General features: G+C 63.6%; 53 protein-coding genes and 1 riboswitch (1 of these 54 cut by a window edge). Of the genes, 37 read left to right on the forward strand and 16 right to left on the reverse strand.

Annotation, left to right across the window (positions count from 1 at the left end; all coding sequences use genetic code 11):
* Positions 1–31 precede the first annotated feature (31 nt).
* A complete protein-coding gene (locus H351_RS15130) occupies positions 32–328 on the forward strand; it encodes an antibiotic biosynthesis monooxygenase family protein (protein ID WP_029255569.1) in 297 nt (98 codons plus the stop codon).
* A 148-nt stretch (positions 329–476) separates the two neighbouring features.
* Here H351_RS15130 and qcrB read toward each other — a convergent pair whose 3' ends face one another.
* The 4 genes from qcrB to ctaE all read right to left on the reverse strand — a co-directional run bounded on the left by qcrB (position 477) and on the right by ctaE (position 4,807).
* Positions 477–2,081: a cytochrome bc1 complex cytochrome b subunit gene (qcrB, locus tag H351_RS15135; RefSeq protein ID WP_044480654.1), complete on the reverse strand. Its 1,605-nt coding sequence runs from the start codon at positions 2,079–2,081 to the stop codon at positions 477–479.
* A gap of 59 nt (positions 2,082–2,140) precedes the next feature.
* The gene (gene qcrA / locus H351_RS15140; protein ID WP_020908103.1) at positions 2,141–3,283 is read right to left on the reverse strand and encodes a cytochrome bc1 complex Rieske iron-sulfur subunit; all 1,143 of its coding nucleotides are present in this window, start codon (positions 3,281–3,283) and stop codon (positions 2,141–2,143) included.
* Positions 3,280–4,131 (reverse strand): cytochrome bc1 complex diheme cytochrome c subunit, encoded by an 852-nt coding sequence (qcrC, locus tag H351_RS15145; RefSeq protein ID WP_020908102.1) that lies wholly within the window; start codon positions 4,129–4,131, stop codon positions 3,280–3,282. The genes qcrA and qcrC overlap by 4 nt, the downstream gene beginning before the upstream one ends.
* Positions 4,132–4,195: 64 nt before the next feature.
* Positions 4,196–4,807, reverse strand: a complete 612-nt coding sequence (gene ctaE, locus H351_RS15150; protein ID WP_020908101.1) for an aa3-type cytochrome oxidase subunit III — start codon at positions 4,805–4,807, stop codon at positions 4,196–4,198.
* Positions 4,808–4,934: 127 nt separating this feature from the next.
* Here ctaE and H351_RS15155 point away from each other — a divergent pair, with 127 nt between their 5' ends.
* Complete coding sequence (locus tag H351_RS15155; protein WP_037120408.1) at positions 4,935–5,423, forward strand: hypothetical protein; 489 nt, start codon at positions 4,935–4,937, stop codon at positions 5,421–5,423.
* A gap of 153 nt (positions 5,424–5,576) precedes the next feature.
* On the forward strand, positions 5,577–6,668 hold the full coding sequence (gene trpD / locus H351_RS15160) for an anthranilate phosphoribosyltransferase (RefSeq protein WP_020908099.1): 1,092 nt from the start codon (positions 5,577–5,579) through the stop codon (positions 6,666–6,668).
* Positions 6,669–6,676: 8 nt separating this feature from the next.
* On the opposite strand, the gene H351_RS15165 is transcribed toward trpD, so the two are convergent.
* Entirely contained in the window at positions 6,677–6,952 is a 276-nt protein-coding gene (locus H351_RS15165; protein ID WP_003941677.1) for an Lrp/AsnC family transcriptional regulator, read from the reverse strand.
* 78 nt (positions 6,953–7,030) lie between these two features.
* On the reverse strand, positions 7,031–8,791 hold the full coding sequence (locus tag H351_RS15170) for a DEDD exonuclease domain-containing protein (protein WP_182261442.1): 1,761 nt from the start codon (positions 8,789–8,791) through the stop codon (positions 7,031–7,033).
* A gap of 521 nt (positions 8,792–9,312) precedes the next feature.
* Positions 9,313–9,491: riboswitch (cyclic di-AMP (ydaO/yuaA leader) on the forward strand.
* Positions 9,492–9,505: 14 nt separating this feature from the next.
* On the opposite strand from H351_RS15170, the gene H351_RS15175 reads away from it, so the two are divergent.
* From H351_RS15175 to H351_RS15190, 4 genes are all read left to right on the forward strand, one after another.
* The gene (locus H351_RS15175; protein WP_019748904.1) at positions 9,506–10,063 is read left to right on the forward strand and encodes a C40 family peptidase; all 558 of its coding nucleotides are present in this window, start codon (positions 9,506–9,508) and stop codon (positions 10,061–10,063) included.
* Between the two features lie 324 nt (positions 10,064–10,387).
* Entirely contained in the window at positions 10,388–11,440 is a 1,053-nt protein-coding gene (locus H351_RS15180; RefSeq protein WP_029255567.1) for a C40 family peptidase, read from the forward strand.
* Positions 11,441–11,514: 74 nt separating this feature from the next.
* Positions 11,515–12,873 (forward strand): hypothetical protein, encoded by a 1,359-nt coding sequence (locus tag H351_RS15185; RefSeq protein ID WP_223257793.1) that lies wholly within the window; start codon positions 11,515–11,517, stop codon positions 12,871–12,873.
* Positions 12,874–12,980: 107 nt separating this feature from the next.
* Complete coding sequence (locus H351_RS15190) at positions 12,981–14,108, forward strand: glycosyltransferase family 4 protein (RefSeq protein ID WP_029255565.1); 1,128 nt, start codon at positions 12,981–12,983, stop codon at positions 14,106–14,108.
* Between the two features lie 82 nt (positions 14,109–14,190).
* On the opposite strand, the gene H351_RS15195 is transcribed toward H351_RS15190, so the two are convergent.
* On the reverse strand, positions 14,191–16,002 hold the full coding sequence (locus tag H351_RS15195) for an AMP-dependent synthetase/ligase (protein WP_019748900.1): 1,812 nt from the start codon (positions 16,000–16,002) through the stop codon (positions 14,191–14,193).
* 159 nt (positions 16,003–16,161) lie between these two features.
* Between H351_RS15195 and H351_RS15200 the strand changes: the two genes are divergently transcribed.
* From H351_RS15200 to H351_RS15235, 8 genes are all read left to right on the forward strand, one after another.
* Positions 16,162–16,548: an SRPBCC family protein gene (locus H351_RS15200; protein ID WP_019748899.1), complete on the forward strand. Its 387-nt coding sequence runs from the start codon at positions 16,162–16,164 to the stop codon at positions 16,546–16,548.
* Between the two features lie 63 nt (positions 16,549–16,611).
* A complete protein-coding gene (locus H351_RS15205; protein WP_019748898.1) occupies positions 16,612–17,049 on the forward strand; it encodes an SRPBCC family protein in 438 nt (145 codons plus the stop codon).
* The gene (locus tag H351_RS15210) at positions 17,050–18,318 is read left to right on the forward strand and encodes an ArsA family ATPase (protein WP_029255564.1); all 1,269 of its coding nucleotides are present in this window, start codon (positions 17,050–17,052) and stop codon (positions 18,316–18,318) included. It begins immediately after the preceding gene.
* Complete coding sequence (locus H351_RS15215; RefSeq protein WP_019748896.1) at positions 18,315–18,710, forward strand: hypothetical protein; 396 nt, start codon at positions 18,315–18,317, stop codon at positions 18,708–18,710. The genes H351_RS15210 and H351_RS15215 overlap by 4 nt, the downstream gene beginning before the upstream one ends.
* Before the next feature lie 124 nt (positions 18,711–18,834).
* Positions 18,835–19,875 carry an ROK family protein gene (locus tag H351_RS15220; RefSeq protein ID WP_020969875.1) on the forward strand — a complete coding sequence of 347 codons (1,041 nt, stop codon included), beginning with the start codon at positions 18,835–18,837 and terminating at the stop codon, positions 19,873–19,875.
* Between the two features lie 94 nt (positions 19,876–19,969).
* Complete coding sequence (locus H351_RS15225) at positions 19,970–20,776, forward strand: lysophospholipid acyltransferase family protein (protein WP_029255563.1); 807 nt, start codon at positions 19,970–19,972, stop codon at positions 20,774–20,776.
* 66 nt (positions 20,777–20,842) lie between these two features.
* Positions 20,843–21,334, forward strand: coding sequence for a polyadenylate-specific 3'-exoribonuclease AS (locus H351_RS15230; protein ID WP_029255562.1), 492 nt, complete (start codon positions 20,843–20,845; stop codon positions 21,332–21,334).
* A gap of 90 nt (positions 21,335–21,424) precedes the next feature.
* Positions 21,425–22,810, forward strand: coding sequence for a class II 3-deoxy-7-phosphoheptulonate synthase (locus H351_RS15235; RefSeq protein WP_007730070.1), 1,386 nt, complete (start codon positions 21,425–21,427; stop codon positions 22,808–22,810).
* 83 nt (positions 22,811–22,893) lie between these two features.
* Here H351_RS15235 and H351_RS15240 read toward each other — a convergent pair whose 3' ends face one another.
* Together H351_RS15240 and pknB are read right to left on the reverse strand one after the other, a co-directional pair.
* Positions 22,894–23,322, reverse strand: coding sequence for a protein-tyrosine phosphatase family protein (locus tag H351_RS15240; protein ID WP_029255561.1), 429 nt, complete (start codon positions 23,320–23,322; stop codon positions 22,894–22,896).
* Positions 23,323–23,349: 27 nt separating this feature from the next.
* The gene (gene pknB, locus H351_RS15245) at positions 23,350–25,413 is read right to left on the reverse strand and encodes a Stk1 family PASTA domain-containing Ser/Thr kinase (RefSeq protein ID WP_019748891.1); all 2,064 of its coding nucleotides are present in this window, start codon (positions 25,411–25,413) and stop codon (positions 23,350–23,352) included.
* A 332-nt stretch (positions 25,414–25,745) separates the two neighbouring features.
* Here pknB and H351_RS15255 point away from each other — a divergent pair, with 332 nt between their 5' ends.
* Positions 25,746–26,114, forward strand: coding sequence for an Rv2175c family DNA-binding protein (locus H351_RS15255; RefSeq protein WP_020969869.1), 369 nt, complete (start codon positions 25,746–25,748; stop codon positions 26,112–26,114).
* 20 nt (positions 26,115–26,134) lie between these two features.
* On the opposite strand, the gene H351_RS15260 is transcribed toward H351_RS15255, so the two are convergent.
* The 4 genes from H351_RS15260 to H351_RS15275 all read right to left on the reverse strand — a co-directional run bounded on the left by H351_RS15260 (position 26,135) and on the right by H351_RS15275 (position 31,500).
* Entirely contained in the window at positions 26,135–27,079 is a 945-nt protein-coding gene (locus tag H351_RS15260; protein WP_029255559.1) for a phytoene/squalene synthase family protein, read from the reverse strand.
* A 10-nt stretch (positions 27,080–27,089) separates the two neighbouring features.
* Complete coding sequence (locus H351_RS15265) at positions 27,090–28,667, reverse strand: alpha-(1->6)-mannopyranosyltransferase A (RefSeq protein ID WP_020969867.1); 1,578 nt, start codon at positions 28,665–28,667, stop codon at positions 27,090–27,092.
* 98 nt (positions 28,668–28,765) lie between these two features.
* Positions 28,766–30,358 (reverse strand): phytoene desaturase family protein, encoded by a 1,593-nt coding sequence (crtI, locus tag H351_RS15270; protein ID WP_029255558.1) that lies wholly within the window; start codon positions 30,356–30,358, stop codon positions 28,766–28,768.
* A gap of 2 nt (positions 30,359–30,360) precedes the next feature.
* Positions 30,361–31,500 (reverse strand): polyprenyl synthetase family protein, encoded by a 1,140-nt coding sequence (locus tag H351_RS15275; RefSeq protein WP_021344573.1) that lies wholly within the window; start codon positions 31,498–31,500, stop codon positions 30,361–30,363.
* A 170-nt stretch (positions 31,501–31,670) separates the two neighbouring features.
* Here H351_RS15275 and H351_RS15280 point away from each other — a divergent pair, with 170 nt between their 5' ends.
* The gene (locus tag H351_RS15280; RefSeq protein WP_003941803.1) at positions 31,671–32,660 is read left to right on the forward strand and encodes a methylenetetrahydrofolate reductase; all 990 of its coding nucleotides are present in this window, start codon (positions 31,671–31,673) and stop codon (positions 32,658–32,660) included.
* Positions 32,661–32,707: 47 nt separating this feature from the next.
* On the opposite strand, the gene H351_RS15285 is transcribed toward H351_RS15280, so the two are convergent.
* The 3 genes from H351_RS15285 to H351_RS15295 form a co-directional block, all read right to left on the reverse strand.
* Complete coding sequence (locus tag H351_RS15285; protein WP_153210984.1) at positions 32,708–33,502, reverse strand: LppM family (lipo)protein; 795 nt, start codon at positions 33,500–33,502, stop codon at positions 32,708–32,710.
* A gap of 70 nt (positions 33,503–33,572) precedes the next feature.
* Positions 33,573–35,171: a phytoene desaturase family protein gene (locus H351_RS15290; protein ID WP_029255556.1), complete on the reverse strand. Its 1,599-nt coding sequence runs from the start codon at positions 35,169–35,171 to the stop codon at positions 33,573–33,575.
* A complete protein-coding gene (locus H351_RS15295; RefSeq protein WP_029255555.1) occupies positions 35,168–35,773 on the reverse strand; it encodes a GNAT family N-acetyltransferase in 606 nt (201 codons plus the stop codon). Before H351_RS15295 ends, H351_RS15290 begins: the two co-directional genes overlap by 4 nt.
* Before the next feature lie 147 nt (positions 35,774–35,920).
* On the opposite strand from H351_RS15295, the gene H351_RS15300 reads away from it, so the two are divergent.
* From H351_RS15300 to wag31, 20 genes are all read left to right on the forward strand, one after another.
* Entirely contained in the window at positions 35,921–36,472 is a 552-nt protein-coding gene (locus H351_RS15300; protein ID WP_228117852.1) for an SAV_6107 family HEPN domain-containing protein, read from the forward strand.
* A 237-nt stretch (positions 36,473–36,709) separates the two neighbouring features.
* Entirely contained in the window at positions 36,710–37,156 is a 447-nt protein-coding gene (locus H351_RS15305) for a DUF3040 domain-containing protein (protein WP_019748880.1), read from the forward strand.
* Positions 37,157–37,752: 596 nt separating this feature from the next.
* Complete coding sequence (gene mraZ / locus H351_RS15310) at positions 37,753–38,184, forward strand: division/cell wall cluster transcriptional repressor MraZ (RefSeq protein ID WP_003941779.1); 432 nt, start codon at positions 37,753–37,755, stop codon at positions 38,182–38,184.
* Positions 38,185–38,374: 190 nt separating this feature from the next.
* Positions 38,375–39,388, forward strand: a complete 1,014-nt coding sequence (gene rsmH / locus H351_RS15315; RefSeq protein ID WP_029255554.1) for a 16S rRNA (cytosine(1402)-N(4))-methyltransferase RsmH — start codon at positions 38,375–38,377, stop codon at positions 39,386–39,388.
* Positions 39,385–40,029: a cell division protein FtsL gene (gene ftsL / locus H351_RS15320; RefSeq protein ID WP_020969859.1), complete on the forward strand. Its 645-nt coding sequence runs from the start codon at positions 39,385–39,387 to the stop codon at positions 40,027–40,029. Before rsmH ends, ftsL begins: the two co-directional genes overlap by 4 nt.
* The gene (locus H351_RS15325; RefSeq protein ID WP_020908076.1) at positions 40,026–41,900 is read left to right on the forward strand and encodes a peptidoglycan D,D-transpeptidase FtsI family protein; all 1,875 of its coding nucleotides are present in this window, start codon (positions 40,026–40,028) and stop codon (positions 41,898–41,900) included. The genes ftsL and H351_RS15325 overlap by 4 nt, the downstream gene beginning before the upstream one ends.
* A 168-nt stretch (positions 41,901–42,068) precedes the next feature.
* On the forward strand, positions 42,069–43,703 hold the full coding sequence (locus H351_RS15330) for a UDP-N-acetylmuramoyl-L-alanyl-D-glutamate--2,6-diaminopimelate ligase (RefSeq protein ID WP_021344563.1): 1,635 nt from the start codon (positions 42,069–42,071) through the stop codon (positions 43,701–43,703).
* The gene (locus H351_RS15335; RefSeq protein WP_020908074.1) at positions 43,700–45,259 is read left to right on the forward strand and encodes a UDP-N-acetylmuramoyl-tripeptide--D-alanyl-D-alanine ligase; all 1,560 of its coding nucleotides are present in this window, start codon (positions 43,700–43,702) and stop codon (positions 45,257–45,259) included. Before H351_RS15330 ends, H351_RS15335 begins: the two co-directional genes overlap by 4 nt.
* Positions 45,256–46,338: a phospho-N-acetylmuramoyl-pentapeptide-transferase gene (mraY, locus tag H351_RS15340; RefSeq protein WP_003941699.1), complete on the forward strand. Its 1,083-nt coding sequence runs from the start codon at positions 45,256–45,258 to the stop codon at positions 46,336–46,338. The genes H351_RS15335 and mraY overlap by 4 nt, the downstream gene beginning before the upstream one ends.
* Positions 46,339–46,343: 5 nt before the next feature.
* Entirely contained in the window at positions 46,344–47,867 is a 1,524-nt protein-coding gene (gene murD, locus H351_RS15345) for a UDP-N-acetylmuramoyl-L-alanine--D-glutamate ligase (RefSeq protein WP_029255553.1), read from the forward strand.
* Positions 47,864–49,342, forward strand: a complete 1,479-nt coding sequence (gene ftsW / locus H351_RS15350) for a putative lipid II flippase FtsW (protein ID WP_020908072.1) — start codon at positions 47,864–47,866, stop codon at positions 49,340–49,342. Before murD ends, ftsW begins: the two co-directional genes overlap by 4 nt.
* Entirely contained in the window at positions 49,339–50,508 is a 1,170-nt protein-coding gene (gene murG, locus H351_RS15355) for an undecaprenyldiphospho-muramoylpentapeptide beta-N-acetylglucosaminyltransferase (RefSeq protein ID WP_019748872.1), read from the forward strand. The genes ftsW and murG overlap by 4 nt, the downstream gene beginning before the upstream one ends.
* Positions 50,505–52,013: a UDP-N-acetylmuramate--L-alanine ligase gene (gene murC, locus H351_RS15360; RefSeq protein ID WP_019748871.1), complete on the forward strand. Its 1,509-nt coding sequence runs from the start codon at positions 50,505–50,507 to the stop codon at positions 52,011–52,013. The genes murG and murC overlap by 4 nt, the downstream gene beginning before the upstream one ends.
* A complete protein-coding gene (locus tag H351_RS15365) occupies positions 52,010–52,816 on the forward strand; it encodes a cell division protein FtsQ/DivIB (protein WP_019748870.1) in 807 nt (268 codons plus the stop codon). The genes murC and H351_RS15365 overlap by 4 nt, the downstream gene beginning before the upstream one ends.
* A gap of 258 nt (positions 52,817–53,074) precedes the next feature.
* Entirely contained in the window at positions 53,075–54,262 is a 1,188-nt protein-coding gene (gene ftsZ / locus H351_RS15370; RefSeq protein WP_003941788.1) for a cell division protein FtsZ, read from the forward strand.
* Between the two features lie 108 nt (positions 54,263–54,370).
* The gene (pgeF, locus tag H351_RS15375; RefSeq protein ID WP_047890079.1) at positions 54,371–55,138 is read left to right on the forward strand and encodes a peptidoglycan editing factor PgeF; all 768 of its coding nucleotides are present in this window, start codon (positions 54,371–54,373) and stop codon (positions 55,136–55,138) included.
* 6 nt (positions 55,139–55,144) lie between these two features.
* Positions 55,145–55,894 carry a YggS family pyridoxal phosphate-dependent enzyme gene (locus H351_RS15380; protein WP_019748868.1) on the forward strand — a complete coding sequence of 250 codons (750 nt, stop codon included), beginning with the start codon at positions 55,145–55,147 and terminating at the stop codon, positions 55,892–55,894.
* Between the two features lie 85 nt (positions 55,895–55,979).
* On the forward strand, positions 55,980–56,630 hold the full coding sequence (locus H351_RS15385; RefSeq protein ID WP_003941752.1) for a cell division protein SepF: 651 nt from the start codon (positions 55,980–55,982) through the stop codon (positions 56,628–56,630).
* Positions 56,631–56,819: 189 nt separating this feature from the next.
* Positions 56,820–57,098 carry a YggT family protein gene (locus H351_RS15395; RefSeq protein WP_003941780.1) on the forward strand — a complete coding sequence of 93 codons (279 nt, stop codon included), beginning with the start codon at positions 56,820–56,822 and terminating at the stop codon, positions 57,096–57,098.
* A 126-nt stretch (positions 57,099–57,224) separates the two neighbouring features.
* Positions 57,225–57,671, forward strand: partial view of a DivIVA-like cell division protein Wag31 gene (wag31, locus tag H351_RS15400; protein WP_003941722.1) — the 5' portion only. The gene runs 381 nt beyond the window's last position; only the first 447 of its 828 coding nucleotides appear in the window; its start codon is at positions 57,225–57,227; its stop codon lies beyond the right edge, outside the window.

Consider the following 57,671-nt stretch of genomic DNA (forward strand, 5'->3'; position numbering starts at 1 on the left):
GGGACTACCGAGAACGTGCAACACTCCGTAGATGATCCTCGAACATGCCGTCCTGCAGGTCGATCCGTCGCAGTCAGCGCGATTCGAGGCCGCGTTCGATGTGGCCCGAACCATCATCTCCGAGGTCCCCGGATTCATCAGGCTGCGACTCTCGCACTGCCTGGAATCGCCGGAGCGGTATCTCTTGCTCGTCGAGTGGGAAGACGTGGAGTCACACACCAACGGGTTCCGTCAGTCCACGGGATACGAGAAGTGGCGAGAACTTCTCCACCACTTCTACGAGCCGTTCCCGACGGTGGAGCACTATTCAACTGTGCTCGAGGTCTAGCAAGGCGTCGTGCCCGCTGTTGTCGGCGCTCAGACGTCGAACCGGGGGAGTGGTGACCCACTGGAGGTTGTCATGCTGAATCGCTCAGAGAACGAGTGAGGCCCCGAACCGGAATCCGGTTCGGGGCCTCACTGGTCAACTGTCGTTCTTAGTGGAGTTCTCCACTGGAACCATCGGACTTGCCGTTGGTTCGGTTCTGGTAGTCCAGAAGGATCTGAAGCTGCTCGTGCTCAGCTTCGTGATGAGCGGCTTCGAGAGCCTCGCTCTCCTCGACTGGGTCAGCGGTGATGAGGCTACCGCTACCGGGCTTGCCGGCGAGGCCGAGCTTGTTCATCTTCTTCGGGACAGCGGCACCCTGGTACTCGAGCGGGATCGGGTGTCCGTGCTCGTCGACGGGGCCGAGCGGCTGGTGGATCTCGATGTACTGGCCGTTCGGCATCCGCTTGATGATGCCGGTCTCGATGCCGTGTTCGAGGACTGCACGGTCACTGCGCTGCAGGCCGATGCAGAACCGGTACGTCACGAAGTACGCGATGGGCGGAAGGATGACCATGCCGATACGGCCGATCCACGTCATTGCGTTCAGCGAGATGTGAAGGTGGTACGCGATGATGTCGTTGATGCAGGAGATCGTGAGCACCAGGTAGAACGCGATGGACATCGCACCGATAGCGGTACGGACCGGCACATCGCGCGGGCGCTGCAGGATGTTGTGGTGAGCGTCGTCTCCGGTGAGACGCTTCTCGATCCACGGGTACGCGATCAACAGTGCGAAGACGAGGCCCATGATCAGGGCGACGGCGAACACAGCGGGGATCGTGTAGCGGCCGAACAGGTAGATCTCCCACGCCGGCCACAGTCGAGCAAGGCCGTCCGTCCACATCATGTAGATATCGGGCTGGGAACCTGCCGAGACCTGTGACGGGTTGTACGGACCGATGTTCCAGACGGGGTTGATCTGGAACAGACCACCGAGCAGTGCGAGCACGCCGAAGGTCATGGCGAAGAACGCGCCACCCTTCATTGCGAAGACCGGGAGGATGCGGACGCCGACGACGTTCTGTTCCGTACGGCCGGGGCCGGGGAACTGCGTGTGCTTCTGGTACCAGACCAACGCGAGGTGGCCGGCGATCAGAGCCAGGATGATGCCCGGGAACAGCAGCACGTGAGCGACGTAGAGACGCGGGATGATGAGGTCGCCGGGGAAGTCGCCGTCGAAGATCAGCCAGTGCATCCAAGTACCGACGATCGGGATACTCATCGTGATACCACCGAAGGCGGCGCGGAGGCCGGTGCCCGAGAGCAAGTCGTCGGGGATGGTGTAACCGAAGAAGCCTTCGAACATCGCCAGGATGAGCAGCAGGCAGCCGATGACCCAGTTCGCTTCACGCGGACGACGGAATGCGCCGGTGAAGAAGATGCGAGCGAGGTGAACGATGATCGACGCCGCGAACATCAGTGCAGCCCAGTGGTGAATCTGGCGAACGAAGAGACCGCCGCGCACCTCGAAGGAGATGTTCAGGGTCGTCTCGTAGGCGCGAGACATCGTGACACCGCGAAGCGGCTGGTACGCGCCCTGGTAGACGACGTGTGCCATCGACGGATCGAAGAACAGTGTCAGGAACACACCGGAGATCAGCAGGATCACGAAGCTGTAGAGCGCGATCTCGCCGAGCATGAAGGACCAGTGCGTCGGGAAGACCTTGTTGATCTGCCGGCGCATGCCTGCGGCGAGGTGGTAGCGGGAGTCCATAGCCTCCGCTTGTCCAGCCGCTGCCGCGCTGATCTTGGACGGTTTGGTTGTTGTTGTGGTCACGGTCGACGCTCCCAAAATGCCGGGCCGAGTGCTTCGATGAAGTCACCGTCGGCGACCAGGAAGCCCTCTTCGTTCACTGTAATAGGCAACTGCGGAAGTGCGCGAGCAGCGGGACCGAAGATCGGCTTGCCGTAGGTCAGTGCGTCGAACTGCGACTGGTGGCAGGGGCACAGAATACGGTTGCTCTGCTGTTCGTAGAGCGAGGTGGGGCAACCCAGGTGGGTGCAGATCTTCGAGTACGCGAAGTAATCGCCGTAGTTGAAGCTCTCCTGGCCCTTGCGCTTGGTGACACGCGCGGTGTCTTCCGTGCGGAGGCGGATGAGCATCACCGAGTTACGAATGCCGCGCAGTGCTGCGAGCAGAGCGTGCTCGTCGCCACGGTCGGACTCGCGGAACGGGAAGACCGTTTCCATAGAACCGGCATCGAGATCTTCCGGGCGAACGAGGACGATGTCCTCGGGACGGCCGGTGTCACGACGCAGGTAGATGGTCTCGCCCGGGTAGTTCGGGGTCCAGCCGGACACCCACAGGGGTGAGTCGTCGCCCTTGGCCCACGGGTTCTTGATGAGTCCGCCGAGAGGCATGACCATCATGACGCCGAGTGCGCCACCGCCGAACATCAAGCTGCGCTTGATGGCCTTTCGGCGGGGGAGGGTGGACGTATCGAGGGTGTCGCCGAGCTCGGCGACGATCGTGCGACGATCGACCTCGGTGGATCCACCGTCGTGGCGGTCCTGGATCGAGACCTCTTCGGGGATGAACTTCTTGGTGAACTGAACGGCACCGATGCCGACGCCGAGGATCGCCAGACCCATGGTCAAGCCGATCAACGGGGTGTACAGGCTGTACTTGCCGTAGTTCTCGTCACCGGCACCTGCATACTCCCAGGGCCAGAACAGGTAGATCGCGATGAATGCGATCGCCGAAACGCCGGCGAGGCCGAACCAGAAGGCGACGTTGCGCTCGGCGCGCTTTTCCGCCCTGGTGCCCTTTACCGACCAACGATCACGGCGGTAGACGACATCGACGCCATCGAGATTGGTACCCAGCTTGACCAGGTCGTCGCGTGACATCGCGTCGAGCTCTTCATCTGTGTACTTCTTAGGCGTATCGCCGCCATGCTGGCCAGCGTCGCTCATGACCTTGCTCCGATCCACAATGCTGCACCGACGACAGCGATGATTCCGACGGCCCACATGGCGAGACCCTCAGAGGCCGGACCGAGGCCACCGAGCCCGTACCCACCGGGGTCCTTCGACTCGCCCGACGACTTGACGTAGGCGATGATGTCCTTCTTCTCCTCGATCGTCAGCTGACGATCCGAGAACTTCGGCATGTTCTGGGGGCCGGTAACCATGGCAGCGTAGATCTGCTGCTCGCTGGCCGGATCCAGGACCGGGGCGTACTTGCCCGAGGACAGTGCGCCACCGCGGCCGGTGAAGTTGTGGCAGGACGCGCAGTTGAGCCGGAAGAGCTCACTGCCGCGTCCGATGTCGCCACCGCGCAGCGAGGACTGGGCGATTTCGCCGTTCTCGTCGCGGATGAGCGTCGGGCCGCCGCCGTTGGCCTGGATGAAAGCGCCGAGGGCGTCGGTCTGCGCAGCATCGAACTTGGGGTCCTTGCGTGCAGCCTGGGCCTCGTTGCGAGCTGCGGGCATACGACCAGAGGAGACCTGGAAGTACACGGCTGCTTCGCCGACGCCGATGAGGCTGGGACCGCGGTCCTGCACGCCCTGCAAGTTCGCGCCGTGGCACGTGATGCATGACGTGTCGTAGAGCTGCTTGCCTTCACGAATCAGGGCTGCTGAATCGTCGCTGGCGGTCGCAACCTGCGGAGCTGGTGTCAACGCCGAAGCGAGGAAACCTGCGCTGATCAATCCCATCATCAATACGAGCGCGCCGGTAACGCGCCGGCGGATTTTCCGCTGGCGACGCGACTTCGCGGCATTCGCTGAGTTATCGGATGCGGGAGGGGGGGATGAACTCATCTGTATCCCTTTGGTATGTCGGGACGGAACTGGACGTCAGGGGCTGCCTGGGGCGTACAGCTGATTAACGGATGAAATAAATCGTGGCAAACAGCGCGATCCACACGATGTCGACAAAGTGCCAGTAGTACGAAACAACGATCGCGGCGGTGGCCTGGGCGGGCGTGAACTTGCTGACCCGGGTACGTGCGATCAAGAAGACGAAGGCGATGAGACCGCCGATGACGTGCAGACCGTGGAAGCCGGTGGTCATGTAGAACACCGAGCCGTACACGCTGCTCGAAATCGTGGTGCCCTCGTGCACAAGGTGGTAGTACTCGTAACCCTGGCCGGAGACGAAGAACGCCCCCATGATCAAGGTGATGGTGTACCAGCGACGAAGTCCGAAGACGTCGCCACGCTCAGCCGCGAAGACACCCATCTGGCAGGTGAACGAAGATGCGATAAGCACCAAGGTCACCGGCACGGCCAGATACAGGTTCAATTCGGTTGGCTCCGGCGGCCAATTTCCGTTCGCCTGAGCTCGTGCCACGAAGTACATGGCAAAGAGCCCTGCGAAGAACATGAGCTCACTTGACAACCACACGATGGTGCCAACGCTGACCATATTCGGCCGGTTCAGCGAGTGCACGCGTTGGGTGATTGCCGATCCTGAAGTCCCTACTGCGCTCGTCACAGACAGAAGTATGACGCTTCGTCGTAAGAGACGACCACTCGGGTCCACCATCGGCGCGTCGCTCGGCTCGAGTTCGCGGGATCGGGCGGCGAACGCGCTGGTGGCGTGGTCGGAATATGCTGGCGCGATGGCAGCTACACACAAGAGTAGACCGTGGTTCCTGAGAATTTTCGGCACGAAGATTCCGACGCCGCTCGACGCGGCGCGGTCGGATCTGGTCGTCGTTGCCGAGGGCTTCGACGACGCCGAGGCGAGTTCGACCGCTCTCGAACGTGCCGGCTCCACCGAGCCGGAGTTTCGGGCGGAGTCCGAAGTGGTTCTGCGGCACCATCTCGACCTGCCGGAGGACTCGGTTGCCGATGCCGAGAACATCGTCGCTCAGGACGGATATGTGCGAGGCGCGAGTCGGCCCGAGGACGTGACTCAGGCGGTCGAGAATTCGGTTCGCGTCATCTTCGAGCGTGTCCAAATCCTTGACGCCCTGCATTGCTCCCAGGAGCGATCACGAATGGCCGGTCTGGCGCAGCGACTCGGTGGTTCCGTCGCCGGGTGGGACGCGCTCCAGCCCCCGATTCTTGCGGAGGCGACGCCCAAACGCGGTCGCCGAAAGACCTGAGCGGCCCTATTCGGTTTCCTTGCTACCTCACTGACTAGGCTGCGAGGGTCATCGGCAGCACAAAATGGCAGCACAAAATGGCAGCACGAAACGACAGCTCGAAACGACAGCTCGAAATCCAGCCCACATGAACGACAAGGGGACCAAGGCACTATGGCCGGCACCGACGCATCCAACGCCGTGAACGTCGATTCGAGTGCAGTGGTGCGGTCGTGGCCGATGATTCTCGGTCTGCTCACGGACGGCAGTGATCTGTCGGAAGCCGACAGTCGGTGGGCGATGGGCGAGATCATGTCGGACAATGCCACTTCCGCTCAGATCGCCGCTTTCGGCGTCGGGCTGAAGATGAAGGGCGAAACCCCCGCGGAGTTGGAAGGGCTCGCCGGCGCGATGCTCGAACACTCCCGGCGCGTGCCGGTCGATTCCGACGTGGTCGACATCGTCGGCACGGGTGGCGACCGCTCCAACACGGTCAACATCTCGACGATGGCCTCGATCGTGGTTGCCGCGTCCGGTGTGCGAGTTGTCAAGCACGGCAACCGCGCTGCTTCGTCCAAGAGTGGTGGCGCAGACGTGCTCGAGGCGCTCGGCGTTCGCATCAACCTCGGCCCGGAGCAGGTTGCGAGGTGCGTCGAAGAGGTCGGCATCGGCTTTTGTTTCGCGCCGGTCTTCCATCCCGCACTGCGCTTTGCGGCGGTGCCTCGCAAGGAAATCGGCATCCCGACGGCATTCAACGTGCTCGGTCCACTGACCAATCCGGCTCGTCCGCGTGCCGGGCTGATCGGGTGCGCATTTCCGAAGCTGATCTCGGTGGTCGCGGGAGTCCTTGCGCAGCGCGGTAATTCGGCGTTGGTGGTGCGTGGAGACGACGGACTCGACGAACTGACCACATCGACGACTTCGACGGTTCACATCGTCGGCGGTGGAAGTGTGCGAACTGTCACGCTGGATCCGCGCGACCTCGGAATCGACCGCGTTCCTCTCGAAGAGTTGCGCGGAGGAGACGCCGAATTCAACGCCACCGTCGCCCGAACGCTGCTTTCCGGACAGAAGGGGCCGGTCCGGGACGCGGTCTTGCTGAACGCGGGAGCGGCCATCGCGGCGTTCAACGGTGTCGGTGACGATCTCGAGGGTGCGATCTCCGCCGGGATGACTGCAGCCGCTGCCGCGATCGACAGCGGCGCCGGCGCTGAACTGCTTCACAAGTGGGCGGCACTCACCGCCGAACTGGCCGACCAAGCCTGATCGACGAGCTACTCGCCCAGCGAGAAACCGGCCTCGACGTCTGCGCTGGAGAATGACTGGAAGGCGATGTGTGTGGCGGTTCGGAGAACGCCGGGCACCTTGTTGATTCCTCCGGTGACCACGTCGGCGATCTGGGCGTGGTCACGTACCTTCACGATGGCGATCAAGTCGACGTCACCTGCGCACGAGTAGACCTCCGTCACTCCGGACAGGTCGGCGACGGCCTGCGCGGTTTCCGGGATCCGAGCGGACTCGGCGTGAATCATGACGATGGCGTTGATCATTTCTCTCCTCGATTTCCCGGTGGGTTGTGATGACCCGGTGGTTTCGATCGAGCTTAGGGGTGCCGCTCCGTCGTTACGTCATCGATGTTCGGATTCGGTACCGGCCCGCGCGAGTCGGCACCAGGCTTCCCACTTGCCGGCGCCGCCCGCAGGTTCGACGTAGCCGGATGTCGCCGACACGATTCGGACACCGTCCGATGCGAGCCACCGTGCGATCAGGCCCAGTTCTTCGGGTGACGCGCCGCGGAACGGTGCGTCGTCCGGTAGGACGGTTTCGGCTGCCGCGGTGATGGCGTCGACGACGGGCATCGGGTGAGTTCCACGTCTGGCGAGCCCGGCGGACGCGAGACGTCCGGAACGGATCACCGACAGCTCCCAGCCGCCGTCCCCGGTGGGACGGGCGAGAATCAGTTGTTCGATCGCCGCGACTGCTGCGAGTCGCTGAGTGCGCCGCACTGCGGTAGAGACTGCGACCGTTCGGTCACGCAGACGAGCAGCATTCTCGAACAACGCGTGTTCGGACAGCTCGTCTATTCGCGCCTGCATTTGTTGGAGGGGAGCGTCGTTGGTTCCCCGGAAGAATCCACGCACAGTCTCAGGGGCGGCCGCGTAGTCCTGCGCAGTGAGTTCCGGTGCCCAGGAGGCGGGACACGCCCCCAGTTCGCGAGCGGGGCAGTCAGGGCCGTGAACGGCGCCGCGCCCGAGACGTTTGGTGCACGTGCGTAGGCGGCTGAACTCTGCGACGGTGTCGGCGACTTCGACTGCGTCGCCGCGAGAGGTGAACGGGCCGATCGAATCGGCCGTAGGCGTGCGAACCACGGACAGTCTGGGAAACGCCTCGTCGGTGAGAGTGATCCACCATCCTCTTTTGGGGAATTTGGAGCGACGGTTGTACGGGGGTGCATGCGCGCTCAGTAGTCGTAGTTCACGCACCCCTGCCTCGAGCGCATGGGCGCACTCGACGTGGTCCACACGGGTGGCGAGCGCGACCATTTCCTTCATCCGGCCGCGGGTCTCCGAACCGGTGAAGTAGTTGCGGACGCGGCGTCGAAGGTCGGTAGCAGTTCCTATATAGAGGGCTTCGTCCGAAGGGCCTCGGAAAAGGTAGACACCCGGACTTCGCGGCAGGTTTGCGGCGAAGGACCGTTTGGCCCGCTGATGTGAGGAAATGTTGGGCAGGTAGTCGACGAGTTCGCTGTAACTGTGGACGCCTTGGTTCCCGACTCTGTCGATCAACCCGTGTAGGACGTCGACGGTCGCACGCGCGTCGTCGAGCGCGCGGTGCGTCGGTTGGGTGGTCACCTGGAAGAGATGGGCGAGTGCGGAGAGTTTGACCGAAGGCGCCTCGTCGCGGGTGAGCACGCGCCTGGCGAGCTTCACAGTGCACAGCACACGGAACGCCGGCCACGGGCGTGCGCTGCGTGACGCCGCTGCTTTCAGGAAGCCGATGTCGAAGGGCGCGTTGTGTGCCACCAGCACCGCACCCTCGGCGAATTCGAGAAAAGCGGGTAGGACACGTTCGATGGGAGGTGCGCCGATCAGCATGGCGGTGGTGATTCCGGTCAGTTCGACGATGTACGGCGGAATCGATCGGCCGGGGTCGACGAGTGTTGCCATTTCACCGAGCACTTCGCCACCGCGGATCTTGACGGCGCCGATCTCGGTGATGGAGTCCTGGTCGGCGCTTCCACCTGTGGTCTCGAGGTCGACGACGACAAACGTCGTTTCGCTCAGCGGTGTGTCCAGCTCGTCGAAGCTCAGTTGCCGCCCGACGTCGAACTTCTCCCCGTCGGAGAACGGGGACGGAGACGGAAATTCTCGGGCCGAGGCGGGACTCACACCGCAGACAGTAGAAGGACCCCCCGACACGAATTCGAGAGTGCATACGCGGAATCCGGCTCACTGCGACTTCCATTGGGAAAGCAACGGATTGACCCCCGACAAAAGTACGAGAGACGAGGATCACACTTGCGGTGGGAACTCGCGAATGCGGTCTCCTACCTACTTACCGGTAGGGCGATTCGTGAGGGTGTTGCTACGGCGATCAGTCGCCGAAACCGCCTGATTGATCGAAACGGGTTCTAGTTTCAAGTAATCGGCGTTGAACTGCATGGAAGATCGGATTGTCGGGTTTGGTGACCCTTGCCAGTGGGTAGCAAGCGCAGGTTTGCGGGCCAGGTGAGCCTCGCCGAACAGACCTGTTGTTATCTCTTCGTGACCCGTCCGGCGTATCGCGGGCGCGGCAGCATGATTTCCGGCGAATCGGGCGCGATTGTCACGAAGCGGTCGACATCGTCGCGATCATTTCGTAACCTTCCTGAGACCTAACGAAGTCTTGCCGGACCAAACAGGACCGGCATCGTCAGGAACCGCCTAATCGGGATCTCCGCGAGGAACCCGAACCGGGAACCCAAGTTTCCACTGGGGTGAATCCCGCCTGGGGTGCAGCACGCATGATCGCTGCGGACCACGCGGGTAGGGCTGATCTTCCCAGCCCGAACCCGTCAGCTAACTCGGTCGGCGGATGAATGGAAGAAATGGAGCACCCCTTAAGTGGCGTCACAGAGTTTCAAGCGTTCAGCGCAGTTGGCAGTAGCCGGCGCGCTCGCAGTCGGAGCATTTGCTGCAACCGCTGCACCTGCCTCGGCAGACCCCATCACCATCCCCGGCGTCGGCACCTTCGAGGTTCCGGGCGTTTCTATTCCTCAGTTGCCGGTCATCCCGGGCATCACCGACATCGCACCGGCCGCTCCGGCCGCTCCCATCTCCAGTGTTGGTGAGCAGGCAGTTCGCGCCGCAGAGAGCAAGCTGGGCTCCCCGTACGTGTACGGCGCATCGGGCCCGGACGCATTCGACTGCTCCGGTCTGGTCCAGTGGGCATACAAGCAGGCTGGTCTGAACCTGCCTCGCACGAGCTACGACCAGGCCGCAGCCGGCGTTGCCGTTTCACAGTCCGATCTTCAGGTCGGCGACGTGATCTCCTTCTACGGCGGATCGCACTCGGGCATCTACGCCGGCAACGGCAATGTCATCCACGCGTCGACCGCTGGTCAGCCCGTGAAGCTCGCACCGGTGTCCTCGATGCCGTACGACGGTGCTCGCCGTTACTGATTTCTGAACACGCTCGACGGCTGTCTCCGGTAGACGGTCGGAACGATCCGCCGCTGCAAGGCGGCGGAGCTCGGGGGAGCTCCGGATCTTCGAATGTGGGCCTCGAATCTTTGATTCGAGGCCCACATTTTCGTTTCGCGACAATTCGCCCGGTACTTCACCCCGACACGCCTACCGGCGAGTAGACACAAACGTATGCCGTTCCGTAACCTTATCGAGACATTGCGCGGCCGAGACAGGTACTGTGGATAGTTGACAGCCAGCTAACAGATCGTCGACCGGTCCCGGTCGACGTCGCTTCACCGAGACGGAGAGTTGCATTCCGTGGTTTCATCGAAAAACAACAGTCGAGTACGCGCCGCATTGACAGTGGGAGTGCTGGCGTTCGGACTCGTCGCAGGGCCTTCGATGCAGGCCGGTGCCGACCCCGTCATCACCAACCCCACCGAGGCGCTCGACAAGCTCGGTGAACTCTCCCGGGTATCCGAGCAGACCAACGAAGCGCTGCACAACGCACAGATCGACCTCGACGCGAAGCTGGCGGTCGCGAATGATGCGGACGCGCGTTCGGCAGCCGATCAGGGTCTTCTCGACGCGGCTTCGGCACGTGTCGCCGAGTTCGCTCCGGCGGTAAACCGTATTGCCACAGCGAATTACCAGGGTGCGCGGACCAATCGCCTCTTTGCGTTGATGGTGAGCGACTCGCCGCAGCAGTTGCTCGATCAGATGTCCGCGCTGGACGTGATTTCCAACGACGCGGCAGTGCAGGTCTCACAGTTCAACCAAGCCACTGCCGAAGCGCGTGCCGCCTCGGAAGCATCGAAGCGTTCGGCCGAAGAAGCGCGGACCGCCGCCGATCAAGCCCGCGCACTCAGTGACGATTTGCAGCGCAAGCAGAGTGAACTGCAGACGCAGATCGTCGACGTGACCAAAGCTTTCCAGAGCCTCACCGACGACGAGCGTAACCAACTGAGCGGTACGCCATTCCCGCCGGACGTCGATCTCAGCAAAATTCTAGCTAACTTGACGCCTGGTTCGGGTGCTGCTGCTCTGCAGGCAGGCCTCACGCGGATCGGTGACCCGTATGTCTGGGGCGCGACCGGCCCGAACGAGTTCGACTGCTCAGGTCTGGTCGTATGGGCCTACAAGCAAATCGGGAAGACTCTGCCGCGTTCGAGCCAGGCGCAGGCGCAGGGCGGCGTACCGGTGTCGAGGGACCAGTTGCAGCCCGGTGACGTCGTGACTTTCTACAGCGACAACTCGCATGTCGGTATCTACGCCGGCGACGGAAACATTCTGCATGCGTCGACGTTCGGCGTACCGGTGAAGGTTCAGTCGATGGCAGGCATGGAGTTCTCCACTGCGCGTCGTTACTGACGGCTTGCTGCGCCCGAGCGGCGTGTGGCCAGCCGCCGTGAAGCGTCGAGTCGAGTTCTCCTACACTCGGCACCGTGCCGACTGAACCGATGACGACGCCCGACGTCGGCGCAGATCGACCACGCCGTTGGGAGTATCCAGCCCTCGTGGCGCTCGGCGTTGCCGTGGTGCTCGTGCTCGGTTTGACGATCTTCCTGACGAACAGGTCCGATTCCGACGAAAATGTGGCCAGTGAGCAGGACGCCGAACGCACCGCGCAGGTACAAGCATTTCTCGATGCATGGGCTGCGGCGCAGATGTCCGACGATCCGTCGGGGCTGGCGAAGTTCGTCGACAGTGCTGCGGCACCCGGTGTGCTCGAAGCGGAAGTTCGACGAGCCACCGCTGCGGGAGCGCTCGACTTTGCCGACTGGGGATACGAGATTCCCAGCGGCGGCCTGACTCCGGCGCCGCGAACCGGTGCACCGGACGGAGACGTCGAGGTCTGGAATGCGCAGGTCCTGTTGCGATACGCCCTCGACGGCGTTGACGCATTGCCCACTCGCAAGGCAGTGTCCATGACGCTCGCGAAACGCGGCGATCAGTGGTCGGTTCTTGCGGACGGGTCGATCGTCGGACTGGACGGAGCCCGAACGGCGGGCGAATCCTGGAACGGCCCTTGGGACTTCGGGCCGCTGGCCGTCGCCGAAAATACCGCGGGCAATGCACTCGTGATCGGTCACCCGGGTCAGCAGGCGTTCGTCGACGCTTTGGCGGCCGATGTGGACTCAGCCATCGAGAACACGACGCAGTTGTGGGGGCCGTGGTGGTCCGAGCGCGCGGTGCTCATGGTGGCGGGGTCCGCGGAGGAGTTCACCGCACTGGTCGGCTCCCATCACGACGGCGCTTCGATTGCCGCAGTGTCGGTCGCGGATGCAACGGCGGACGGGTCTTCCGACGTGAGCGGCCAGCGGGTGGTCTTCTCACCTGCCGCGGCTTCGAGGCTGACCGACATCACCAGGCGAACGGTGTTGCGCCACGAGCTCATGCACATAGCCGCCCGATCGAAAACCCGTGACGGGTCGCCGATGTGGGTGTTGGAAGGGTTCGCCGAATACGCGGGAAATCGTGGATCCTCGCGGGCCTGGGGTGAGATCGCGCCGACTCTGGCAGCAGCGGTCCGCTCCGGCGATACTCCGACAGAGTTTCCGGACGACACACAGTTCGGCGGTGTCCCGGTCGTGAGTTCACTGGCGTACGAATCGGCGTGGTCTATCAACGCGTATATCGCTGATCGATTCGGCGAGGCGAAGCTGACCGACCTCTTTCGCGCCCTCGCCTCCGGAAAGATGACGGCCGAAGACCTCGACTCGCGGATCCGAGCGGTCCTCGGCGTCGGAACCGAGGAACTGCGAGTCGGCTGGGTCGACTGGACCAACAGCCATCTGGGCTGAGCAGTTCGCGGCTGGGTCAGTTGCAGCGGCGAGCTGAGCTTCGCAAGTCTCCAAGCACTGCGTGCCCTTGTCACGACTCGAAGCACAGCGTGCCCTACGGTGGACGGATGCGCCGGACCCTCTTGGTGACCAACGATTTTCCTCCTCGCCCCGGAGGTATCCAGTCTTATCTCCACACGTTTGCCGGGCACCTGCCTGCTGACAAGTTGGTGGTGTACGCACCGCGGTGGCGGGGCGACTCGCACAAGAAGTTCGATGCGGCACAGCCTTTCGAGGTCGTTCGGCACCCGACGACACTGATGCTGCCGTCGCCCTTTGTCGCTCGTCGGGCCGCGAAGCTGGTCAAGAAGCACGACTGTGAGTCGGTGTGGTTCGGTGCGGCAGCGCCCTTGGCGCTGTTGGCGCCGGTTGTTCGACGCGCCGGAGCGAGCCGAGTGATCGCGAGTACTCACGGCCACGAGGTCGGGTGGTCGATGATTCCCGGTGCGCGGCAGTCGTTGCGTGTGATCGGCGATCACACGGATGCGGTGACGTTTGTCAGCAAATACACCCGTGGACGGTTCTCGGCGGCTTTCGGCCCGCAAGCGGCGCTCGAGCACCTTCCGTCCGGAGTGGACACGTCGGTGTTCCACCCGGACTCGGTCGCCCGCGCAGAACTGCGCAAGCGATACGGGCTGGGGGAGCGGCCCACGATCCTGTGCCTGTCGCGGCTCGTGCCACGCAAGGGGCAGGACATGCTCATCAAGGCGCTGCCGACCATTCGCAAGAGCGTCGACGGGGCGGTACTGGTGATAGTCGGCGGTGGACCGTACGAGGACCACCTCCGTCAATTGACACGTAAGACCGGGATGGACGATCACGTCGTCTTCACCGGCACGGTGCCCGCCGCAGAGTTGGCGGCTCACCACACGATTGCCGACGTGTTTGCCATGCCGTGTCGCACGCGAGGCGCGGGATTGGATGTCGAAGGACTGGGAATCGTCTACCTCGAGGCCTCGGCGACCGGCGTTCCGGTCATCGTCGGCCGCAGCGGTGGCGCTCCGGAAACCGTGCAGCAGAACAAGACCGGGCTCGTGGTCGACGGCACCTCTGTTCGGGACGTCGCCGAATCCGTGATCGAGGTGCTGTCCGATCGTGATCGAGCGGCCGCGATGGGAGCAGCCGGCCGGGAGTGGGTTGCCGAAGACTGGAAGTGGGACACGCTCGCTTCGAAGCTGCGTAATCTGCTCGGCTGAGCCACCGGGACTCGAACGCAAACGGCCCGCACCGAATTCGGTGCGGGCCGTTCGTTGCTGCGAGAAGCTGCTTGCCGAAAACCTACTTGGCGTAGATCTTTTCGATGTCGGCGGCAAAGCTCTCGTGCACGACGTTGCGCTTGAGCTTCATCGTGGGCGTGAGTTCGCCTGTGTCCTCGGAGAAGTCGACCGGAAGAATGCGGAACTTCTTGATCGCCTCGGCGTGTGAGACGAGCTTGTTGGCCTCGTCGATGGCGTCCTGGATTTCACCGACCAGTTCGCCGTCCGAAACCAGGTCGGCAGCTGTGGTTCCCGCGGCCTTGTTGTTGCGCTCGTTCCAGGCGGGAAGTGCCTCGGCGTCGATGGTGATGAGAGCGCCGATGAAAGGCTTCTGGTCGCCGACCACGATGGCCTGGCTGATCAGGGGGTGTGCGCGAAGGGAATCTTCGAGCTGAGCGGGGGAGACGTTCTTGCCGCCTGCCGTGACGATGATTTCCTTCTTGCGACCGGTGATCGTGATGTAGCCGTCCTTGTCGACGGTGCCCAGGTCTCCGGTGTGGAACCAGCCGTTCTCGATCGACTCGGCGGTCGCCTTCTCGTTGCGCCAGTAGCCGGTGAAGACCACCGGTCCCGAGAGGAGGATTTCGCCGTCTTCGGCAATGCGAACGGAGTTGCCGGCCAACGGCTTTCCGACAGAGCCGACCTTCTGTGCGCCGATGGTGTTGACGGCGAACGCTGCGGTGGTCTCGGTCAGTCCGTAGCCCTCGTAGATCGTGACGCCGATACCGCGGAAGAAGTGGCCGAGTCGAGCGCCCAGGGGTGCACCACCGGAAATGGCCAGCTGGCACTGTCCACCGAGTGCAGCGCGCAGCTTCGAGTACACGAGCTTGTCGAAGAGGGCGTGCTTGGCCTTGAGAACGATGCCCGCGCCGCCCTTGTCCTGAGCCTCGCTCCACGCGACCGCGGTGTCTGCGGCCGCGTCGAAGATCTTGCCCTTGCCGTCACCGTGCGCCTTGGCGCGTGCGCTGTTGTAGACCTTCTCGAATACGCGCGGCACCGAGAGGATGAAGTCGGGCTTGAACTCGCCGAACGTCGGAACGAGGTTCGGGATGTCGCTCGTGTGTCCAAGCGCTGCACCGGCATCGAACGACGCGATGCTGACTGCGCGAGCGAGAACGTGCGCGAGCGGCAAGAACATCAGGGTGCGAACGCCGGGAGTCTTGAGCAGCGTCCCGAGGTTGGAGTCGAGGATGCCCTTCGACTCCGCAATGAGGTTGGAGTGCGTCAGCTGGCAGCCCTTGGGCCGGCCAGTGGTGCCCGAGGTGTAGATCAGGGTCGCGGGATCGGAGGCCTTCAGTGCAGCGACGCGGGCGTGGACGTCCTCGTCGGAGATGTCGGCGCCCAGTGCGGTCAATTCCTCGACGACACCCTTACCGGCTGCCGCGGCATCGATCTGGTAGACCGTGCGCAGCGCGGGTGCGGCTGCAGCGACGTCCTTCACGGTCGCGGCGTGAGTGTCGTTCTCGACGATGAGGTCGATTGCTTCTGAGTCCTCGAGAATCCAACGAACCTGCTCGGCTGCGGAGGTTTCGTAGATCGGAACCGTCACGCCACCGGCTGCCCAGATGGCGTAGTCGACGAGCGGCCATTCGAAACGCGTCGCCGACATGAGGCCGACGCGGTCGCCCTGCTTGACGCCGATCGCGATGAGGCCCTTGGCGACTGCAGTCACCTGGGCGGCGAAATCGCCTGCAGTGACATCGACCCATGCATTTCCGACTTTGCGCTTGTAGACAACCGCCGCCGGCTTCGTCTTCGCGAAGGCGAAGACCGAGTCGACCGCGGAGGCATCCTCGGGAATGGTGAACGTCTGGGGTGCGCTGAACTCAGGCACGAAATACCTCCGACACTGCGAAATACTGACGAGTAGGGTTTTCGTCTCCTACTGTAGTCGCATGTCCGACGCAGTTGTGGCCAGGCTTACAGTCTGTCCGGTATGTAGTGGTGCGACACCCCCCGACGCTTCGCCGACGCGATATGTGAAGCTACTTCGGTGAGCAGCATTCAGGTCGCAGACCAGACTTTCATCGCCGCCCCGCCCGAGCGGGTCGCCGAACTGTTGTCCTCGCGCGCGCGGTGGCGTCGCTGGTTCAGTGATCTTGCGCTCGAAGTCCGGGAAGATCGCGGTCCCGCAGGATTCCGTTGGGGAGTGTCCGGTCAGCTGGTCGGCACCATGGAGGTGTGGCTCGAACCGGTCATGGACGGGACGATCGCGCACTACTTCCTGCACTGTGAACCGGTCGGCGTATCACCGTCGGATCTGGCGAACCTCGACCTCGCCGGGATGAACCGAAAGCGTCGGGTCGACGGCAAGGTCATGTCCTTCCAGCTCAAGCGCGAACTCGAAGCAGGACGTGCCGCCGGGGTAGCACCGGACTGATAATCGAAGCAGTGCTCGTTGTGCAGGTTCTGGACTTTTGACGAAGGAAGGTAGCGCAGTCGTATGGCCGAGAAGACCAAGGGGTTGATCAGCATCGACGCCCCTGCCGACGCCGTGATGGACGTCATCGCCGATTTCGCGCAGTACCCCGAATGGGTGGCCGCGGCGAAGTCCGTCGAGGTGACGGCGCCGGGGCAGGGCGGCCGCGCGGACCGAGTGCGTTTTGTCCTCGACGCGGGGATGGTGAAGGACACCTACGAACTGCAGTATTCGTGGGCGCCTGACGGGATGGCAGTGAGCTGGGAGCTGATCTCGGGTGAGATCCAGAAGTCCCAATTCGGTTCGTACACACTCGAGCCCGGCCCGAACGGCACCACCTCTGTCACCTACGAGTTGACGGTCGACCTGACGATTCCGATGATCGGTCTCTTCAAGCGCAAGGCCGAGAAGATCATTACCGACACAGCTCTGAAAGAACTGAAGAAGCGAGTCGAGGGCTGAGTGCCGGAGCAACGATCTCGCGTCCAACTGTTCGTCGGTAAAGGCGGAGCAGGCACGACGACGCTTGCCTCGGCGACGGCTGTGTCGGCTGCGTCCGACGGGGCACGAGTGCTTTTGGTGTCGATCGATCAGGCAGGTTCTCTCGCGGATGTCGTGGGCGTGCCGGCGCTGCGAACGACTACACCTCTCGCCGAGCGCCTCGACGTCCGGCAACTCGACACTTCCGAGCTCCTCGAGGAAAAGTTCCGAGGACTGTCGGGATTGATCGATGCTGCAGGAAATTTCGGAGCGGGAGATCACGAACACGGTTCGTCGTTCGAGGGGTTGGAACCGGAAGAGTTGACGGGGTCCCTGGGGATCCAAGACATACTCGGACTCTCCGAGATCGTCGATATCTCGAGCAGCGGTGACTACGACCTCGTGATCGTGGACTGTCCGGCCGCAGCCGAAGCACTGCGGATCCTCGGGTCGCCGTCGATGGTGTCGGAGTATCTCGAGCGATTGTGGCCGCGGCACAGGCGGATGGTCGCCGTGACGGGCTCGGACATGCGAGCGTTGCTACTCGTGTCCGTCATCGAACGCGTGCTCGCGTCGGTGGATCGAATCGCCGTTCACCTCTCGGATCGGGAGAACACCAGCGTGCGCGTTGTGACGTCGGCCGATGGCGTGTCGGCCGCGGCGACTCGCCGGACGCTGTCCGGTCTGGCTCTGGCGGGGTTGCGAGTCGAGGGGATTGTGGTCAACAACCTTGTCCCGCAGTTCAACTCGTCGGCCGGGAAGGGGGTCGACGATTCGCCGGCGGCACAATGGCTCGCTTCGATCAGGGCGTCGCAGGCACACGTCGTCGACGAATTGCGTGGATCGACTGATGGAATGTCCGTCACAACGGTCGAGCGCGCCTGCGCCGAACCGGTAGGGTTGGCGGCTCTGGGCGAGATCGCGGCCACGTTCGAGGGTGGAACGGGCACGGATTCGGACACGGTCGACACAATCGACGCTGTCGACACCGCGGACAACATCGTGGTGTCGTTGGAGTCGGGGGCCGGAGTCGATTCGGTGTACGTGATGCGGATGTACCTTCCGCTCGTGGATCCGTCGTCGTTGTCGTTGGGCCGGGTGGAGGACGATGTGCTGGTGGGAGCAGACGGCGTACGACGCAGAGTTCGTTTGGCGTCGGTGCTGCGTCGTTGTGTCGTGAACGGGGCGGAGTTGGACGGCAGTTACCTGATCATCCGGTTCAGCCCGGATCCCGCGGTGTGGCCAGTATGAGCGAAGAGCACGAGCGCCTCGTCGCGGAATTTCGCGCGCTGGCGGATACCGTTCTGACGCGCCTGGAACCGGTCTTGCAAAAGGCTGCAGCAGCGACGGCCGACGTTGCGGGTGACTCGGCGTCAGCGGACACGCAGCCGGTGTTCACTGGCTGCAGCTGGTGCCCGGTGTGCGCTCTCGCTGCACTGGTTCGCGGTGAGCACCACGAACTACTGGCGTTTCTCGCGGGTCACGCAGCGGCGTTCCTCGCATTGCTTCGCGAGATTCTCGACGAGTTTCTCGGGGGGCCGTCCGGCCCGGATCGCGGACCGGACAGCGGAGCGACGACGCCAGGTGCCGAGCGAACTCGAACGGCGGCATTTGTCCCGATCAACGTGACGGTCAAGGACTGACTTAGTACCCCGGGTAGAGCTGACGGCCCGAGATGAGCACAATCGACACAATGGTCACCGACGCACGAGGCACCGATACAGGGTGCGCACTCCAGCGGGCGCCGCTCGCGCGGGAATTGGCGCGATGAGCGCGCGCCGCTTGAAAGCGGTCTCCGACTCCACCATGGACGACATCTTGACGGTCGGCATCGACGTCGGCGGAACGAGCATCAGGGCCTCCGTCGTGGACGTCGACGGACAAGTGCTCGAGATGATTCAAGCCCCGACCCCGCAGTCCGCACGCGCTCTCGAAGACGGCCTCGATCGCGTCGTACGCGAACTGGTCACCCGGCACGAGGTATCTGCCGTGGGGTTGGCGGTCGCAGGTTTCATCACCTCCGATCGAAGCTCGGTTCGGTTCGCGCCGCACTTGCCCTGGGTGGACGCGCCGGTGGGCAGTGACTTGAGTAAGCGGCTCGGATTGCCGGTCGTTCTCGAGCACGACGCCAATGCAGCGGCGTTCGCGGAGCACCGATTCGGCGCGGCCGCAGGTGGCCGCAATGTCGTGATGGTGGCAATCGGGACCGGAATCGGCGGTGCGCTGCTGATCAACGGTGAGCTGTACCGGGGCAGTCACGGCGTCGCCCCCGAACTCGGCCACATCCAGGTCGTGCCAGGCGGGCGTCAGTGTGCGTGTGGCAAGCGTGGGTGTTGGGAGCGCTATTGCAGCGGAACGGCGCTCGTGGACACGGCAATCGAACTGCTGGCCGCCGACCCGGCTGCGTCGACGGTTCTAGCGCGCGAAGTAGCGGTGGATCCGGGTTCCCTCACCGGTCGCCGGATCGCCAACGCCGCGCAGGACGGTGACCCACTCGCTCTGGCAACCATTGCCGAGTTCACCCGTTGGCTGGCCGTCGGATTGGCGATGGTCGGGGACGTCTACGATCCCGATCTGGTCGTGATCGCAGGCGGCGTCGCGAGTTCTGCCCCACTGTTTCTCGACGACGCCCGTGAGCAGTACGCGACATTGTTGACCGGCGCGAAGCACCGCCCACTGGCACGAATCCGTTCGGCTCAACTCGGCGAAGCTGCGGGCATGGTGGGCGCCGCCGCATTGGCGCGTTCGGTAGTGCCTCAGGATCTCGGTGGGGTCGACGGCGCTGGAACCACGTCTGCCGGACTGTGATCGGGTCGATCCTCCAGGGGCGTGTGTAGCGGGGGTTACCGGTCGGCAGTAAGGTCGTACTCAGCGAAATTCAGCTGTGAATGGGAGGGACGCCGTGTGGTATTGGCTCTTCAAGTATGTGTTGCTGGGGCCGATTCTCTGGCTGCTCGGGCGTCCGACGGTCAAAGGTCACGAGAACATTCCGACTGACGGAGCGGCCATTCTGGCCAGCAATCACCAGGCGGTTCTGGACTCGTTCTACCTTCCGCTTCGCGTCAACCGCCGCATCACCTTCCTTGCCAAGAGCGAGTACTTCACCGGTTCCGGCCTGAAGGGCGCTTTCCAGAAGTGGTTCTTCACCGCGGTCGGACAGGTCCCCATCGACCGAACCGGCGCGGATGCGGCGCAGGATGCGCTCAACGCCGGTCTCAAGGTTCTCGGTTCGGGCAGTCTGCTGGGTATCTACCCCGAAGGAACGCGTTCGCCTGACGGTCGCCTCTACAAGGGCAAGACCGGAATGGCGCGCCTCGCGCTCGAATCGGGCGTCAAGGTGATCCCGGTTGCGATGGTCGGCACCGACAAGATGAATCCGATCGGCTCACGGATGTGGCGCCCAGCCAAGGTCACCGTGATCGTCGGCGAACCCATCGATTTCTCCCGCTTCGAAGGCATGGGCGGAAACCGCTTCGTCGAGCGGGCTGTGACCGACGAAGTGATGTACAAGCTGATGAAACTCTCCGGCCAGGAGTACGTGGACATCTACGCGGCGAGCCTCAAGAACCAGGCGCCCACGAAACCCGAAGCTGCCGTCGATGTTCCGGCGGAAGGCGGCGAGTTGGTTGTCGATCTCGTGGCCTCGGCCGAGTCGAAGGAGTCCGCGAAGACCGACAAGGATTCGCTCCCGGACGCACAGGCCAGCTAGAGATTTCCCACACCTGCCGCACGCGCATTGGCTCCAGAGCCTGCGCGTGCGGCATAGTTTTCGGACGTGCGCTACTTCTACGACTGTGAATTCATCGAAGACGGTCGAACCATCGATCTCGTGTCCATCGGCGTTGTCTGCGAGGACGGCCGAGAGTATTACGCGGTCTCGACGGAGTTCGATGCCGCCCGTGCCGGTAGTTGGGTGCGCAAGAACGTGCTGCCGAAGTTGCCGCAGCCTTCGTCGCCGCTGTGGAAATCACGCGAGAAGATCCGCGACGATCTTCTGAAATTCTTCGTTCCGCGGCCGATGGTCGTTCCGGAGCTCTGGGCGTGGGTAGCCGCATACGACCACGTCGCGCTGTGCCAGTTGTGGGGCGATATGACCGAACTACCGCAGTCGATGCCGCGGTACACCCGCGAACTCCGACAGTTCTGGGAAGACAACGGCAGTCCTGCCCTCCCGTCAGCGCCCGCCGACGCACATGACGCACTTGCCGACGCCAGGCACAACCTCGTGAAGTTCGACGCGATTTCGGCAGCACGTTCACTTCGCTGACTCAGGTTTCGGTGCGCGAGAAGTGTCCCGATTGGGCTGCGATCGAGAGCCTGTGTGACGCGCCGACGGGCGAGCGAATATCCTGTAGAGGTGAACTGGACTGTCGACGTGCCGATCGACCGCTTGCCCGAACTCCCGCCGCTGCCTGCCGGACTGCGTAAGCAGCTCGACGAGGCGCTCGCGAAGCCCGCTGCTCAGCAGCCCTCGTGGCCCGCTGACCAGGCGGCCGCCATGCGGACTGTGCTCGAGAGCGTGCCTCCCATCACGGTGGCCAGCGAGGTCGAGGCGCTGCAAGAGCGTCTCGCGCAGGTCGCGCGTGGTGAAGCATTCCTGCTCCAAGGCGGTGACTGCGCCGAGACATTTGCGGACAACACCGAGCCGCACATCAAGGGAAACATTCGCACGTTGCTGCAGATGGCCGTCGTGCTCACCTACGGTTCCTCGATGCCTGTCGTCAAGGTTGCTCGCATCGCCGGCCAGTACGCCAAGCCGCGTTCTGCCGACATCGACTCGCTGGGGCTCAAGTCGTACCGCGGCGACATGATCAATTCGCTCGTCGCCGACGAGGCAGTCCGTGCGCACGATCCTTCGCGTCTGGTGCGCGCATACGCCAACGCCAGCGCCGCGATGAACCTGGTTCGCGCGCTCACCGGCGCCGGCATGGCCGATTTGCACAAGGTGCACGACTGGAACCGCGAGTTCGTCGCAGCTTCGCCCGCGGGCGCACGCTACGAGCAACTCGCCGCCGAGATCGACCGCGGCCTGCAGTTCATGAACGCGTGTGGCGTCACCGATCCGAGCCTGCACCAGGCACAGATCTTTGCCAGCCACGAGGCCCTGGTTCTGGACTACGAGCGCGCGATGCTGCGTCTCGACAACGACAGCGACCACCCCAAGCTCTACGACCTCTCGGCCCACTTCCTCTGGATCGGTGACCGCACCCGTCAGCTCGACGGCGCGCACATCGCCTTCGCCGAGTTGGTCTCCAACCCGATCGGCCTCAAGATCGGTCCGAGCACCACGCCGGAAATGGCGGTGGAATACGTCGAGCGTCTCGACCCCACCAACAAGCCGGGTCGACTGACTCTGATCTCGCGCATGGGCAACGGCAAGGTCCGCGACCTGCTGCCGGCGATCATCGAGAAGGTCCAGGCCACCGGCCACCAGGTCATCTGGCAGTGCGATCCGATGCACGGCAACACCCACGAAGCCTCCACCGGGTACAAGACGCGCCACTTCGATCGCATCGTCGACGAGGTTCAGGGCTTCTTCGAGGTCCACAACGGCCTCGGCACGCATCCGGGTGGTATCCATGTCGAGCTGACCGGTGAGAACGTCACCGAGTGCCTCGGCGGCGCGCAGGACATCTCCGATCTCGATCTCGGTGGTCGCTACGAGACGGCCTGCGACCCCCGATTGAACACCCAACAGTCGTTGGAGCTCGCGTTCCTCGTGGCCGAGATGCTGCGAGGCTGAAACCCTGCTTCGCCGAAGCTGATTCGCACTGGCACTGATTTTCGGCAAACGCCCTCACCCGCGCGCGCAGGTGGGGGCGTTCGCTATTTCGTGAATCGTGTGACGAATCGGCGCTGCCAGGGCATTTCGACGGCGCGAGGTGAGTAGCGTGCGCGAACGTACGCGGTGGCGTCCTTACTCGGCACTCCGTCCATAATGGCAAGAGCGGCCAAAGCTGTTCCGGTGCGGCCGAATCCGCCACCGCACGCGATCTCGACTCTTTCGGTTTCCGAACGCACCCACACTTCGTGCAAGGCGCTGCGCAGCGCGTCGGGATCGCTCGGCAACCAGAAATCTCGCCAGCGGACCCACACCGAATCCCACTCGGTGGCGGGAGGTTCTTTACCGGTCAGGTAGACACCGAAGGTGGGGAGAGGTCCGGAAGGAAGTGGATTTCGGAGTCCTCGAGCCCGAATCGATCTCCCCGACGGCAAGTCGAGTATCCCTATGCTCTCCGGTTCCCACGTGGCCATGAATTCAGACTAGGCCGAAGCGGACTGTCAGGGAATTGCGACGACGCTGATGTCGGTGCCCTTGGCAACGAGGTCGTTCTTGACGCTCTGGCTGATGATGACCGAGCTGTCGTTCTGGGTGAGCTGACGCACGGTGATCTCGAGGCCGAGGCGGCCGAGTTCTTCGCGTGCTGAGGAGACGGAGCGGCCGATCAGCGAGGGAACCTTGACGGAGTCGGAGATGAGGAGAACAACGGAGGTGCCGGCGTTGACGGAGGACCCGACTGCGGGATCTGTGCCGATCACGCTACCGCCCTCGACGGCGTCGTCGAACGTTGTTCTGGTGGTGCTGACGGAGATACCTACCTTGTCGAGGGCGGCGCGTGCAGCGTTCTCGGACATGCCCTTCACATCGGGAATGTCAACGGGCGGTGATCCTTTGGACGTGATGACCTTGACCGAGGAGCCCACGGCAACCTCGGTTCCCGGCGCCGGGTCGAGGGCCGCCACGCCGCCGATCGGGATCTTGGAGCTGAATGTGTCCCCGCCGTCGACCGCGACGAGAGTACGGTCGGCGAGTTGTGCGCCCAGGGCCGAGACGTCGCCGCCGGCCGGAATGGGCGGGACAGTCGGACGCCCGAGCGAAGTCAGCAGCGCGACGGTCGAGCCTTTGGTAACCCTGGAGCCGGAGGCCGGGTCTGTCCCGATCACCGTGTCGATGGGTTGGGCGTCGGAGTACTGACCCTGGACGTCGGGGGAGAGCCCGGCGTCCTGCAGAGCGGTGACCGCAGTGTCCTTGGTCAGCCCGTCGATCGAGGGAACAGCTGTATAGCGGCCCGAGCCCATCCACCATCCGCCGAAGCCCAACGCAAGCGCGAGGACCGCGATGACGAGCAGCCAGATCAGGGTGGCTCGTCGAGACTTGCGTCGTGCTTCGACAAAATGAGCGTGCGGATCGTCAGGTCCCAGTTGGTCGTCGCCGAAATCGGAACCGTCGTCGAAATCCGAGTCGCCGTCGACCGTCGCCGGACGAGCAGTTTGTGCGGTGACCGCGCGAGTGTGCTGAATGCCACCGGGGGGAGGAGAGCCCGTGCCGAGCGCCGTGGTGGCTGCCGCAGCCGGGGCCACGCCGGACGCCAATACCGTCGTGGCACCAGGGTTCGGGCGCGCAGCAGAGTTCGGGTGTACATCCGTCGGGGGCGCAGGCGCCGGTTGTGGCCGAGCCGGGGCAACCTGCGCGCTCTGGTGCTGGGCGCTTCGACGCGGAGCCGGAACGCGGTATGACGGAAGTTCCAGTTGTTCGCTCACACTGCGAAGTGCAGCTGCCATCTCACCAGCGTCGGCGAAACGATGTGCCGGCTCGCGGTGAGTGGCTTCGGCAACCAGGCGATCGAACTGCGCCGGTACACCGGGGATGCGTGAACCGGGGCGCGGGACATCGTCGTGGATGCGTTGGTAGGCGATGGAGAGTGACGTATCACCGGTGAACGGTGTTGTACCGGTGAGAAGTTCGAACATCAACACGCCGGTCGAATAGACGTCGCTTCGAGTGTCGGCAATTCCTGACGTCACCTGTTCCGGCGACAGATAGGCTGCGGTGCCGAGGATCACGCTGTTGGAGGTGGTGGTTGCTGCCGCGGCTGCACGCACCAATCCGAAGTCGGCGATCTTCACTTCGCCGGTGTCCGAGATCAAGATGTTCTCGGGTTTCACGTCACGGTGAACCAGTCCCGCTCGATGCGCCACCGCCAACGCGTCCAGGACAGGTGCCACGACTGCAGCGACGGCGTGAGGCGGCATCGGTCCGCGCTCACGAAGGAGTTCGCGCAAAGTTCCACCGTCGACGAGTTCCATCACGAGGAACACGTGATTGCGATCGCTGCCCTGGTCGTAGACGGCCACAAGGGACGGATGCTTGAGTCTGGCCACGGCCCGGGCCTCGAACTCGAAACGAGTCAGGAACGCTGGATCGCCGGCAAATTGCGGGTCCATCACCTTGATAGCGACAGGTCGATCCAACCGTGTATCGAGGCCTCGATACACGGTCGACATACCGCCACGCGCGATCGGTGCGTCCACTCGATAGCGGCGCTCGAGCATTTCGCCGATCAACCCTCGACCTCCGTAATGACTATTCCTCCGTGCTTGCGATCTGTGTGGTTGTGCTCTGTGTGGTTGTGCTCTGGGCGGTAGCTGTCAGCATGTAAGTGTGGCCCCCGCCGTACGGGCGCCGATTCGCGGTCACCACGAAATCCCGGTTCACGAAATCCCGGTTCGCGAAATCTCGGTTACGGATACGCCGCATCCCGTCCATCGTAGCCAGCGATACCGACGCGGAAGTCTCGAGAACGTCACAGAGCGCTGTGACCCAAGCGGAGCGGCGGTTTCGAGCACTGCACCGGGCGGTACACAGCGGGCTCGCCGGACCGGATAAACTTCTCGCGGTGAGCGCGATTCCTTATTGTGATGATGTCCTGGATTCTTCGGTTTCCCTGTTCCAGCTGGTGGATGTGGCGAAGAACGTCGGGTTGCCGGTGAGCAAGGTTCACCAGTTGCTTCGCGATCACAAGATCATCGCAGTCAAGCGGCATGGCGTTCTCGGTGTCCCCGAAGTGTTCTTCGGCGAGGACGGCCAGATCGTCAAGTGGTTGCCCGGTCTGCTGGCGGTGCTGCACGACGGCGGCTACACCGATATCGAAATCCTCCGCTGGTTGTTCCTGGCCGACGATTCCCTGCCGGGGCGCCCGGTGGACGCACTGCATGGGGATCTCGCGCGTGAGGTCATCCGCCGCGCACAGGCCATGGCTTTCTGAGATGCCGGCCTTCTGACAACTCACCTCATGCGGTTTTTCGCCGCGTAGGTTGCCGACCGGACCAGACCCGGCGCAGCGACTCGAAGTCGCGTGCGTCCGGGAACGGACACTCGTCGATGCAGTATCCGGAAGTCGGCGCGCTCGACCTGGTCGAGAATTGCTCCGTACAACACGAAAGCCGTGCGGATCGACGGCTGGACCCGCCGATCGAGCATCGGGATGCCGGATTCGGCGGACCGATACCGCCCCCGCGTCACGGCAATGAAGTGTGCCAGCGCGCGCTTGACCCGAACGTCCACCGTTCCGGTTCTGCGCCCGTGCTCGAGCATCTCGATGTCGACCCCGAATGCGGCGAACTCGCCCGCCGGGAGATACAGACGTCCCCGGTCGAGGTCTTCACCGACGTCGCGGATGAAGTTGGTCAGCTGAAACGCCTCACCGAGATTCGACGCGGGCACTACAGCTTCCTGCTGCGGAACGCTCACTCCGAGAATCGGGAGCATCTGCAAACCGATGACGACGGCGGAGCCGTACATGTACTCGGCAAGCTCGTCCATCGTGTTGTAGACGGGTCGAAACTTCGCGGTGTCGGGGGCGTCCATCCGCATGGACTCGAAGAAGGCGTCGAAGTATGCACGCGGAATGTCGAACGTCTTCACAGCATCGGCGAAGGCAGGGAGTACGCGTGTCAGGTCGAGGGGAACCGTCGACGGGAAGCCACCTGTCGCAGTGGGGTTGTCGAGTGCGGTGACGGCTGCACGTTCGACGTCGGCAAGCACCGTGCCTCGTTCATGCGGACCCGAGGGTTCGTCCACGACGTCGTCGACGACGCGAGCAAATGCGTAGAGAGCGTGAACTGCGCGGCGTCGAGGCTCGGGCAGCAACCGAGTGGCCAGAAAGTACGTTCGGCCGTGTTCCCTCGTCACGTCCTCGCAGAATTCATAGGACGCAGACAATGCGTTCATGACACGCGGATCACGCAGATTCTGACGTCGAGGGCGCCGAGGCGGCTGACGTCATTTCGATCGGCTTCTCGTGTTTGCGTCCACGAAGTCTGAGTGGGTCTTCCGTCTGCAAGGACATAGCCGCGATCACGGCAGCGACGATGGCCAGAGCCACATGCGGGAAGGTGTAGAGGCCGATCGATCCGTCAGGCTGGAACACCAGCATCAGCCAGGTGGACAGCCCTGTCAGTACTGCGAGAGTCGTCGGCGACATTGCGAAACCGGCCGCTACTGCCAGCGGCCAGGAGTAGTACCAGGGGAGTGCTGCGGGGGATAGAACGACGATGGCGACCATTACGATCACGATGCCCATGACGGCGTCGCGCTCGGTCTTGCGGTAGCGCCACCACACGACGGCGATGATCGCGATCAACACAACCGCCGAGATGGTCCGGGAGACTTCGAGGATGTCGTTGAAATGGTCACCGGCGAACCAGGAGGTGGCCATGGTTCCGATGTGCGCCACGATCGTGGGCAGCGAGAGCCAGTTGATGATCTTTGCCGAACCCGAGAGTGCGGTCGTCCAGCCGAGGCCGACTCCGGCGATCAGTGAGGTGGATCCGAGTACCGCCACGAATACCGCGAAACCTGCACCGGCCGTTTTGACGAACGATCGGATCGGTGACGCCGGTTCTCGCCCGGCCGCGGCCGCGTCCTCCCGCTCGTGGATCATCCAGATCCAGACGATGAAGGGAAGTGCGACGCCCGCGGTTGCCTTGATCGCGACGGCGAGTGCGATCAGCCCAATTCCGAACAGGTGCTTGCGTTCGAGAGCGAGCGCAATGCCCGCGGCCATGAGGCCGACCATGAGCATCTCGTTGTGAACGCCGCCGATCAGGTGGATCAGGACGAGGGGATTGAGTACTGCGAGCCACAGGGCGATCGAGGTGTTTCCGCCGAGCTTCGTCGCGAGATGGGGAACGGCCCACATCATCAGGGCGAGTCCGGGCAGCATCGTGATCCGCAACAGCATCGTGCCGGCGATGACGTTCTCGCCGGTCAGCCGAACGATGGCGTCGGCAAGGAGAAGGTGAACCGGGCCGTACGGGGTAGTTGTCGTCGTCCACACGTTGGAGACGTTGTCGAGCAGGATTCCCGGATTGACGACGGGGCCGACGGCATACGGGTCGAAGCCGTTGCGTAACAAGGCGCCCTGTGCCAGGTAGGAGTAGGCGTCACGGCTGAACATGGGCACCGCGAACAGCAGCGGAAACGTCCAGACCGGGACGACGTAGCGCAGGCCGCGCAACGAGACGTCACCGCGCAGAGTCGAGCGGCCCAGTCGAACCCAGGCAGCGATCATGCACAGGACACCGATCCAGACGATGGCCGCCGACAGAATCGATCCGTGTCCGAAACGGAGCCAGGACAGATGCATCGACTCGAGCAGCGGATCTTGGCGCCGGACGCTACCGGCACCGAATCCGCCGAACGTGATCATGACTGCGCCGAAGAAACCGAGCAGTGCACTGTGACCTTCGGGAGTCCGAAGGAAATTGGCGGCCCTTAGGTGCCACGGTCTTTCAGTGGCTGCGGCAGAGGACGTCATCGGTGCAGGTTCCTCCCCCGAGGAGATCGGTGTCGATCGGCGCATGCAGCGCCCGAGTCGGTGAATCGTGGATGAATGGTCGGTTACGAGGGGCTAGTTTAGTTGCTCGCACGAGTGCCCACCGCGCTGGCTCGCTCGCGTGTACCGGTAATACGTTCGGCGGCGAGCCGGCCGGACAGCAGAACGGTCGGTACTCCCACCCCCGGAACGGTTCCCGATCCGGCGAGAACGACGTTGTCGAAGCCGCGGGCGAGGTTCTTGCGTCGGAACGGCCCCGTCTGGGTGAAGGTGTGTGCCGCCGCGAACGGGCTACCCGCGGCCATGCCCTTCTCGAGCCAGGTCTGCGGGGTGTCGACGTGATCGATATCGAACCCCTCGACCAGTCCCGTATAGCCACGTTCTTGCAGCGTGAGGATGATTTCACGCACGTAGGCCGGGCCGAGAACTGCCCAGTCGAGCGGCGCACTGTCCAGATTCGGGCACGGCGCGAGGACTGACAGCGGTTCACGGATCCGGCCGTCTCGCGAGAAGGCCAGGCTCGGGTCGGTCTGCGCCGGTCGGGTGACGAGCAGTGACGGATCACTCATCAATTGCCCGCGGCCGCGGCGTGCCGTGATCTCGGCGAAGGTGCGCTTCCACGCCTCGCCGAAGTCGATCATGTGGTGTCGCTGCGCGGGCCATCCGTCGGCGACGGCTGAAGAAACAGTGCCGTGAATCACGACCGCGGACGGCGATGCCCGCACCGGTCGCGGGCGCAATCGCGTATGCGGGCGCAAGAGGGAGTCCGTGACGGCCATGTCGGGGGTGAGGACTGCGACATCACAGTCGTAGCTCTCACCGTCGCGTGTGTGTACGGCACGCACGCGACGGTCGCTCGCCTCGAGTCGTTCGACCGTGCGGCCGAGATGCAGAATTCCGCCGGCCTCGGTGAAAGCGTCGGCCATCGACTCGGCGATCGTGCGCATCCCGCCCTCGGGAAAGTAGACGCCCAGTGAGGTGTCCATGTGAGCGATCGCCCCGTACACCGCGAGGGCTCGAGACGGAGCAACTCCCGCATACAGCGCTTGGAAAGTGAAGATCCGCCGGAGGCGAGGGTCGCGGATCTTGCGATCCACCTGCCCGCCCAGTTTCCCGAATCCTCCCAGTGCGACGAGTCGGCTCAGATCCTTGACTGCTTCACGCGAATTGACCAGTCCGAGGGGAGAATCGAAGTCGGCGTCCATGAAGCGGTCGAATTCCGCGTCGAAGATGCGGTTCAGCCATCGCCGCAACGCACGGTATCGCTGCGCTTCTTCCGGCCCGCAGACACGAGAGACTTCGGCAGCCATGTCTTCGGGGTCGGCGTGAACATCGAGAGCGGTGCCGTCTGCGAATCGCGCGTGGTACGTCGGATCGAGCTTGTGCACAACGAATTTGGGGTTTGTCGAGTCGGGGTCGGCGCCGACGGCCGCAAGAGCGTCTTCGACGAGTTCGGGCATCGTGAGCACCGTTGCGCCGTTGTCGATGCTGTAGTCACTGCCCTGGTAGACACCGACTCGCCCGCCGACCGAGCCGTTGCTCTCGAGGATCGTGACGTCGCGGCCGGCGCCACGCAGATACAACCCCGCAGACAGTCCGGCAAGTCCCGCGCCGACGATCACGACTCGATCGGTCGGCGAGCTGACGGTTCGAGTGCGGTGCACGTCTGCCACGGTCAGTAGCTTCGCTTCGTGGCCGCGATCGCCATATCGGTCAGGCGAGCCTTGGACTCGGCCGTTGCCGTGCTCGAGTCGAGGGCGTTCGCAGCTGCCTCGACGAGGGTGTCGATCTGCGTTTCGACGTCGGTGACGGCGCCAAGATCGGTGATCACCTGACGCAGAGTGTCGACTTCGTTGTCGGTCAACTGGGTGCCGATTCCGTTGCGGAGCAGTTCTGCTGCCGCCGGATCTGCGGCGTCGGCGCGGGCAAGCGCCATCGCGAACAGGACAGTCCGCTTGCCGGCGATGAGATCGTCGCCCGACGGTTTGCCCGTGACGGACGGATCTCCGAAGACACCGAGCAGGTCGTCGCGAAGTTGGAAGGCAATCCCGATGTCGGTGCCGAACGTCCGGTAGGCATCGATCAACTCGGCGTCTGCACCGAACAGTGCGGCGCCGAGGTGCAGGGGGCGTTCGATCGTGTACGCGGCGGTTTTGTAACGGTTGACCCGCATGGCTGCCTCGACGGTCTCGTCTCCGCGGGCTTCGTTGCTGATGTCGAGGAATTGGCCACCGAGCACCTCGGTGCGCATTGCCGACCAGACCGGGCTCACTCGTGCGGCCGCGTCGGGGCTGATCCCGGATTCTCGGATCATGTCGTCAGCCCAGGCCAAGGCCAGGTCGCCGAGAAGAATGGCGACGGCCTCGCCGAAGTGCGCGGAGTCGCCGCTCCACTCCTCGCCTCGGTGCTGGTCCTCGAATTCGACGTGAACGGTCGGGAAGCCGCGCCTGGTCGTTGATGCGTCGATGATGTCGTCGTGGACGAGCGCGCAGGCCTGCACCAGTTCGAGGGCCGCGCATGCACGAATCACCGCCTCCGCGTCGCTCCCGTTCGGGTCGCCTCCGGCGCCGAGCCATCCCGTCCAGGCGAACGAGGGCCGGACGCGCTTTCCTCCGCGCAGGACGAAGGCTTCGAGGGTGCTGACGGCTTTCTCGTATCCACCGCCGATGTTCGAGACGAGTTCGCGGCGTGAATCGAAGAAGTCGCGGAGCGCTCCTTCGAACATGCCTGGCAGTTCGAGTGAGGTCGGATGCGGTGCGGTGTTGGTCGAACTCTGTCCAACGCGCGCGGTTCCTGCGGACAGGGTGGCCTCCAAGATCGGTATGTTCTCGCGCCGGAGGGTTACACGGAAGCGAGCTTGAGGCCCAGCTTAGTGGGGGTTGGAATCAACGGGGGTTCGGGCCGTGAACTGCGTGATCCTGACATTCGGGATACGCGGTCCTGGGCGATGAGCTTGTTTGCGGCTGGAAAACATATGCTTGACCGGTGACATTCGATCCAGTCAGGGGCCGCTCCAGCGAGGGGTGGGCCACCCGAACACCGTCGATCGTCGATCGGATCGCTTCCTCGACAGGTAGCCGTATTCCGTTCTCGGTCGAGTTTTCGCCGCCGCGCGACGCTGACGCCGAAGCGCGCCTGTGGCGTGCGGTGCGTACCTTCGAGCGGCTCGGACCGGCGTTCGTCTCGATGACTTACGGCGCAGGTGGCTCGACGCGCGATCGTACGGTGCGCGTCACCGGCGAACTGGCCGAGGAGACGACCCTGCTGCCGGTTGCTCACCTGACTGCCGTCTCGCACAGCACCGAAGAACTTCGCGCCATGGTCGGTGCATACGCCGACCGTGGCATCAGCAACATCCTCGTGTTGCGCGGCGATCCGCCCGGCGATCCGCTCGGCGAGTGGAAGAAGCATCCCGAAGGCGTCGAGTACGCCGAGGAACTCGTGCGGATGGTCCGTGACCTGGGCGACTTCCACGTCGGCGTCGCGTCGTTCCCCGAGGGGCATTACCGCGCTCCGGACTTGGCGTACGACACGAAGTACCTGGTGTCGAAGTTGCGTGCCGGCGCCGAGTACTCGATCACGCAGATGTTTTTCGACGTGGAGGACTACCTGCGTCTCCGTGACCGGGTGAGTGCATACGACGCAGAACAGGGCGCCAAGCCGATCATCCCGGAGATCATGCCGGTGACGTCGTTGCGCTCGGTGAGGCGCATGCTCGAGCTGTCGGGCTCGTCGTTGCCTCCCGCCCTCGAACGCCGATTCGACGCCGCGGCCGGAAGCGGTCCGGACGAGAACCGTGCAGCGGTCCGCGAACTCGGCATCGATCTGGCCACCGAGATGGGAGAGCGGTTGATCGCCGAAGGCGCTCCGTGCCTGCACTTCATCACGTTGAACTTCGCGCGCGCCACCAGTGAGGTCCTCGAGCGACTCGGTCTCACCCCCGACACCTCTGTCGGGACAGCACAAGCCGTCTGATCCCGGTTGCCCCGCTCGACACCAATCGAGGGGGCAACCGCCAGGCGCTACTTCGTGGTGTTTTTCGGATTCCTGTTGTCAGCTTGCCTGCTGACAGGTGATTTCGTGACAGGCGTCTTCATGGCCGGTGCTTTCGCGGCGGGCGCGCGCTTGATCGGTGCTCGATTGCGCGCCATCCAGGCCATTGCACCGACGATAATCGCGACACCGAGCGCCAGTCCGGCCATGATTCCTGCCCACCCGGCGAAGCTTCGGGTGCTGGGGTCCGCGTAGTTGACCTCGGCGCGCATTGTCGACACCTCGCCGGCGGGCAAAGTCCACGACACCCGGGAATCGCCGTCTCGTGTTCCGTTGGTCGTGCCGACCCGTGCCGGGAAGGCGATGCTGACCTGGACGTCGGCGCCCTGAGTTGGAACCGTCTTCAGGTCTGCCTTGCCGTCGAGCGTGACGGTGTCCCCGGATCGCTTGAGGGTGATCTGGAACGACCCGGATCCCTCGGCATACATCGAGCCCAGTTGGGCGACGTCACCGAAGGACAAGTCGCTGAAGAACGCCTGGCTGCCGACGTATCCGTCCTTCTTGTATTCCTGAACCCGTATCTTGTCCTCCAGCGAGGAAGGCGGGGTCAGCTGCGGACCCTTGTCCGCCTCGTTCGCCGGAATAGCGGCAGCTACCACCTGTCCGGTCACACGATCGTTCGCGGACACTCCCATCGACACCTGCACGCGGATGCACCCGGCAAGCAAGGGAACAAGCATGAGGGCGAGCGCGGCAACCGTCAGGAAGCGTTTCCGACTGGTCGGCTTGGCGGCGGGATCGGTGGACTGTTGCACAGTGGTCATCGTGCCAGCCGTGGCGTAGCCAGTCATCGAGGCGGGGGCGTGTCGGCGGGTGAAGTTCGGCGGGTGACCTTCACGACCTGCTCGAACGACGCAGCCACTGACTCGCTTTACCCCGGCGGCTGTCGGACAGTGCGATTCGAGCGGCACTGCGACCACTGGCTCCGGACACACCACCACCGGGATGCGTCGAGGCTCCGGTCAGATACAACCCGTCTGCTCCCGGAACGCGATGGCCGGACAGTTCGGGAAGCGGTCGCCACAACATCATCTGATCGAGTGACATCTCGACGTGCATGACATTTCCGCCGATCATCCCCAATTCCGACTCGATGTCGCGGGGAGTCTGAATGAAGCGGTCGAGGACGGAATCGGCGAATCCGGGTGCAAAAGCCTCCATCTCGCCGACGATCCGGTCGGCCTCGGCCTCGGCGACCGACGCCCAATCGCGATGTCCGCTGAGACGATACGGCTGCCACTGCGACCACAGTGTCACCTGATGCCGCCCGGCCGGGGCGATCGTGGGATCGATTCCGCTGAAACTCATTCCGAGAACCGCAGGGCGAGGAGGCAGTTCCCCCGCCAGTGCTGCGCCGTGTGCAGTGCGCAAGTGGGCGCGATCGGAAACGAGTAATTGCAATCCCGAGGTACTTTCCCGTGTCGTGGCGTCGCCGCGGTAGGAGGGGAGCGCAGATGTTGCCAGTCGCAGTACCGCGCCGATGCCGGGGCCGACCCTGATCTTCCGCAGCCAGTGATCGAGCGTGGTTCGGTCGAAGCCTCCGTTGCCCAGGAGATCGAGTGTCGTGAGGATGTGGCAACCCGCGATTACCTTGCGAGCGTGAACTTCTCGACCGCTCTCGGTTGTGACGGTCCAGTGATTCGAGTTCCGGCGGATCGACGTCACGCCGTCACCGAGCGCGACGGTGGCGCCGTCGACAGCCATCCGGGATGCCAACGCAGCACTCAGTGCGCCGCTCCCTCCGACTGCTCGCCCGGGCGGCAGGATGTGCATGAGGGCCGCGAAGCCGACCATCGGAGCGGTTCCCGGTTCCGACATCGGAGGCCCGGACTGGGCGCCGAACCACGCCAACGCTGCCTTGAGTGCCTCACTGTCGAAATACTCGTCCAGCAGTGCGTCGCCCGGCGCGAGGAACTGCCGCGACAGTTCGCTGTTGCCGCGCGCTGTGGCCAGTCCTCCGAACGCACCGATCAGGTTCGATCCGGTGGGCGGTGTGGAAAATGCCTTCATCACGTGTCGGCTGCGCTCCGACCAGACCGCGACGAACCGCCGGTACGCGTCGGCGTCCTTTGTCCCGCAAGCTCGTTCGATGGACCGGCAGGTTGCATCGAGGTCGCGATGAAACACGATGCCCGGCCCGTCGGTGCCAGGGGCGGGCGGAGCGAACGCCCACGGGTCACAGTCGATGTAGCGAAGGCCGTGCGCGCCGAGTCCGAGTTCCTCGATGATGCCGCTGTGTCGGATCATGAGGTGTGCAGACGACCCCCGGTCCACCTTGTATCCGGGAAATCGCTCGACGGTCGAGACGGCACCGCCGAGAACCGTGTCCTTCTCGAGAACCTCGACCGACCAACCCTCGCGTGCGAGATACGCGGCCGAAACGAGCGCGTTGTGTCCGGAACCGACGACGACGGCGTCGAGAAATGCGCTCACAGCGGCAGTCCACGGCCGAGGACCGCAAATGGCCGGTTGTCGCCGGCAAAACGAAATCTGCGGAGCACGTCGCGAAAGCCGAGGCGGCGGTACAGCCGCCAGGCTCGGTTGTCCTCGTCGAACACCTCAGGTGTCGACAACAGAACGCTGCGTTCGGTTCGATCGACGAGGAGGTGGCGCAAGAGCGATTCGCCCAATCGGTGACCTTGACCGTTCGGATGCACGTGGAGTTCGGTGAGTTCGAAGTAGTCGCTCAGAATCGCGTCGATCTCGCTCTGAGGGCGACCCGAGCGCCGAAGCCCGTGCAGTACCTGTTGATGCCACCACTGGTCCGGGCTCCCGCGATACCCGTAAGCGATCCCCACCAGCGGCAGATTTTCGTGTGACGGTTGCTGGGGAACCGCCAATGCGCCGACGGCTTTCCAGCCAGGCCGGTTCGCGTGCTCCTGCCACATGGGTGCGCGATGGAACTCGGTTCCTCGCGGATAGTCCATCGCAGTGACGTACACGGCCAGTGCCTCGTGGAGTCGACTCGCGAATTCTTCACGATCGAGGTCGACCGTATGTGGTGTCCAGGCGATCTGCGGGTCGACCGGTCTCACCTCTTCTCTTGACGGCGTGTCGGTGGGTGCAGTTATATTGAATAGGTCGAACAGATGTTCGATGTGGGTGATCCGGAGATGCCCGAAGGGAAGCGGGCATCTCCGGCCCACCTGGCCTTGGATCCTTACGGTGCAGGAGGTGCCCCGATGTCCGAGCATGTAAAGCCTGATCGTGTGAAGTGCCAACGAACTCTTCCGGCCGAGTTGTCGAGCCCGTCGGATGCCGCAATCTCGCGATTGCCGATATCGGCGAAGCGGTCCTTCGGTGCGACGGACGCCAGCCACCGCACTGCGCAAGTGGGAAAGTCCGGTGTGGCGTGGGGGCTCCTCAGGAAGGCGGATGCGCTTCTCGAGGAAGCGATTGGGGCGGGCGATCCTGCCGACCGGTTCCGGTGTGCCTATCTGGCAGCACTACGTGGTGCCGGGGCAGTGTTGGCCGCAGCTCCTGCCGGTGCCGGATCGAAGCGCAAGCGAAGCGGAAACGCGTGGGTTCTGATGGACGCCGCAGCGCCCGCGTTCGGAGCGTGGTCGAAGTTCTTCGCGGGGTGGTCCGCTGCGCGTGCGGCCGTGGAAACCGGTGTGTCGATCGTGATCACGGACTCCGATTCCGATGCATTCTTCGCCGAGGTCGGTCGTTTTCTCACGGCGGTCGAAGATTTCATCGGTCAGGACGCGTCCGAGCATTTGCGAGCGTCGTGAACAAATGGTCCGTGTTGGCAGTTGTTTCCGGGGAATTTCCTGGTCCGCACAGGCAAATGGAGCCGAATCGGGGCCCTTCGGCACGAATACGTACGCTTGTGGCGGAACTCGTACCCGGAGTTGGTGGTCCGAGACCTAAACTGCTCGTATTATGAAAACAGGTAATCGTCCAACTTGATTACCCGCCGCCCCACACCGTGGGGTGGTTGCCAAACTTCCAGTGCCGGGGGAGGTACCGTGCCACTCTCCGAGCACGAGCAGCGCATGCTCGATCAGATCGAGAGCGCTCTCTATGCCGAAGACCCCAAGTTCGCCTCCAATGTGAGGGGCGGCCGTATGCGGGCGCCGTCGAGTAGACGGCGGTTCCAAGCAGCGGCTCTATTCGTGCTGGGTCTGGTCCTGCTGATCGCGGGGGTTGCCCTCCCGCTCAAGCCGGGCGGTTTTCCGATCATCAGCCTGTTCGGTTTCTTGTTCATGTTCGGCGCAGGGGTCTTGTTCCTCTGGGGTGGTGGACGCAAGTCCGCAGCAGCAGCCGAACCCGCTTCCGAAGGTGGCAATCATCCCTCCGGTCCGCCGGGTAGGGGTAGTGCCGGTGGATCCGGGCGGGGACGCGGCCGCAAGTCCGGCGGCGGATTCTCGTCGCGGATGGAAGATCGATTCAAACGCAGGTTCGAGCAGGACTAGCTCTCCCGCCCTTCTTCGGGCGTACTTCGAGAGTGGTGCAGTTCGGACATGACGCCCTCTGTAGGGCACGGACGACCACACGTGTGGCGGTCGGCAACCAAAGTTGCCGACCGCCACACGCCGTTGGTGTGGGTGTTGTACGTGTGTGCCGGCAATCCATCGAAGTGAATCAGTGACGCGCGAGCGAATCACTCGCCACCCACGGTCGCCCCTAGGCAAGCTCGCGGGCTTCCTCCACTTCGCTCCACTCGGCCCTCCACTTTCCTCCACCCTGGTCGAACTGCAACGCACGACCAGACCTCGTCCCGCTCACGTCTATTCGAAAACCGCGCTTGTACTGCGATTTTGTCTGGGGGAGCGACAAATCGTGGCGTGAAGGGTCGATATGACGGCAGTGTGGGCCGGGACACGGTTGCAAATTTCCCCCACGTATCCCCACCTGCGCTGACCTGCTATTTATCAGCAAATGATGCTGAATAGGGACCATGTGCTCCTTGTTTGTGGGGGAAAGTGGGGTACTGTGGGTTCGGGCGGAGAGCTGAAGCACGATCCGCTCGATAGGGAGGGTTTCAGCGCAAGCTCGCAGGAGGTGTCGAGTGTTCCTCGGTACCTTCACGCCGAAGCTCGACGACAAAGGTCGGCTCACGTTGCCGGCAAAGTTCCGAGACGAACTGGCAGGAGGATTGATGATCACCAAGAGTCAAGATCACAGCCTCGCCATCTACCCCCGGGACGAGTTCGTCAAGCTTGCTCGAAAGGCAGCGGCAGCTCCACGCAATGATCCGGCAGCTCGGGCGTATGTACGTGCCCTGGCCGCCGGTACAGATGAACAGCACGCCGATGCCCAGGGGCGAATCACCCTCTCGGCTGATCATCGGCGTTACGCAAACCTGTCCAAGGAATGCGTAGTGACCGGCTCCGTCGATTACCTCGAGATCTGGGATCTAGCAGCCTGGGAGAGGTATCTCGGAGACAACGAAGAGGACTATTCGCAGGCAACAGGCGAATCTCTCAGCGAGATCGTCTAGGCGAAGAGCCCCCGGCGAATGCCGCGAGGCCTCTGCCCGGAAAGACCCTGACGCACTTCCCCAGCGCCAGGTTCTCCTTCGGGCAGGGACCTCGAAGCATTCGCCTTCTCGAACAGTCATCGCCTTCTCGGAAAGTCAGCACCTTTTCGAAAAGTCATCGGAAATCATGAAAGTAGGAGCCGGAGCAATCATGGTGGATCACGAGGTGAACGAACCCTCGGATGCCGATGGCTTCGCGCACGTCCCCGTACTTCTGCATCGTGCCGACGATCTTCTCGGCCCTGCCATCACCGCCGTCGGTGACGGTGGCGAAGGCGCATACATGATCGATGCGACGTTGGGGCTCGGTGGCCACTCCGAATTCTTCCTCGGCAAGTACCCGGGCCTTCACCTCATCGGTCTCGATCGCGACACCAACGCACTCCGCATCGCTTCCGAGCGTCTGGCGCCATTCGCGGGCCGAACCACGTTCGTGCACACCACGTATGACGGGATCGAAGACGCGCTCGAACAGGCAGGTCTGCCGTCGACGGAGTCGGTTCACGCGATCCTCTTCGATCTGGGTGTGTCGTCGATGCAGTTGGACGAAGCCGACCGAGGTTTTGCGTACTCGATCGACGCCCCTCTAGACATGCGGATGGATCAGACGGTCGGGCTGACCGCGGCAGAGGTCCTGAACACCTACAGTCACGGCGACCTTGCTCGCATTCTGAGCACGTACGGCGAAGAGCGGTTCGCCGGAAAGATTGCGTCCGAGATCCTTCGGCAGCGTGAGCGTGAACCATTCACCACCAGTGCAGCTCTGGTCGAGTTGCTGTACCGAACAATCCCGGCGGCCACGCGGCGTACGGGTGGACACCCGGCCAAGCGCACCTTCCAAGCGCTGCGGATCGAAGTCAATGCCGAGTTGGATTCGCTTCGTGCGGCCGTTCCTGCCGGGCTCGATGCACTGGCAGTCGGTGGGCGAGTGGTGTTCATGTCCTACCAGTCGCTCGAGGATCGAGTTGTGAAGGCGGAGTTGGTTCCCCGCTCGAAGTCCACCAGTCCCGAAGGTCTACCGGTCGAGTTGCCGGGTATGGGCCCGGAGTTCCGCATTCTCACCCGTGGCGCAGAACGTGCGTCTGAGCAGGAAATCGAAGAGAACCCACGATCAGCTCCGGTGCGTTTGCGTGCCGCAGAACGCATTTCCAGGAGGCGGGCATGAGTCGTCAGGGCAAATCCGGTGCAGCGCAACGCGCATACGACAAGCGCACCGCACGGGCGGCAGGCCGGACCGGAACTGCCGCTGCTGTCGGCCCGTCGATCTCTCCTCGGGCGATGCTCAAGGGGCGGGTACCGTTCGTGGCCTCCGTTATCGGACTTCTGTCCATCGGTCTCGCGGTGACTCTGCTGCTGACCACTCGCGCTGCCGAGGATTCGTACCAACTCAGTGATGCACGTGCATACAACCAGTCTTTGGTCGAGCAGAAAGCAGCGCTCGAACGTGACTTCCAGTCGCGTAACTCGGCTCCGGAGTTGGCAAATCAGGCAAGCGCTCTCGGCATGGTCCCCGCCAAGGACCCTGCACGTCTGGTAGTTCATCCGGATGGTTCGGTCGAGGTCGTCGGAACGCCGACTCCCGCGACTGCCGGCGCGATGCCGCCGCTCGATGCGCCCACATCGGTGCCCGCACCGACCGCGACACCGCCGCGCACCACAACGCCGGTTGTTCCTGGAGCCACGCCGAGCGTTCCGAATAACACGCGAAACCTCGCGCAGAGTGAACAATTGGTTCCTGTGATCCCCACGACGACAGCACCCGCCACCACGACGGCGGTGCCTGCTCCGCCTGAGGAACGTCGGTGAGTCAGAACTCCCGTAACAACCCCGGTCGGCGTCCGCGCCGCTCGGCCACTGCCTCATTTCCGTTTCGTCAGCGAGTCGGTCGTATCACCATGTGTGGTGCGCTCGCCGTTGCGGCATTGCAGCTCTTGTGGATTCAGGGAATCGATGCGCCGAGCCTGGCTGCGGAATCTGCGAATCAACGAACCACGACGCAGGTCGATCCGGCCGTACGCGGCTCGATAACCGATCGCAACGGAAACCCCCTCGCGTTCACCATGGAAGCCAAGGCGCTGACTTTTCAGCCGGTGCGAGTACGCAAAGAACTCGAGGAAGCGCGCGCCAAGAGCATCGAGCAGGGCGCCGAGGGTGACAAGCAGGCGCCGGAAGTCAGCGATCGCCTCGCCGAGATCGCCGCCGGGATCCACGCCAAGCTCGGCGATACCGTTCCGGAAAAAGATCTGCTTCAGAAGATGAACAGCAACGAGACTTTCACGTACCTCGCCCGCAGCGTGGATCCGGCGGTTGCTGCCGAGATCTCGGACAAGTTCCGGGAGGTCGGCCTCGAGCGACAGGACATCCGCGAGTACCCCGGTGGCTCTCTGGCGGCGAATCTCGTCGGCGCGACCGGCTGGGACGGGCACGGTTTGCTCGGCCTCGAAGATTCGATGGACTCCACGCTCGCCGGAACCGATGGATCCGAAACGTACGACCGCGGTTCCGACGGCGCTGTGATCCCTGGTAGCTGGCGTGACAAGCAACCGGCCGTCAACGGTTCGGGTGTCGAGCTGACCATCGATTCGGACCTCCAGTTCTACGTTCAGCAGCAGGTCCAGATCGCCAAGGACAAGTCGGGCGCCAAGAATGCTTCGGTTGTGGTCATGGACTCCAAGACGGGACAGGTGTTGGCCATGTCCAACGACAGCACCTTCAACCCCGCGATCGGCATCGACAAGAACGCGCCGACAGCCGAAATGGGCAATCCGTCGGTCAGTACGCCGTTCGAGCCCGGATCGGTGAACAAGATCGTCACCGCAGCAGCGGCCATCGAGGACGGTAAGACAACTCCGGACGAAGTTCTGCAAGTCCCGGGCAGCATCACGATGTCCGGTGCCACAGTCAAGGATGCGTGGGATCACGGTGTGGCCCCGTATACCTCTACCGGTGTGTTCGGAAAGTCCTCGAACGTCGGCACCTTGATGCTCGCTCAGCGAGTGGGCGAGGATCGCTACGCAGACATGCTGAACAGGTTCGGCCTCGGACAACGCACAGACGTCGGACTTCCCGGCGAGAGCGCCGGCAGCGTCCCGAGTCGCGATCAGTGGTCCGGCGGAACCTTCGCGAACTTGCCGATCGGGCAGGGTCTTTCGATGACAACCTTGCAGATGACCGGGATGTACCAGGCCATTGCCAACGACGGTGTGCGAATTCCTCCGCGAATCGTGAAGTCGACTGTCGATTCTTCCGGCACTCGGACCGAGACGCCGCAGCCCGAGGGTGTCGAGGTGGTCAGCGCCCAGACAGCGTCGACGGTTCGGGACATGTTCCGGTCGGTCACTCAGGAAGACACCGGCAACCAGCGAGGAACTGGTGTTGCCGCGGGCGTCGAGGGATACCAGGTCAGCGGAAAGACCGGCACCGCGCAGCAGGTGGATCCCGCGTGCAAGTGCTACTCCAACTCCAACTACTGGATCACCTTCGCGGGAATCGCGCCCGCGGACAACCCCCGATTCGTGATCGGAATCATGCTCGACGCACCGGTTCGCGGTGTGGACGGCGGCGGCGGTCAATCGGCAGCACCGTTGTTCCACAACATCGCGTCGTGGATGCTGCAGCGTGACAGCGTTCCGATGTCGCCGGACCCCGGTCGCAAGTTGGTGTTGCAGGCGGACTGATTGCGGTGTGTCGGTTTCGACAGGGTCTTCGGGTGAATCCCGGACACGGTAATCTCAAACGTCGCAGTAACCTCATTCATCGCAGTACGCCGAACTTTGCTTGCGCTGCGACCGCCATAGAACAACGACCGCGATAGAACAACGACAATTGCCAGGAGTCGAGTGACAGTGCCGAATCGTTTGCAATCGTCGAACTCGGACGGCGCTCCCGGGACGCGTCCGACACAACCGGTTGCTACCGCGATCACGGCGCTCTCCGAACTGTCCGGGGCTCGCCTCGAATGGGTCGGGCAACCGGGATCACAGTCGTCGGAGGTCGTCGTCAAGGGCGTCGACCTGCGTGCGCAGGGAATCGTGGCCGATGACCTCTTCGCCGCTCTGCCCGGTGCCAGGACGCACGGCGCTCAGTTCGCCGTCGACGCTCTGGGGCGCGGTGCGACCGCGATCTTGACCGACGAGGCCGGTCTCGAATTGATCGAGGCCGCCGGCAAGGCGCCCGACCGGTCCGTCCCGGTTCTCGTTCATCCGAACCCGCGGGATGTGCTCGGTGAGATCTCAGCGGAGATCTACGGCCGGCCATCGGAGAAGATGCAGGTCGTCGGCATTACCGGCACATCCGGCAAGACGACGACGTCGTACTTGCTCGAAGCGGCGATTGCCGGAGCCGGCCGTAAGCCCGGTCTGGTTGGCACCATCGAGACTCGGATCGACGGCCGCCGAGTACCCAGCGCTCTGACCACGCCGGAAGCTCCGCAACTCCATGCGCTGTTCGCCGTGATGGCAGAGCAGGGGATCGATACCGTCGTCATGGAGGTGTCCAGTCACGCGCTCGCTCTCGGACGCGTCGACGGCATCCGCTTCGACATCGGCGCGTTCACCAATCTTTCGCAGGACCACCTGGATTTCCATCGGGACTTCGAGGAGTACTTCCAGGCCAAGGCTCGGCTGTTCGATCCCGAGTCGACGGTGCGAGCCGAGCATGCCGTCGTCTGCGTCGACGACGTATGGGGTCGACGGATGGCTGAGCTGGCCGCGACCGACGAGAGCGATGCGGTGACCACGGTCTCGACCTCGACGGCCGAGGCCGAGTGGAAGGTCGGCGCCGTCCAGGTTGCCGAGGACGGCTCGCAGACCTTCGAGTTGGTCGGACCGGACGGACAATCGTGGCCCGTCTCGCTTCGCCTCCCCGGTCGATACAACGTGGCCAACGCAGCCTTGGCACTGACTGTCAGCTTCGCGGCCGGACTCGATCCGGACGCTGCTGTTCGAGCACTCGGAACGGTGGATGTCCCCGGACGGGTCCAGCGGATCGACCGTGGGCAGAGCTTCCTGGCAGTCGTCGACTACGCCCACAAACCGGCAGCGCTCGAAGCCGTGATCGCCACCCTGCGCAATCAGGTTCCCGGCCGAGTGGCTGTGGTCGTCGGTGCGGGCGGGGACCGCGACGCCGGCAAACGCACCCTCATGGGCGAAGCTGGTGCGAGGGGCGCAGACCTGCTGATCGTCACCGACGACAACCCGCGCACCGAGGATCCCGCGAAAATTCGCGCTTCGGTTATGCAAGGCGCCATCGACGTTCCCGAATCCGAACGCGGCGAGATTCGCGAAGTGGGGGACAGGGCGCTCGCGATCGAGCAAGCAGTCCGGTGGGCGCAGCCAGGCGACGTAGTACTGGTGGCAGGCAAAGGCCACGAAGTGGGTCAAGAAATCGACGGGGTCAAACACCCATTCGACGACCGCGAGGTGTTGGGCGAAATGATCGGCCGATTCGCGATCAACACAGCACATGGAGGCAAGCAATGATCCCGATGACGCTCTCTCGGATCGCCGAGATCGTCGGAGGAACCCTGCATGACGTCGACGATCCGTCGACTCAGGTGACAGGAACCGTCGAATTCGATTCGCGCAAGGCTGGTCCAGGTGGACTGTTTCTCGCACTCCCCGGCGCACGCGTCGACGGTCACGACCATGCGGAAGCGGCGGTGGCCGCCGGTGCGGTGGCGGTGCTAGCAGCGCGGCCGGTCGGGGTTCCGGCGATAGTTGTCCCGTCGGTACCGAACGACGGTCCGAGCGCTGTGATGTTGCTCGAACATGACACAGACGGATCCGGGGCTGCCGTCTTGCATGCCCTCGGCCTCCTGGCCAGGGCCGTGGTCGACGAACTGGCAGCAGAGGGGTCGGCTTCGGGGGGCGGGCTGACGCTGGTCGGTGTCACTGGTTCGGCAGGCAAGACCTCGACCAAGGACCTGATTGCGGCGCTGCTTCGCGAGCGCGGTGAGGTGGTCGCCCCACCAGGCTCGTTCAACAACGAACTGGGTTTGCCGTGGACTGTGCTCCGCGCCGACGAGAAGACCCGCTTCCTGGTCCTCGAGATGTCGGCCCGTGGGGTCGGTCACGTCGGCGAACTGACCAAGATCGCGCCGCCGAAGATCGGCGTCGTTCTCAATGTCGGCACCGCCCATCTCGGTGAATTCGGTTCGCGTGAAGCGATCGCGGTCGCCAAAGGTGAACTGGTGGAAGCACTCCCGTCGGCAGCCGACGGTGGAGTTGCGGTCCTCAACGCCGACGACCGCATGGTCGCCGCAATGGCGAGTCGAACCAAGGCCCGGATCGTATTCGTCGGTCAGTCGGAAGACTGCGACGTTCGGGCTACCGACGTGGTTGTCGACGACCAGGCCCGGGCTTCCTTCACGCTGAACTGTTCACAGGGTTCTGCGCGTATTCGCCTGGCCGTTCACGGCGAACATCACGTGAGCAACGCTCTTGCCGCTGCGGCCGTCGCACTCGAGAACGGCCTCGCGGTTGCAGACATCGCTCGTGTCCTCGAGGGCACGAAGGCAGCGTCAGCGAGGCGGATGGAAGTCACCGAGCGCGCCGACGGCGTCACCGTCGTCAACGACAGTTACAACGCAAATCCCGATTCCATGCGCGCTGCGCTCAAAGCGTTGGTGTCCATGGCGCGATCGGATCGGCACTTCGGTCGCCGTAGCTGGGCTGTGCTCGGTGAGATGGGTGAACTCGGGCCGGAATCGGTCGTCGAGCATGACGCGATCGGTCGCCTGGCCGTCAGACTCGATGTCAGCAAGTTGATCGTCGTCGGAACGGGCCGCACCTCGCGTGCGATGCATCAAGGTGCGGTGATGGAGGGGTCGTGGGGCGACGAGTCCGTCGTCGTGCCAGACGCAGCTGCGGCAATCGCCATTCTCGAAGCGGAACTTGAACCGGGCGATCTCGTCCTGGTGAAGGCGTCCAAGTCGGTTGAACTGTGGACGGTCGCCGAAGCGATTCTGGCCGCAACGCCCAGCGACAACACCGGTGACGCGAACACCGATGGCGAGAACGGCGGGGATTCGCAGTGATCCAGATTCTTCTCGCCGCAGGCATCGCGCTGGCGGTCTCCATCATGCTCACGCCGATCCTGATCAAGGCGTTCTCGAAACAAGGTTTCGGGCAGGAGATCCGAACCGAAGGTCCAGCCAGTCACCAGGCCAAGCGCGGCACTCCCACGATGGGCGGCGTCGCGATCCTGACCGGAATCTGGGCCGGCTATCTCGGCTCACACCTCATCGGTCTCGGCATGGACAACGCGGAGGGACCGTCGGCGTCCGGCCTACTCGTTCTCGGTCTGACCACCGCGCTCGGTGGAGTCGGTTTCCTCGACGACTTCATCAAGATCCGCAAGCAGCGCAATCTGGGACTGAACAAGACAGCGAAGCTGGTCGGCCAGTTCGTCGCTGCCATTGCCTTCGGAATTTTGGCCCTGCAGTTCCGCGGTGACGACGGGCTGACTCCGGGCAGTGTTCATTTGTCGTACGTTCGCGACATCGCCACCGTCTCACTCGGTTCCGTGGTCTTCATCGCCTTCTGCTACCTACTGGTCAGCGCCTGGTCCAATGCCGTCAACCTGACCGACGGCCTCGACGGATTGGCCGCCGGAGCGATGAGTTTCGTTCTCGGCGCCTACGTCATCATCACGTTCTGGCAGTTCCGCTACTCGTGCGAGACGAATCCCGGTAAGGGTTGCTACGACGTCCGAGACCCGCTCGATCTCGCGGTGCTCTGCGCGGCAGGCGCCGGCGCGTGCATCGGTTTCCTCTGGTGGAATGCCGCACCCGCCAAGATCTTCATGGGCGACACCGGTTCTCTTGCCCTCGGCGGCATGCTCGCCGGATTGTCGATCACCACAAGCACGGAACTGTTGATGGTCGTCATCGGTGCACTGTTCGTCGCGGAGGCCGCGTCGGTGGTGATCCAGGTAGCGGTGTTCCGGTCCAGCCGACGGCGGGTCTTCCGAATGGCACCGTTCCATCACCACTTCGAACTCGCCGGGTGGGCTGAAACCACGGTCATCATCAGATTCTGGTTGCTGGCGGCTATTGCGTCGGCTATCGGGCTGGCCCTCTTCTACAGCGAATACCTCGCAGCGCTCGGAGGCTGAAAACCATGACCAGCTCAGCGGATTCCGAGAACGACCTGTCCTGGCTCCGCGGTACGCGAGTGCTGGTCGCCGGAGGGCGGGTGTCCGGTCAAGCGACCATCGAACCTCTCGTCGCTCTTGGCGCTGTCGTGACAGTCGCCGATTCGACCTTGGACTTCGCGGAGCGCTGCGCCGAGCTCGGCGCGGACATGGTGACCACCACCTCGATCGAGGATGCTCCGGATTCGATCACCGAGTACGGGCTCGTCGTCACCAGTCCGGGCTTTCGGCCGGACGCACCGATCCTTGCAGCGGCCGCCGGTCACGGGATTCCCATCTGGGGAGACGTCGAGTTCTCGTGGCGCGTCGACCACAGCGGGCACTTCGGCGGACCCCGTAAGTGGCTCGTCGTAACGGGGACGAACGGAAAGACCACGACGACGTCGATGCTGGCCTCGATTCTCGACGCCGCCGGAGTTGTCGGCCGAGCCTGCGGGAACATCGGGCTTCCGATACTCGACGCACTCGCCGAGACGTCGCCGCGCGTGGAGTACCTCGCTGTCGAACTGTCGTCTTTCCAATTGCACTGGGCGCCTTCGGTGCGTCCGGATGCCGGCGTCGTCCTCAATGTCGCCGAGGATCACCTCGACTGGCACGGCGGAATGAGCGCGTACGCCGAGGCCAAGTCGCGGGCGCTGAGTGGAAAGGTCGCGGTGGTCGGCCTCGATGACGCAATCGCTTCCGAACTGGGAACTCGCGCAACTGCAGACATTGTCACCGGGTTCAGATTGGGTGAACCGGGCGAAGGAGAACTGGGTGTCGAAGCGGGACACCTCGTGGACAACGCTTTCGGCGATCACGTCCGCTTGGCCGAAGCAGCTTCCATAGATCCGGCCGGCCCGGCAGGCGTCATGGACGCGCTGGCCGCTGCCGCTTTGGCGCGGGCACTCGGATTCGAGGCCGACGTCGTCGAACGCGGTCTGGCCGCACACAAGGTCGGCCCACACCGAGGGGCCCTGGTCGGTCGTGTCGGGTCCGTTGTGTACATCGACGATTCCAAGGCCACCAATCCGCACGCAGCCAGGCCGTCGATACTCGCGCACGACCGCGTCGTCTGGGTTGCAGGCGGTCTGCTCAAGGGTGCAAGCGTCGAGCAGTTGGTGAGCGAAGTGGGACCGAGACTGTCCGGCGCCGTTCTTCTCGGCCGTGACGCCGGTGTGATCGAGGACGCGCTGGCGCGACACGCGCCCGATGTTCCCGTGGTGCACGTGCTGTCGGGGGACGATGAAGCGGTGAGCGAAAACAGCAGCAACTCGACTCTCACCATCCGGCTGCCGTCGGGTGCCGACGCGGATGCCGTCATGGCCGCAGTGGTCGTCGAAGCTGCCGAGTTGGCGTCCCCCGGTGATGCAGTTGTACTTGCCCCGGCCGCCGCGTCCTTGGACATGTTCGCCAGCTACGGACATCGTGGTGACAGTTTCGCCGCCGCCGTAGCCGCATTACCCGATCCGTTCACGGATTCGCCTGGCCAAGCCGGGAACTTGCTATGACCAAGGGTCCCAAGACCCGAATCGGTGCCTGGTTGGCGCGGCCGTTGGCGTCGTTCCACCTGGTGGTGACGATTGCCACGATGTTGACTGTCTTGGGGCTCGTGATGGTTCTGTCGGCGTCGAGCGTCGAGCAGTACGTGTCCGGTGGCTCGGCATATTCGTTGTTCACCCAGCAGTTGATCTTCGCGATTCTCGGGGCGGTGCTCTTCTACGTCGCGCTGCGGATCCCGGCGAGAGTGCTCCGGCAGTATTCGTTTCCGCTGTTCGTCGTCGTGCTGATCATGCTGGTACTCGTTCTGATTCCGGGAATCGGCACCGAAGCGCAGGGTGCGCGTCGCTGGTTCAACGTCGGTGGATTCTCGGTGCAACCATCGGAAATCATGAAGGTCGCCTTGGCGATCTGGGGCGCGCATCTGTTGGCCTCGAGGCGTCCGGACGACCGGTCCGTGAAGTCGATCCTGATTCCGCTCGTGCCCGCTGCGATGCTGGTCTTCGCCTTGGTCGTCGCGCAGCCGAACCTCAGTACGACCATCGCACTGGGAATCATCGTCGGGGCCCTGCTGTGGTTCGGCGGGCTTCCACTGAAACTCTTCGGCTCGATAGCGCTGACAGGCGTTGTCGGCGCCGCTGTCCTGGCCATGACGGCCGGGTATCGATCCGACCGAGTCCAGGCCTTCTTCAATAAGAGTGATGACCTGCAGGGCAACAACTATCAGGCCAAGCAGGCCTTGTATTCGCTCGCAGACGGCGGCTTTTTCGGTCGCGGACTCGGGCAGAGCGTCGCCAAATGGAACTACCTACCGAACGCGCACAACGACTTCATCTTCGCGATCATCGGCGAAGAGTTGGGATTCGTCGGCTGCGCTGTGGTGATCGGTTTGTTCGCTGTATTCGTGTACACGGGATTGCGGATCGCAGCCCGCAGCATCGATCCGTTCTGGCGGCTCCTGTCGGCCACCGCAACTACCTGGATCGTCGGCCAGGCGATGATCAACATCGGTTACGTCATCGGACTGCTACCGGTGACCGGACTCCAGTTGCCCTTGGTCTCCGCCGGTGGTTCGTCCTTGGCGATCACGCTGTTCATGTTCGGGGTCATCGCCAATGCAGCGCGCCACGAGCCAGAAGCAGTTGCCGCTCTGAACTCCGGGCAGGACGGCAAGATCTCGAAGTTGCTCAGACTGCCCAAGCCGGTGCTGTACCACCCGCCGTCAGGGGGCCGGCCTATCCGTCGACCGAAGCCCGCACGACAGATCGAACCGGCACGCGGACGCGACGGCCGGCGCGCGATCGAGACGGGCGATCGACGCAAGCGGGCAGATCAAGGCGCTCGCCCTTCCTCGGATTCCAACCGAGGTGCGGCCGCTGGGTCACGGAAGCGCACCGCGGGAGGGCAGAATGGTCAGCGTCGGCAGGCGCCGACACGTAGGGCACAAGATCCACGAGAAGTTCGAGAGCGAGGAATTCGTAGGTGAGCGGCAACAAATCGGCTCTGTCGGTAGTGGTGGCAGGGGGAGGCACGGCTGGTCACATCGAACCCGCACTTGCGGTCGCGGACGCGGTCAAGGCCGCTCAGCCCGACACCAGGATCACCGCACTCGGGACAGCACGTGGTCTCGAAACCACCTTGGTGCCTGCCCGCGGGTACACACTCGAGCTCATTCCGCCGGTTCCGCTTCCTCGTAAGCCCACGATGGATCTGGTGAAATTGCCGACACGCATCCTCGCCTCGGTGCGCAAGACCCGTGAGGTACTCGATTCCGTCGACGCCGACGTGATCGTCGGTTTCGGTGGTTACGTCGCGCTTCCGGCGTATCTTGCCGCACGTGGCGGTGTTCTTCGGCGCCGCCGCAAGATTCCGATCGTCATCCACGAGGCGAACGCCAGTGCCGGCATCGCGAACAAGATCGGTGCTCGCCTGGCGACGCGGGTGCTTGCCGCTGTTCCGGGTTCCGGAGTGAAGAACCGCGGCGATCAGGACGCCGAGATCGTCGGCATCCCGGTTCGCGCGTCGATCGCCAATTTCGATCGAGCGGGACTCCGCTCGCAAGCTCGCGAGTACTTCGGACTGCCTCAGGACGGTCCCGTTCTGCTCGTCTTCGGCGGATCGCAAGGCGCGAAGTCGCTCAACGACGCGGTGTCCGGAGCAGCGGAAGAACTGGCGAAGGCCGGGATCTCGGTCCTTCACGCACACGGACCCAAGAACTCCCTCGAGGTCACGCAGTACTCGGAGACGGCACCGTATGTGGCTGTTCCTTATCTTTCGCGGATGGATCTCGCGTATGCCGCAGCCGACGCGACGATCTGTCGTTCGGGCGCGATGACGGTCGCCGAGGTCTCGGCGGTCGGACTACCGGCCGTCTACGTTCCGTTGCCGCACGGCAACGGTGAACAGGAACTCAACGCGAAACCCGTTGTCGCAGCGGGCGGCGCGATCATCGTCTCCGACAACGAGCTCACGCCGACGTTCGTCGCCGGCACCGTCGTCCCGATGCTGAGCGACAGCGCGCGTCTCGACAAGATGAGCAGTGGCGCTGCCAATGTCGGGCACCGCACGGCGGCAACCGAGATCGCACGGATCGTGCTCGACATCGCGGCAAAGGAAAACGCCGTCCAGGAAAACGCAAGGGGAAACCGATGACCGCGCTGCCCGCCCACCTCGAGCGAGTACACATGGTCGGAATCGGCGGTGCCGGTATGTCCGGCATCGCTCGAATTCTGCTTTCCCGCGGGGGCCTTGTCTCGGGTTCGGACGCCAAGGAGAGCCGAGGAGTCCTGGCGCTTCGTGCACGCGGGGCACAGGTCCGGATCGGCCACGACGCCGATGCTCTCGACCTGCTGCCAGGTGGACCGACCGTCGTCGTCACGACGCACGCAGCTATCCCGAAGGACAACCCGGAACTCGTCGAGGCCGCTCGCCGCGGAATCCCGGTGATTCTTCGGCCGGCTGTCCTTGCATCACTCATGCAGGGCAATCGCACGTTCCTGGTTTCGGGAACACACGGCAAGACGTCGACGACCTCGATGCTCGTGGTCGCCCTGCAGCACTGCGGTTTCGACCCCTCGTTTGCCGTTGGCGGCGAACTCAACGAGGCGGGCACGAATGCCCATCACGGCAGCGGTGACGTTTTTGTCGCCGAGGCGGACGAGAGCGACGGGTCGCTGCTTCAGTACGACCCCAACGTGATCGTCGTGACCAACATCGAGGCCGATCACCTCGACTACTTTGGCAGCGTCGAAGCGTATGTGAAGGTGTTCGACGATTTTGTCGACAAGCTACGTCCGGGTGGACTCTTGATTGCTTGCCTCGACGATCCGGGATCTGCGGATCTCGCGAAGCGAATCGTGGCCTCGGGTCGTTCGGACATCCGTGTGCTCGGTTACGGATCAGCGGATGCGCAGGAAGTAGAAGCGGGCACTGCCTTCGAGCCTGTCGACGGCGTCGAGGTCGGAGTCCGACTACTGGGCTTCCATGCACACGACGTCGGGGGAGTCCTGCAGTTCCAACTGGCCGGTGAGAGCGCCGCGCGAACCGTGCGGATGGCAGTGCCGGGTCGGCACATGGCGCTCAACGCACTTGCCGCCCTGCTGGCCGCCCGTGATGCGGGCGCCGAGACCGAGGAGATCGTCGAGGGGCTCGCCGGATTCGGTGGCGTCCACCGCCGCTTCCAGTTCACCGGCCGCGAGCGTGGTGTCCGGGTGTTCGACGACTACGCCCACCATCCGACCGAAGTTCGCGCGGTTCTCGGCGCGGCCGCGGATCTGGTTCGACCGGAAGATGATTCGTCGTCGACCAATTCGGCAGCCGGACGTGTGATCGTGGTCTTCCAACCTCACCTCTATTCGCGCACAGCGGCATTTGCCGTGGAGTTCGCGCAGGCACTGGACTTGGCCGACGAGGTAGTGGTTCTCGATGTCTACGGTGCTCGCGAAGAGCCGATGCCGGGAGTCAGCGGTGCGCTTGTCGCTCAATCGGTCACCAAACCTGTTCACTATCAACCCGATCTGTCGCAGGCACCGAAGCAGGTGGCGGCGTTGGCTCACCCCGGCGACATCGTCATCACGATGGGCGCCGGTGACGTGACCATGCTCGGCAAACAGATCCTCGATGCTTTGCGTTCGGCGCCGCATCCCGCGCCGCGATGACACCCGACGCACGAAGTCGTCGCGGGCGTCGAGATCCTCAGGCCAGGCGAGCCACCAGTACGCGTCGGCGCAGTACTCGCACCGAATCGCGATACTCGACGCGGTCGACGGAGCCAGCTCCCGAACCCACGCCGACTCGTAAGTGGTTCAAGCGACCGCTGATCGTGGCACCGCTGGCAATCGTGCTGGTGGTGGGAATTGCGCTGACGGCCTGGTTGTCTCCGGTGCTCTCGGTCCGGGGCACCGAAGTTCTCGGTGCGACGACGGTCAGTGAGGAACAGATCCTTTCGCTCCTGGCAGTACCGACCGGTCAGCCGTTGATGCGGGTCGACACCGGCGCCGCCGCCGCACGTGTAGCGACGATTCCGAAGGTGGCCTCCGCCCGAGTGCAGCGGATGTATCCGTCGACCATTCGCGTCACCGTGACCGAACGGGTACCGGTTGTCTTCGTCGACTCACCCGAGGGGGCACACCTGCTGGACGAGAAGGGTGTCGACTTCGAGATGGGCGTCCCGCCGCCGGGGGTTCCGCGTCTGGTGACACCGACGCCGGGATGGAACGACGAGCCGACGCTTGCCGCGCTCGAGGTGTTGTCGGTGTTGCCGCCGGATCTGAGATTTCAGGTGGGAGAGGTTGCCGCTCGGTCGATTTCGAGTGTCACGCTGACTCTGCTCGACGGTCGCGTCGTAAACTGGGGCGGTGTCGAGCACTCGGATCGTAAGGCTGCCGTGACGCTTCCTCTGTTGACTCAACCGGGGCAGACGTACGACGTGTCCAGTCCTGATCTTCCGACGGTCCGATAGCGCACGGTGCACCCGTGCGCCGGTGCGTGGCAAATACTTCGGTGTGTCTCGGCGCGCCTAATGGCGGAACGCGACGACGGTGCATAGCGTTTCGTTTCAGATCGAATACTTGACATAACTCTAACCCTGTGGTTGAGGTTTAGAGTTTATCTCGAACACCAGCAGTAACAAATACACCAGCAGTAACAAATACAGCAGCAGTAAAAAGACAGCAGCACTGACAAGCAGCGTGAAACACGACACGGAAGGCGAGAGCCGATGACGCCCCCGCACAACTACCTCGCCGTAATCAAGGTCGTCGGCATCGGCGGCGGCGGCGTGAACGCAGTCAACCGCATGATCGAACAGGGACTCAAGGGAGTCGAGTTCATCGCGGTCAACACGGACGCGCAAGCCCTTCTGATGAGTGACGCCGACGTCAAGCTCGACGTCGGTCGTGAATTGACCCGTGGCCTCGGCGCCGGTGCTGACCCTGAAGTGGGTCGCAAGGCAGCCGAAGATCACAAGGACGAGATCGAAGAGGTCATCAAGGGCGCCGACATGGTGTTCGTGACCGCAGGCGAGGGTGGTGGCACCGGAACCGGTGGTGCCCCTGTCGTGGCAAGCATCGCCCGGAAGCTGGGCGCACTCACCGTCGGCGTCGTGACTCGGCCGTTCTCCTTCGAGGGCAAGCGTCGTGGGGGACAGGCGGATACCGGAATCCAGGCGCTCCGGGAGTCCTGCGACACGCTGATCGTCATTCCCAACGATCGCCTGCTCCAGTTGGGTGACGCGGCCGTCAGCCTCATGGACGCCTTCCGCAGCGCCGACGAGGTTCTCCTCAACGGTGTCCAGGGCATCACCGACCTCATCACCACCCCGGGTCTGATCAACGTCGACTTCGCGGACGTCAAGGGTGTCATGTCCGGTGCAGGCAGTGCGTTGATGGGCATCGGATCCTCACGTGGTGAGGGACGCGCGATCAAGGCGGCGGAATCTGCGATCAATTCGCCTCTCCTCGAAGCATCGATGGAAGGCGCCCGCGGCGTTCTCCTGTCGATCGCCGGCGGTAGCGATCTGGGCCTGTTCGAGATCAACGAGGCGGCTTCGCTGGTGCAGGAAGCCGCGCACATCGACGCCAACATCATCTTCGGAACGGTCATCGACGATTCACTCGGTGACGAGGTTCGTGTGACGGTCATCGCTGCGGGATTCGACGGAGGAGCTCCGGCTCGTCGTCCCGTGGAGTCGACCGCACAGGGACGTGGAGCTATCGGCGCCGGGCGCGCGGGTGAGGTCGGCCGGTCACCGGTGGCCGCCGAACCTGCTGGCGAGCAGCCGATTTCCGCAGCGCGCGAGACGACGGGTTCGGGTAGCTTGCCTCCGATCGGTGGCCCACGCCATGCGCCGGTCCAGGAAGACGAGGGCGACGACGACGTCGATGTGCCTGTCTTCATGCGTCGCTGACGCAGGGCTACAAACAGTTTCGAGAACAGGGTGCCCGGAATTTCTGGGTACCCTGTTCTTGACTGGATGTCCGGTCACGTCTGAGCCGGACGACAACTTTCGACGTTTGTGAGCACACTTATCTTGAGTACCGAGAAGTCGACCACCCGCACCCGCATTCGCCGCGTCGTGACCAGCCGAGCTGGTGGTGTTTCCGCGTCGCCGTACGAGTCGTTCAATCTCGGCGATCACGTCGGAGACGATCCGGCAGCCGTCGAGGCGAATCGCCGTCGTCTGGCACGCGAAATAGGCGTCGAGCCTGACCATCTCGTGTGGATGGAACAGATCCACTCGCGCAACGTCACTGTCGTGACGGAACCGACCGACGAAGTGATTCCCGTGACGGACGCTCTGGTCACCACCGTTCCCGGCCTGGCGCTCGCCACCCTCAGCGCAGACTGTGTTCCCGTTCTGCTCTCCGACGAGGAGGCCGGTGTGATCGCGGCAGTTCATGCGGGACGGATCGGTGCCCGCATCGGTATCGTCCCGCGTGTCCTCGCGGAGATGGTGCGACAGGGCGCGGACGTCTCACGTATCGGTGCCTTCCTCGGCCCGGCAGCGAGCGGACGCCAGTACGAGGTTCCCGCCGCGATGCGTGCGGACGTGGAAAAGCACTTGCCGGGCAGCGCAACTCGCACCGAGAAGGGCACGCCGGGACTCGATCTGCGTGCGGGACTGCGTAAGCAGCTGCTCGCCGCGGGTGTGTCCGGTGTTGCCGAGGACCCGCGGTGCACGATCGAGGATCGCGCGTTGTTCAGTCATCGCCGAGAATCTCTGACCGGGCGTCAAGCTGCAGTGATCTGGATGGAAGCGCCCGCAGCGCAGGAAACCGTCTAGGCAGAAATGCGCCAGACGGATATGCGGCTGACAGAAATATCGACGGCACTCGACTCGGTGCGTGCGCGGCTGGCGGCCGCCTGCCTTGCCGCCGGTCGTGAAGTTTCCGACGTAGCACTGCTGCCAGTTACCAAATTCTTTCCGGCGTCCGACGCCCGAATCCTGTACGAACTGGGTTGCCGTGAATTCGGTGAGTCTCGTGAGCAGGAAGCAGTGGAGAAGGTCGCGGACTTCGACGGCGCTGCTCAGAGCGGCGCGATCGACGATCCGGTTCGTTGGCACATGATCGGGCAGTTGCAGCGCAACAAAGCGCGTTCGGTAGCGAAGTGGGCCTACGCAATTCACTCGGTGGACAGTGCACGACTGGCCGATGCACTCGATCGGGCGGCGCTCGGAGCTTTGTCCGACGGGGAGCGTAAAGCGCCGCTGCGGGTGCTCATCCAGGTAAGTCTCGACGGAGACCCTGCGCGTGGCGGAGTTCCCACGGGAGAGCTAACTCCTCTCGCCGAGCGGATCGAATCAGCCGAAGGTCTCGAATTTGCGGGACTGATGGCCGTCCCGCCACTTGGATCAGATCCGGACGAGCAGTTCGAAATCCTCCGCAGGGCACATCTTTTGATTCTCGAATCGCATCCTCGGGCAACCGAACTCTCGGCTGGCATGACCGGTGATCTGGAGGCCGCAGTGCGCCACGGATCAACGTGCGTGCGTGTCGGAACCGCACTGCTCGGCTCACGACCAGTAATCTCGAGGTGATCGCTCAGGTGATCGCCCAACCCGTCCACACCGCTGCGACCGGTCGCAGTCGGATTGATTCCGCCGCGCCAAGGAAGGTCGATCAATGAGCAACCTGCATAAGTTCAAGGCTTACTTCGGCATGGTTCCCCTCGATGACTACGAGGACGAATACGTGGAGGAGCCCGATCAGGCTCGCCGCGCACCCCGTCGTAGTCACGACGGCTATGCCGAGCGCGACGACCGCGAGTTCGTCGAACCTGCCTTCTCGAAGGCGAGCTACGCGCCCAGTCGTCGTGACGAAGAGGACGCGGAGTTCGATCGCTACGATTCCCGGCCCCGCGTCGACACCGTTCCCAGCCGCAGTAGCCGCCCGGCGATGGCGCCGCGTCCGGCAAGCCGTGGAAACCTCGCGGTCGACGCCCGTGCAGAGCGTCCCGAAGCGCGACGTGCGCCTGTTGTCGATGACGGCGGCCCGCTCGCCAAGATCACGACATTGCGTCCGCAGAGCTACGCAGAGGCCCGCACCATCGGTGAGCGGTTCCGCGACGGCACTCCCGTCATCATGGATCTGGTCGACATGAGCAACGCCGACGCGAAGCGTCTGGTCGATTTCGCGGCCGGCCTGGCGTTCGCATTGCGTGGTTCTTTCGACAAGGTAGCCACCAAAGTGTTTCTTCTCTCACCGGCTGACATCGACGTTTCCGCTGAGGAACGCCGTCGTATCGCGGAGACGGGTTTCTACAGCCAGAAATGATGGTCTCGACCGCAGTCCGGCCCCTGAGCAGGGGTGACGTGAGCACATTCGAACGGCGGCCCGTCTCGGCGGACGCCGCATTCGGACCCATCGCCGGCCGTTACAAGACGGACTCGATGCGGGCCGGTTCCGGAATTGCTGCGGTGTGTCTGTTTTGGACACACCGCAGAAGTCAGGCAGAGTGAGGGTGTGGACGCGCTTCTCTCTGTGATCTATCTGGTGCTGGTTGTCTTCTGGCTGTTGCTGATCGGCAGAGTGATCGTCGAGTTCGTTCGTTCGTTTGCCAGAGATTGGCGACCGACCGGATTGGTCGCAGTCATTCTCGAAACCATTTTTACGATCACCGATCCTCCGGTGAAACTGCTCCGCAGGTTGATCCCCCCGATCAACCTCGGTGGAGTTCGCTTGGATCTATCCATCATGGTCTTGCTTTTCATCGTCATCATCCTGATGTCGGTTGTTCGCTGAGCGCAGTCCGAGTGAGTGGTATGCCAGAATGGAAGCCATAACTCATCCGGTGGTTCGCCACTACGTAGACTGTGTTGCAACTGAATGCTTGCTAGACCGCCAAATGACGCGTGAAGGGATCCTTCCATGCCGCAACTGACTCCAGCTGACGTGCACAACGTTGCGTTCAGCAAGCCGCCTATCGGCAAGCGTGGCTACAACGAGGACGAGGTCGACGCATTCCTCGACCTCGTCGAGCAGGCGCTGTCGCAGCTCATCGAAGAGAATGCGGACCTGCGCCAGCGCGTAGGTGAGCTGGATCAGGAGCTCGCGGCTGCCAAGAAGTCGCCGGCACCTGCTCAGCAGGCAGCACCCGTCGCAGCGCAGCCCAAGCCGGAGCCCGCTCGGGTTGTCGAACCGCCCAAGCCTGCACCCGTTGCAGCTCCGGTTCCCGCCGCCGCTGCCGTTGCAGCGCCGCAGAGTGGCGACACCCACATGCAGGCCGCGAAGGTCCTCGGACTGGCTCAGGAGATGGCGGATCGCCTCACCAACGATGCCAAGACCGAATCCGAGCAGCTGCTCGGCAGTGCTCGC

It is taken from the genome of Rhodococcus erythropolis R138, assembly GCF_000696675.2.
GTDB lineage: Bacteria > Actinomycetota > Actinomycetes > Mycobacteriales > Mycobacteriaceae > Rhodococcus_F > Rhodococcus_F erythropolis.

Coding starts and splice junctions, on each gene's coding strand:
- H351_RS15190 (WP_029255565.1), top strand. CDS start 12,981: ATGCGCCGGACCCTCTTGGTGACCAACGATTTTCCTCCTCGCCCCGGA.
- H351_RS15205 (WP_019748898.1), top strand. CDS start 16,612: ATGGCCGAGAAGACCAAGGGGTTGATCAGCATCGACGCCCCTGCCGAC.
- qcrA (WP_020908103.1), bottom strand. CDS start 3,283: ATGAGCGACGCTGGCCAGCATGGCGGCGATACGCCTAAGAAGTACACA.
- H351_RS15385 (WP_003941752.1), top strand. CDS start 55,980: ATGAGCAACCTGCATAAGTTCAAGGCTTACTTCGGCATGGTTCCCCTC.
- H351_RS15220 (WP_020969875.1), top strand. CDS start 18,835: ATGAGCGCGCGCCGCTTGAAAGCGGTCTCCGACTCCACCATGGACGAC.
- murD (WP_029255553.1), top strand. CDS start 46,344: ATGACCAGCTCAGCGGATTCCGAGAACGACCTGTCCTGGCTCCGCGGT.
- H351_RS15215 (WP_019748896.1), top strand. CDS start 18,315: ATGAGCGAAGAGCACGAGCGCCTCGTCGCGGAATTTCGCGCGCTGGCG.
- qcrC (WP_020908102.1), bottom strand. CDS start 4,131: ATGAGTTCATCCCCCCCTCCCGCATCCGATAACTCAGCGAATGCCGCG.
- H351_RS15260 (WP_029255559.1), bottom strand. CDS start 27,079: ATGAACGCATTGTCTGCGTCCTATGAATTCTGCGAGGACGTGACGAGG.
- trpD (WP_020908099.1), top strand. CDS start 5,577: ATGGCCGGCACCGACGCATCCAACGCCGTGAACGTCGATTCGAGTGCA.
- H351_RS15300 (WP_228117852.1), top strand. CDS start 35,921: ATGTCCGAGCATGTAAAGCCTGATCGTGTGAAGTGCCAACGAACTCTT.
- rsmH (WP_029255554.1), top strand. CDS start 38,375: ATGGTGGATCACGAGGTGAACGAACCCTCGGATGCCGATGGCTTCGCG.
- H351_RS15335 (WP_020908074.1), top strand. CDS start 43,700: ATGATCCCGATGACGCTCTCTCGGATCGCCGAGATCGTCGGAGGAACC.
- H351_RS15265 (WP_020969867.1), bottom strand. CDS start 28,667: ATGACGTCCTCTGCCGCAGCCACTGAAAGACCGTGGCACCTAAGGGCC.
- ftsL (WP_020969859.1), top strand. CDS start 39,385: ATGAGTCGTCAGGGCAAATCCGGTGCAGCGCAACGCGCATACGACAAG.
- ftsZ (WP_003941788.1), top strand. CDS start 53,075: ATGACGCCCCCGCACAACTACCTCGCCGTAATCAAGGTCGTCGGCATC.
- H351_RS15285 (WP_153210984.1), bottom strand. CDS start 33,502: ATGACCACTGTGCAACAGTCCACCGATCCCGCCGCCAAGCCGACCAGT.
- qcrB (WP_044480654.1), bottom strand. CDS start 2,081: ATGGACTCCCGCTACCACCTCGCCGCAGGCATGCGCCGGCAGATCAAC.
- H351_RS15365 (WP_019748870.1), top strand. CDS start 52,010: ATGACACCCGACGCACGAAGTCGTCGCGGGCGTCGAGATCCTCAGGCC.
- murC (WP_019748871.1), top strand. CDS start 50,505: ATGACCGCGCTGCCCGCCCACCTCGAGCGAGTACACATGGTCGGAATC.
- H351_RS15130 (WP_029255569.1), top strand. CDS start 32: ATGATCCTCGAACATGCCGTCCTGCAGGTCGATCCGTCGCAGTCAGCG.
- ftsW (WP_020908072.1), top strand. CDS start 47,864: ATGACCAAGGGTCCCAAGACCCGAATCGGTGCCTGGTTGGCGCGGCCG.
- H351_RS15165 (WP_003941677.1), bottom strand. CDS start 6,952: ATGATCAACGCCATCGTCATGATTCACGCCGAGTCCGCTCGGATCCCG.
- H351_RS15155 (WP_037120408.1), top strand. CDS start 4,935: ATGGCAGCTACACACAAGAGTAGACCGTGGTTCCTGAGAATTTTCGGC.
- H351_RS15380 (WP_019748868.1), top strand. CDS start 55,145: ATGCGCCAGACGGATATGCGGCTGACAGAAATATCGACGGCACTCGAC.
- H351_RS15240 (WP_029255561.1), bottom strand. CDS start 23,322: ATGGCCACGTGGGAACCGGAGAGCATAGGGATACTCGACTTGCCGTCG.